The organism is Kineococcus aridisoli (assembly GCF_050871885.1).
Taxonomy (GTDB): Bacteria; Actinomycetota; Actinomycetes; order Actinomycetales; family Kineococcaceae; genus Kineococcus.
Genome location: NZ_JBJLSF010000006.1, coordinates 1 through 57,522 on the forward strand (window position 1 = coordinate 1; position 57,522 = coordinate 57,522).

Here is a 57,522-nt window from a genome sequence, read left to right on the forward strand (position 1 = left end):
GGGCGGTTTCTACGGGGTGGGGTGGTGCTACGGTGCACCCAAAAACGACCCGCCGTTTTACGCGCAGGAACGGGGGGGGGGGGCGGGGGGCCCCCCCCCCCCCCATCCCGGCAAAGTCACAAACAATTGGTGCTTGCGGGCTTCCTTTGAGAGCACCGCCAACCCGTCACCGGCCTCAAAGACTGACCAAAGCCGCCTTCCCGGGGCACTTCGGCGACCCGCCACGGCGATCACTGACCCCTCTCTCCCTCAGCTGCCTCAGCCCCGTCACCACATCACCGCGAGCGGCTGACACCGCCGCCGCAGTCATCCCCCCGCCGGCCCCCTCGGCGCCGGCGCCACCCAGCGAGGCACCCATCACGACCTCATTGACCGTTGGCTAGGCCGCCCCGGCACCCCGGTGGACGTCTCCGGCAGCGTGGAGGTCGTCGCCGCCCAAGCCGCCGACCTCCGCTGCTCAGCCAATGAGGTCAGTTCTCCGGCTCAGTCTTCTCGCAGCACGCGGACATCCCAGGGTCCCAACCGCACCTCACTGCCCGCGGCGTACGCCTGACTCGAGATGACGTCACGCACACCGCAGGGCAGCGTCAGCGTGGCGGGGGCGAAGGACCAGTTGCTGAGAAAGCGCAGCCGGGAGCCGTCGCGCGCCGTCGCGCTCGTCGCCGTCACCGTCCCCGAGGTCCCCCGCCACCCCCCGTCGGCTGCGGGCACCGCCCACCGGAACAGCGCCTCGGAGAACTCCGGGTCCGGCACGGTGCCCACGACCGTGATGCGTCCCTGACCGGCCGCCCTGCTCGTCGCCGCCGGCCAGCGGGAGAAGTGCTGCCCCACGTAGCGGGCCAGGACCTGGGTGCCCTCCACCGGCTGCAAGCCGTCCACCCAGCGGGTGCCGTGGCCGCCGCCGGCGACCTCGCCCTCCAGGGGCAGGTCGGTGAGCAGGTTGGAGAACTCGTCGTACCAGACACCGGCGGCCTCCGCCAGCAGCGCCGGCTGCCTCTCGCGCCGTGCGCGGTTCTCCTGGTCGGCGTAGGCGGTCCGCGGACCCAGGAGCAGGTGACCACCCGCCCGGGCGTAGCGGATCAGGAAGCCCAGCAGCTCATCGGAGGCGACGTAGATGCCGGCTGCCACCAGCACCGGGTTCTCGGCGACGAACGCCTCGAGCCCTTCTCCGCTTTTCGCCTGGGCGGGCACCTGGCCGACGTGCAGCAGGCGTCCCTGGGCTCCGGCTTGGAAGGCTCCGCGGTAGAAGGCGCCCTGGATGTGCTTGTAGGCGCTGCGGTCGGGTGCTTCACCGTCGCTCGACAGCTGCGGGAAGTCCTGCTGGGACCACTTGGAGTCCTGCGAGTACAAGAAGGTGACGTCGTGGTCGGGGCGCAGGCCCGTCACCAGCGAGCCCGCTGCCTTCAACTGCGCGCCGAGCTCGGCGATCTCGCGGTAGACCCGTCCTGGGGTGCCGCTGTGCGGAAGCACTCCACCCCAGTAGGTCTCCGCTCCGAAGTGCAGGGTGTGCCAGTGCCAGTACTCGATCATGTCCGCGCCGCGGGAGACCAGCAGCCAGCCGGCCTGCTTCCACTGCCCGTCGAAGCCGGGTCGGTTGACCCACGGCATGCCGATGGCCTGCGCGTCGGTCTCGGTGACCAGGTAGTTGGACTGCTTGGAGCTCCACATCCGGTCCGCGGACTCGTACAGCGCCCACAGCCCGTTGGTGGTCCAGCTCTGCTGCTCCTGGCGGGCCGCCGGCAGGGCGAGTGCCTCCTGCATGGTGTAGTACGGGTTGCCGGCCGTGACATCCAGCCGCCGCGTGACGGCGTCGTCCTCCACGGCGGGACGGTCGTAGGCGATGCAGGTGGTGACGAACTGCTCCTCGCGGGCGTACTCGCGCACGATGTCGGCCTGCCAACCGATGAAGTCGCTCGTCTGCTGCGCCTGGAAGCGGCGCCAGGCCAGGGCGTACTGGGGTTGTGCGTTGCCGTCCGGGGTCCACAGGTCCGCCCAGGTGCTGAGCCGGTGTGACCAGTACACCAGGCCCCACTCGCGGTTGAGCGTCTCGACGTCTCCGTAGGTGTGGCGCAGCGAGTCGACGAAGCGCTGGAAGACGCCGTGGTTGTGGAACAGCTGCATGCCCGGTTCGTTGTCGACCTGGAAGCCGACGACGGCCGGGTGGTCGGCGTAGCGGGCGGCGATCGCCCGGATGATGCGCTCGGCGTGGAAGCGGAAGGCGGGGTGGGTGTAGTCGACCTCCTGGCGCGCGCCCCAGCCCATGCGCCGGCCGGTGGCCACCTCGCCGGCGATCTCGGGGTAGGTGCGCGCCAGCCACGGCGGGACGGCGTAGGTCGGGGTACCGAGCACTACGTCGATGGCGCGCTCGTGCGCGCCGTCGAGGACCGGCTGCAGCCAGTCCAGCTCGAAGCGGCCGTCCTCGGGCTCCCAGGTCGACCAGACGGACTCCCCGACGCGGATGACGGTGAAGCCGGCCTCGACCATGAGGTCGAGGTCCTCCTTCAGCCGCGGTGAGTCCTGGTATTCCGGCTGGTACTCGTGGTAGTACGCGGCGCCGAAGCGGATGCGGTCGGGCGAGGTGTACACGGGTGGGCCTTTCTCGGTGGTGGGTCAGCCCTTGACGGCGCCGGCGGCCAGACCTTCCAGCAACTGCTTGCGCAGGAGCAGGAAGACCAGGATCGTCGGGACGGTGGCGAGCACCGATCCGGCCAGGACGAGGTCGTAGGAGCGGTTCTCGGACAGGAACAGGGTCTGCAGACCGAGCGGGAGGGTGGCCCGGTCGGTGTCGGAGACGATGACCAGCGGCCACAGGAAGCTGTTGTAGCTCTGCAGGAACGTCCACACCGCCAGGGCCCCCAGGGACGGGCGCAGCAGCGGCAGCACGATGGTCAAGAAGGTGCGCAGCTCGCTGCAGCCGTCGATGCGGGCGGCTTCCAGGATGTCGTCGGGCACGGACTGCACGATGTACTGCTGCATCATGAAGATCCCGAACGCGGGTGCGACCCACGGCACGATGAGCGCGAACCACGGGTTGCCGAGCCCGGCCTTGACGAGCAGGACGAACAGCGGGACGAGGATCACCGCGAACGGGATGGACAGGGAGCTGAACATCAGCGAGAACAGCACCTGCTTGCCGCGGAAGGTGTACTTGGCGAAGCCGAAGCCGGCCATCGCGCAGACGAACACCGACACGACGGTGGCGATGACCGCCACCAGGGTGCTGACGCCGAACCACGCCCAGAACGGCTGGGTCGTCAGCAGGTTGCGGTAGTTCTCCAGCGTCGGGTCCGCGGGCAGCAGCCGCACCGGGACGGAGAAGATGTCCCCGCGGTCTTTGAAGGAGCCCGACAGCGCCCACAGCAGGGGCGCCACGAAGGCCAGTGCCAGCGCGGTCAGCGCGAGGTAGAGCAGGACGCGGCCGGTGCGGGGCCGTGGGCGGCGCACCGCCACCGGCGCCGAGGCGTCACGCGAAAGGGTGGACGTGCTCACGAGGACCTCCCGATGCCGAGCAGCCGGTTGAAGCCCTGGCTGACGAGGAACACCACGACGAAGAGCACGACGCCTGCGGCCGCCGCGTACCCGAACTGCTGGCGCTGGAAGGCCGCGCGGAAGATGAACATCGCCACCGACAACGTCTGGTCGCTGGGGCCGCCCTGAGTGAGCAGGAACGGCTCGTCGAAGATCTGCGCCGCCGAGATGAAGGAGGTGACGGCGACGAACGCGGTGACCGGCTTGAGGGCGGGCAGCGTCACCGAGGTGAAGCTGCGCCACCAGCCGGCCCCGTCCAGGGCCGCGGCCTCGTACAGCTCCTTGGGCACGTTCTGCAGCCCGGCCAGGAAGAAGATCGTCAGGTAGCCCGCCCAGCGCCAGAGCATGACCAGGCAGATGGCGACCTTCGCGATCGTCGGATCGCCCAGCCAGTCGATGCCGCCGATGCCGAACAGGGCCTGCAGCACCGAGTTCGCCAGCCCGTAGTTGCGGTCGAAGACGAGGCTGAAAATCAGCGCGACGATGATGGGCGAGACCACCATTGGCACGAAGTACGTCGCGCGGAAGGCGTCGCGCGCTCGCAGGCCGCGGCTGTTGAGGGCCGTGGCCAGCAGCAGCGAGACGGGAACGATGACGACGACGGCCACCGCGACGTAGACCAACGTGTTGACCAGGGCCTTGCGAAAGCTGGAGTCGGTGAACAGGTTGGCGTAGTTGCGCAGGCCCACCCACTCCGGGGTCCCGAGCCCGACCCAGCTGGTGAGGCTGAGGTAGATGGAGGCGATGATCGGGACGAGCATGAACAGCACGAACAGGACGTAGAAGGGTGCGATGAATGCGTACGGCGCACGGGTAGTGGTGGTGCTGCGCGGGTGCGGCGCCCTGGTGCGTGTGCTCGTCGGCGCCGGGAGGGTCTCCTGCGTGGCCACCGCGATCACCTCCCTGCCTGGTTGGCGAAGTCCTCGGCGGCGCCCTTGATCGCCTCAGCCGGGCTCTCATCGCCGCGGTAGGCGCTGATGAGGTGGCCGGACAGGACGTCGGTGAGGATGGATGAGTCGGGGCTCTGGTAGTAGTCCGGGACGTCGTCGACGATGGTGCGGTAGACGTCGATGACCTGCTGGCCGCCGAAGTACTCATCGGCGACCTCGAGCTCGGGTGAGTCGAAGACCGAGCGCAGGGTGGGCAGGTAGGTCAGTTCCTGAAAGCGGCGGACCTGCCCCTCGGGAGTGATCCAGGTGGAGGCGATGAAGTCCGCGGCGGCCTGGGTGTTGGCCTTGTCCACGATGGCGGCGAACCCGGTGCCGCCGGCAGCGGCGGTGGCGAAGCCCCCGGCCGACCAGGTCGGCAGCGCCCGCAACCGCCACTGCCCGGCTTGCTCGGGCACGTTGGGCTTGAGGCCGAAGGCGGAGTACCAGCTGGCCATCCACATCCCTGCGATCTTGCCGGACTTCAACCCGGCCTGGACGCTGGCGCCGTAGAAGTCGTTGACGGTCGTGATCCACCCGCTGCTCAGCCCGTCGACGACGAACTGCAGCGTCTCGACGGCCTCGGGCGAGTCGAGCACGAGGTTCTCGTCGGCGTCGAAGAAGGCTCCACCGCGCTGCAGCAGCAGCATCTGATAGCCCTGCACGATCTGGCCCAGGTCACTGCCGGCCGCCAGGACACCGAGGGCGATGTCGTGCTCGGCCTTGGCGCGGGCGCCGACCTGCGCCAGTTCCTCCCAGCTGCCGACCTCGGTGGGCAGGCCGAACTGCGTGAACAGGTCGTCGCGGTAGTAGTAGACGACCATGGGGGTGTCGGAGTCCAGCGCGTAGAGCTTGCCGTCCTTGGTGTAGGGCGCCCGGCGCGCGGCGATCAGGTCGTCGCCGAGGGCGGCGACCTGATCACTCCAGTCGTACAGCAGCCGTTCGGTGAGGTCCCCGCGCTGCAGACGGGCGAACTGCCCGATCTCGATGCCGATGACGTCGGGGGTGCCGCGGCCGGCGACGGCTTGCGCCAGCAGCTTGGTCACCAGGTCCTGTGCACCGGCGCGGGTGACGTCCATGGTGTAGCGGAAGTCGGTGGCCGCGTCGGCCGCGCGGATACCCCCTTCGAAGAACTTCTGGTACCCCTCGTCGTGCGTCCAGAAGTTCAGCGCCACCTCGCCGGACGTCAGCGGGGCGGCCGGCTTCGACCCGCACGCGGCCAGTAGTGATGCACCGGCACCCAGTGCGGCCAGCTGCAGCGCTGATCGACGGCTCAGTCCTGCTGGTGGCTGGAGGCTGCGCCGGTGGAGTGGAGTCGGGTCCGGGCGCGGGGGTCGTCTGGCGTCGTGCGACATCGTCGTCCTTGCCGAGTCGGGATGGAGTCAGGTAATGCGGGTGAGGTGTTGTGAGTGCGGTGTTGTGAGTGAGGAGCGGTGGATGCGGTGAAGCGGCTGAGGTCCAGTTGGAACGCCGACGGCACGGCTCATCGACGTTCCCGTCATCGTGCCGTCGTACCTTCGTGGCGTCGTGGTACCCGTCGTCGCGCCCGGGTGGCGTTGATCAGCGGTGAGCGGGTGGTGCCGCCGTCGTGCCACGGGAGATGAAGGCCGGCACGATGGGGAACGGTGTGGCAGTGGGCACCGCTCGCCCCTCGATGCGATCGACTAGGCGTGCGATGGCCACGTCGACGACCGCCTCGAACTCCTGTCGGATGGTCGAAAGGGGTGGGTTGAGGAACTCCGCGGCGGGGATGTCGTCCAAGCCGATGACGCTGACATCCTTCGGGACCTGCAGGCCCGCTTCGACGGCGGCTCGGATGGCTCCGATCGCCATCTCGTCGTTGGCGCAGAAGATGGCGCTCACTGAGGAGTCCTCCAGCAGGTGTCGCGCTGCCCGGTAGCCGGAGGCGGCGCTCCAGTCACCCGGCAGCGAGGGAGGACAGGGTCTTTGCGCTGCCAGGAGGGCTTCGCGCCATGCGTCACGCCGGTCGCGGGCCGTCCACCAGGTGAGGGGACCGCTGATGTGGTGGACCGTCGAGTGACCCAGCTGGAGCAGGTGCTGCACCGCTTCGGTGATCGGTGGGCGCCAGTCCTGGCCGGCGACCTCGATCGAGGCGTCGGCGTCGGCTCTGGACCAGCCCAGGCTCATCACGGGGACGGGTGAGGAGCCGGTGAGCAGCGGGTGGTCGTCGACGGGTTCGTCGATGACGATGCCGTCGACGCCCTGGGCCAGGAGCGCGTCGACGGCTGCCTGGGTCTGTCCGGCGGGACCGCTGGCCGACAGGCTCAAGGAGTAGCCCTGTGCCCGGGCGGCGTGCTCGAGGGTGACGAGCATGTGTGAGGGTCCGTACAACGCCGAGCCGAGCCAGACGACGCCCAGTCGTCGGCTGCGGCCGGTGAGCAGGGCGCGTGCGGCGGAGTTGGGGCGGTAGCCCAGTTCCTCGGCGGCACGCAGGACCCGCCGGCGGACGTCGTCGGAGACGTTGGGTTCGCCGTTGACGACGCGGGAGACGGTCTTCTGCGAGACGCCCGCGCGTCGCGCCACCTCCACGCCGGAGGCACGGCGAGACTGCGGCGAGCCCGGCTGAGGGGAGCCCGGTTGCGGCTCGCCACCCGGCGCGGTGCTCGAGGCCGCTGCGGGAACCACTTCGGGGGACGCTGATGTGCTGGTGTTCACCGGACCCCCTCCTCGTCGTCGATGAGTGCCCGTCCGCATCGAGTGTCTACGTAGTCATCCCGGCTGTCAACGGTTCGCCAGCCTCAGATCATGTGCTGGATCAGCGGGCGTGGCAGGTGCAGCAGCCACCGTCAGCGCCCGGCACCCCGACACCCCGACACCCCGACACCCCGACACCCCGACACTCCGGCACTCCGGCACTCCGGCCGGCATGACGCGGCAGCACCAACCCCCTTCAGGGGGTCAGTGCCGTCGGCGGGAGGCGACTGCAGGCACGCAACACGCTCAGAAGCAGCCGATCAGCCTCCGAGCGGTCCCTGAGGATGGGTATGTTCTGCGCGCGGTCGGCGATGGCTCCGGCCGGCGACGGAGAGGAACACAGGTGCGTCGACTACTCGCATCGATCGCCGCGTCAGCGGCCACGGTCATCACCGCAGGAGCCACGCTGCTCACCGCAGCCACCCCCGCCGACGCCACCAGCACAGCCGGCGCCACGCACGCACGCGCCGCAGCCTCCACGGCGAGCGCGGCCGAAAACTGTGTCTACGGCAGCATCAGCGCCCGCTACGACCAGCTCGGTGGGGCCGCCGGCAAGCTGGGGCAGCCCACCTCCTGCGAGGAGCCCACCGAGCGCAGCACCGGACGCTTCACCACCTTCCAGCGCGGCGCGATCTACTGGAGCCCGGGCACCGGCGCCTGGGACGTCTCGGGCTCCTTCCGCGAGCTGTGGCTGGCCAGCGGCTACGAGAACGGCACCTTCGGCTACCCCACCTCCGGTGAGGTGCCCATCAAGGCCGGTGGGGTCTTCCAGAACTACCAAGGAGGCACCTTCTACTGGTCTCCCGCCGTGGGCGCGCACTCGCTCTCCGGTGACTTCCGCCGCTTCTACGCCTCCCAAGGCTACGAGAACGGCTACCTGGGCTACCCCATGACCCAGGAGGTGCCGGTACGCGGCGGCGTCTTCCAGGTCTTCGAAGGCGGAGTGCTGTACTGGAGCCCGGCCACCGGCACCCACTCGGTCACCGGCTCCTTCCGCGGCCTGTACGCCGCCCACGGCTACGAGAACGGCGAGCTGGGCTACCCCACCTCCCAGGAGGTCCGCACCCGCGACGGCGGCGTCTACCAGAGCTACCAGGGCGGCACCATGTACTGGGCGCCGGGCCTGTCCCCGCAGGTGGTCAGCGGCATCTTCCTGAGCGTGTACGGCCGCAACGGCTACGAGCACGGCTGCCTGGGCTTCCCCCTCACCGAGCCCTACAGCTACGAGGGGTACTCCGACGTTCAAGAGTTCCAGGGCGGCATCATCTGGAGCACGCCCGAGAACGGTGCCTTCGCGGACCTGTACCCGCGCGATCCCAACTACTCCCAGTGGGGCCTGTACCCGCGCTGCTGACGCACCCGCGGTGGGTGAGCCCTCACAGCGAGAGCTCACCCCTGCGGAGCGGCGGGCGACGGCTGGCACAGCCAGCGCACGGCCGGGGCACGGCACTCACGCCGTCCGCCAGCGCGGTATGGCTGGGTGACAGAACGGTCTGTCACCTACCCACGCCGCTACGATCACCAAGAGCGGGGTACAGGTGTCCGGCCCACCGCTCGAACGCGTGCGGCATAGCGCCCGGCGGCACTGACCGTCCTCTGGAGGCCACGGAGAGGCGGCGAGGGCGCTCAGGCGCCGGCCAGGGTGTTCCACTCCTGTGGCGAGCCGCCCCAGGGCATGGCGTGCACCTCGATGCCGGCGGGCTGCTGGGCCAGGCCGGTGATGTCCATGACGGAGAAGGGCAGGGTGCCCGCGGCGGGGAGGGCATCGACGTAGCCGGTGGCGCCGGTCAACAGCCTGCCGTCACCATCGCGGTACAGCGCCGTGATCGCCATCGAGCCCACCGCCGCCGGGTAGGGGTTGATCAGCTCCCCCACCACCTGACGGGAGTATGCATCGCCGCTCCGCTGGACGCCGCTGGCGGTGAAGGGTGGGTAGTCGGCGGCAGTGGTCTTGGTCGGGTACCAGTCCACGGCCGCGTAGGTGACCTCCACCGCGGTCGGCTGCTCCGGCGCCTGCAGCAGGCCGGCCCAGGCGATGTCCGCGCCCGGCGGCAGCGCGTTCAGCGTCTGCTGCTGGGTGGCCAGCACCTGCCCACCGGCATCGCGGGCGGTCACCGTGATGACGGGGAAGGCGCCGTAGTGGCTGGTGTTGGGGTTGTTCAGCAGCGCAGCCCAGTGCAGGAACACTCCCTCTGCCGTGCCGGGGGTGCCGGGGGTGAGGGGTGTGCTGGTGTAGCCGGATTCCACTACAGTGAAGGGCTCAGCGTGCGCCGGCGACCCCACCGATGACCCTGCGGATGAGGGAGTCGTGGAGGTGACGCTGGCAGTCGGGAGAGCCGGCTCGGCGGTTGAAGGTGCACAGCCCGAGAGCAACGCTCCGGCGGCGATCGTGACGGTAGCCGCTGCACGTGCGCGCCGCGCAACAGGATGTTGAGGAAGCCTCCGCGCCGCCCTCTCCAGCCTGGTTGAAGATCGTGGCCGTCGTTGATCACCTCGCATCACCAGCACAGGCTAGAGGGCGATCAGCTGACCTGCTCCAGGCTGAACCTGCTCCAGGCCCTGCCTATACGACCCGCCCAGCCGCTCGGGAAGACAATCCTCCTGTCGGTGCCGTCACAGCTACCCGGCTCGTTCCACCCGGCCAGGTGTGCGCTGCTCCCGACCCTCCACCGCCGTCTTCCGAGACCAGGGGCGGCGCCCATCCAGGTGATCAGTGCTCAAGGCCACCACGACGGTGTCGATGCGCTACGGAAGCGCCGCCTTCGCTCGAGCGCGGGGCAACCTCACCACCAGCAATCGCTCCATCACCAGGAATCGACAGCGGAGAGCCAGAGTGCCCGACAGCCCGTCCCAGCGGGGTGCCCGCAGCAGCAGGCAGGACTCAGCAGGCGCTGCAACGCCAGCCGCTGCCGGTTCAGGTGGTGCGGTTCGCCGCTCCAGCAGCGGGCGCATCCCCCAATGGGCGATGGACGAAGCCGTCGGCCGTCCCAGCAGCCCTCCTCCTGGCGCGGTGATGCCGTCAACACCGCCGCCAGCACCGCCGCCGAGGCCAGCACCCGTGGCTGGATGCGAGGCAGCCGGCGGGCCCGCCGGCGCCGGGGCTCGCGCTCGGGTCGACGGCTGATAGCCGCTGCCCTGGTGACGGCAGTCGTCGCCACTGCGGTGTGGGCGCAGAGCACCGGCCAGCTCGCGGGTCTCGGCACCGCGAGTACCGCAGCGGGCGCCGCAGGTGGGCACCCGCCGCCCATGGCCGGCAGGTGCCCACCCCTGGGCACGAGTCCGCCGACACCCCGCTGGGCCAGCCCGCGCCCCTGCTGCAGTCCAGCGACGCCTGCGCCCGATGCGCACCCAAGCCGACGCCACCGCCGACAACGCGGGTAGAGCCGGCACCCCGGTGGCGTGGAAGCCCTGCCGGCCCATCCACTACGTCACCCGCCCCGACGGCGCCCCCACCGGCGCTCAGCAGCTCATGCAGCAGGCCATCGCCCGCGTCAGCGCCGCCACCGGCCTGCGCTTCATCGACGACGGCGCCACCACCGAAGCCCCCTCACCCCAGCGCCGGCCCTACCAGAGCGAGCGCTACGGCGAGCGCTGGGCGCCGTAGCTCATCACCTACGTCAGCGCCGCCGAAGTGCCCGACATCGCCGCCGCCGTCATCGCCCAAGCCGGCTCCACCGGCGTGACCGCCACCCAGCGCAGCACCGCCGATCAGCTGCTGGGCCGCCCGGGCGCCCCCATCGACGTGTACGTCTCTGGCAGCGTCGAGGTCGACGCCGCCCAAGTCACCGACGCCCTCACCCACCCCGGAGGGGAGGAGCTGGTGCGCGCGGTCTTCCAGCACGAGCTGGCCCACCTGGTGGGCCTGGCCCACACCGAGGACCCCGCCCAGCTGATGTACCCGCAAACCACCGGCGTGCTCGACTACGCCGCTGGTGACCTCAGCGGCCTGGCCGCCCTCGGCACCGGACCCTGCGTGCCCGAGCTCTGAGTGGGTCCAGACATCAGCTGCGGCAGGCGCCAGTCATCAGTCGCCGGCGCTTCGAGCCCCATCGTTCATGGCGCTTGTCAGCGGCGCTCACCCGCCACCACGGGCATCAATCGGCGTACGCTGTCAGCGGATGCGCCGGTGAGCTCTAGCAGGCCCGTCCGCGGCAAGATCACTCGATGACCGGCGACGACCTCGAGGAGGACACCATGGCCGCTCACCACACCACCCATCCCCTCCCCGAACCCGCCAGCCAGGCTCCGCTGGGCACCGATGGACTCACCGATGAAGAGCGCAGCGAGCGCGCTGAGCGCTACGCACGTACCGCCGCCACAGCGCCGACGCGTGAGCAGCTGGATGCTCAGCGCGCCCGCATCCTGGCTCGCCGCGTCAGCCGCCACTCTGCCTGAGCTGCATTCCCCCTCAGGTGCCGCTGAGCGCCGCCCGGCCTGACTCCCGCGCCTGGCAGCCCAACCCGAGGCGGCATCATCACCGGTCGGCAACGGGTGGCGATGGTCGCCAGCAGTCGGCGACGGCCAGCGGGATGCCGGCTGGCATCCTGACCCGGTGACGGCCCTGCACCACCCCCAGACCATCCCCCGGGCCATCCCTTGAGTCCTCCTGCAGGCCGAGCCGCCCCAGCGCTCACCTTCCGGGACTACTCCCCCCGCCTGGACCGCCGCCGACGCGATCGATTCGTGTGCACCGAGCCACCCAGGCGCACCTACATCCCCGGCGTGGGAGCACGCCACCCGCGCGAGTGGGAGCTGGACGTGCAGTCCTACCTGCGCAGCTGGCGCCAACGCCCCGGCGAGCGCCTGCTGATCGCCTTGGACGAAGACGAGCAGGACGAGGACGAGCAGATCGCGGCGATGAGCGCCTACCTGCTCATCGAGCCCGGCCGCGTCCTGCTCCAAGCCCTGGCCGTGTCCGTGCGCCACCGCAGCCGAGGAGCGCCTTCGGCGGGGCGGGGCGCTTCACCGGGCAGCGGGGCCGTCGCCCGCCGGATGCTGCAGGCCACCCTCGAGCAGGTGGTCGCGACCGCGGCACGCGATGCGGATGGTGACCTGCTGCTCGAAGGCCGCGTGCACATCCGCAACCAGCCCAGTAAGAGGCTGCTGACCACCTTCGGCTTCGCCTTCGATGCCCACCTCGACGATGAGCTGGAGAGCTGGTTGCTGGATCTGCCCGCGGCCGCCCTCACCACCTGGCCCACTCCACCTGGCACGCCCAGGGTCTGAGCACACGAGGAAGGAGCACGTGGCTCAGCGGCGCCGGGCTGCTCCAGCGTGCACCACCGGTCAGGCACATCACCGATGGGTGCAGTAGCGGGGGGGTGCAGCAGCATGGTGCCTCCAGCACTCAGGCGTGCGGGAGCCAGACCCGCATCGTGGACGGGCCGCGGTTGGCCCACCGGTGGTACGGAGTCAGCAGCAGGTCCACGGCGCGGCCCGGCGCGTGTTCCTTCGACTGCAACGAGGCGTCGGGCCAGGAGTGCTCGGGTGCGCTGGTGCTCCACGCCGGCAGCCGCACGACTCCCTCCTCCAGCGACGGGCCGGCGGCGGCATCGACCGTGATCAGGTCCAGGTCCACATCGGGCTGGTCGACGGACTCGGCGCAGTAGAGCAGCGGGCCGCACTCGATGGCCACGCACCCGCGCACCGCATCCACGCGGGGGTCGGCGCGCACGAGGCGGGGAGCGCAGTCCAGGTGCAGCACCACCTCATCGCCCACCGCCCAGTCGCGGGTCAGCTGCGCCCGGCCGGGCTCGGCGTCGATGTCGCCGGCGGCTCCGGTGATGGAGGTGGTGCCGCTCCAGCCGGGCACGCGCAGCGACAGCGTCCAGGGGCCGGGCACGCTCTGGGTGACCTGCAGGCGCACCAGACCGTCGCGGGGGTAGTCGGTGTGCACCTGCACCGCCACCGTTCCGCGCCCGGGCAGCTCCGCGCGGAGGGTGGCGGTGGCGTACAGGTGCACCTGCAGACCGTCCTCGTCGCTGGTGGCCAGGTAGCCGCCGAGGCTGGCCAGGGTGCGGGCGACGTTGGTGGGGCAGCAGGAGGTGGTGAACCAGGAGGCGCGACGGCCGTCGGTGCGGCGCAGGCTCGGCACTCCCGGCTCGGGCTCGATCCCCGGGGTGCGCCGGTGCAGGGTGTTGACGTAGAAGAAGGCCTGCCCGTCCTCGCTGGGGCAGGCGGCGACCACGTTGTGCAGGGTACGCTCGATGACGTCGGCGTAGTGCTCTTCACCGGTGGCCAGCAGCAGTCGCCAGGCGACCATGATGGAGGCGATGCCGGCGCAGGTCTCGGCGTAGGCGCGGTCGGCGGGCAGCTCGAAGTCGGCGCCGTAGGCCTCGCCGTGGTGGTAGGAGCCCATGCCGCCGTGCAGGTAGGTGCGCCGCTGCAGGGTCCGCTCGTACTGGCGCTTCGCCGCCGCCAGGAGTTCTTCGTCCCCGGTCTCGACGGCGACATCGATGACGCCGGCGGTCAGGTACAGCGCCCGCACGGCGTGCCCGACGAGGACCTCGGCCTTACGCACGGGGACGTTGTCCTGGTAGTAGTCGCGCCCGCCGTACATGGTGTCGCCCAGCAAGCGGTGACCGCGGCGCTCGACGAACAGCCGCGCCTGCTCCAGGTATCGGTCTTCCCCGGTGAGCCGGAACATCTCCACCAGCGCGGTCTCGATCTCCGGGTGCCCGCAGATGCCCTCGCGCGCCCCGTCGGCGAACTCTGCGCAGACGTGGTCAGCGGCGGCCCGGGCGATCGTCGCCATCCCGTCGTCGACGCCCGTGCGCAGCATCGCGACGGCGGCCTGCAGCAGGTGGCCCGCGCAGTACAGCTCGTGGCCCCACTCCAGGTCGCTGTAGCGGGCCGGCCCACCCTCGTAGCCGTAGAAGGTGTTGAGGTACCCGTCTTCCTGCTGGGCGGCGGCGAGCAGGGTGGTGAGCTCGCGCAGGCGCTCCTGCAGCTGCGGGGAGGGGGTGCGGGCCTGCTCCCAGGCCATGCCCTCCATGAGCTTGTAGATTTCGGAGTCGGTGAAGAGCCGCCCCACCCGCTCGGTGGCGAGGGTGCCCTCGACCGCGGCGCGGACGTTGCCGATCCAGCCAACCTTCTCGAGGGACTCGTCGCAGTGCGGGATGACGGCGTCGCGGTTCAGCTGCTGCATGTGCGCCCAGAACCCGCCGGTGACGGCGGCCTGGTCGAGTGCGAGGGGCTGCAACCGGCCGCGCCGTGGCTGGACGGGAACGGCGCGCGGGGCTGTTTTAGACATGGCGGTGCTCCAGGAAGGGTGTCGGTGCGCTTCAGCCGCGGACGGCGCCGGCGGTGGCGCCGCGGACGTAGTGGCGCTGCAGCAGCAGGAAGAGGATGAGGCAGGGGATGGCGGTGACGACGATGCCGGCCTGCAGGGCGCCGAGGTCGATGGCGCCCAGCTCACCGGAACGCAGGCTGACCAGCGCGACCGGCAAGGTGAACTTCGACCCCTCGGACAGGAAGATCAGCGGTGCGATGAACTCGTTCCAGGAGGCGAGGAAGGCGAACAGGCCGACGGTGATCATCGCGGGGCCGACGGCCCGCAGCAGGATGCGCACCAGCGCCCCGAAGGACGAGCAACCGTCCAACATCGCGGCCTCCTCCAGCTCCTTGGGAAGAGCCTCGAAGGCGTTGCGCATCATGAACAGCGAGAACGGCAGCTGGAACATCACCATGACCAGCGCGACGCCGGCGAGGGAGTTCTGCAGACCGACGGTCCGCAGGATCTCGTACAGCGGGATGAGGATCGTCGGGTGCGGGATCATGAGGATCGCCAGGGTGCCGAGGAACAGCACGTTCTTGCCGGGGAAGGAGAACCGGGCGAACGCGTACCCGCCGAGCACCGTCACGATCAGGACGCCGACGACGGTGAGCACCGAGATGACGATGCTGTTCCAGGCGTAGACGCCCAGCCCCTCGCCGTACTCGACGAGGCGACGGTAGTTGTCCACTCCGTAGCCGCCTGCACCACCGGTGGCGCGGGGGCCGTGCACGGAACTGAACAGCGACCACACCAGCGGGCTGATGAACAGGACCGCCAGGACGGACGTCGTGCTGTAGTAGGCGACCGAGCGGACCCTTCCACCCCGGGGGCGGGTCTGCTTACCCCGGGAGCGGACCCGGGGACCGGCGGTGAGGACTGCCATCAGTCGTCGCCCTTCTTGACGAGCAGGAACTGCAGGACGTTGAGCAGGACAAGGACGACCAGCAGCACGAGGGCCAGCGCGGCGGCCGCACCAAGGTCGAAGAGGGTGAACGCCTCGCGGAACATGGCCATGACCATCGTCACGGTGCTGTTGCTCGGCCCACCGGCGGTCAGGACGTAGAACGGCTCGAAGGCCAGCAGCGAACCGGTGACGCTGAGGATGAGCATCAGCGCGATCGTGGGCCGCAGCAGCGGCAAGGTGATCGAGCGCAACGTCTGCCACCAGTTCGCACCGTCCATGCGGGCGGCCTCGTACACATCCGGCGAGATCGCCTGCAGGCCGGTGAGCAGGATCAGCATGTTGAACCCGGCGAAGCGCCACGTCACCATGACCACGGTCGAGGCGAACGCGTTGTCCGGCTGGCCCAGGAAGTCGACGTCGCCTGAGGCCAGGCCGACGGCCCGCAGCACGTCGTCCACGGGCCCGAAGTCGTTGTTGTACAGGGCGTAGAACAGCAGCGAGGCCGAGGCCAGCCCGACGACGGCCGGCAGGAAGAACGCCGTGCGGAAGAATCCCACGAGCGGGCGAGACTGCTGGACCAGCAGCGCCAGTCCCAGCGCCGTGACGAAGTACAGGACGGTCACGACGACCGTGTACTTCACGGTGAACCAGATCGAGGACAAGAAGAGCTCGTTGTCGCCGATCGCGGTGTAGTTCTCCGGAGCGTTGAACGAGCGTTCGCCGATAAGCGGCCAGTCGTTGAGCGACATCCACACCGACAGCACCAGCGGCAGCGCGAAGAGCAGGACGACGACCAGGGCGGTGGGCAGGGCGTAGCCCAGTCCGACGAGCGAACGCCGGCGACGCGCCCGGGCCGAGGGGTCGGGACCGGCCGCGCGGGCCTGGACGCCTGGCGCCGATGCCGGGATCACGGCCATCAGGGCGCCAGCGACTCGGTGACGGAGTTCTGGCCGGCGGCCAGCGACTGGGCGGCCGGGGCGTCGCCGAACAGCGCGTCGCGGGCGACGGCCAGCCACGGTCCCTGCGGGTCGTTGAAGGTCTGCCCGAACTTCGTGGAGGACGGCGTCTGCCCCTGCGCGACGAGTTCGTTCAACATCTGCACGCGCGGGTCCTCGGCGGAGAACTCGTTCGTCGCCAGGTCGGTGCGCACGGTCAGCTGGTGGGCCTTGGCGTAGACCTGGACCTGCGCCTGGTCGCCGACGGACCACTCCAGGAAGTCCCACGCGGCGTCGGCCTGCTCGCACGAGGAGGAGATGCCGATGACGTCGCCGCCGACGAAGGTGCTGACGCCGCCGTCGACGCCGGGGATGCCCTGGACGCCGATCTTGAGCTGGTCGGTCTCGTCGACGGTCTCCAGGACCGAGTTGCTGGCCAGCATGTAGCCGACGTTCCCGCCGGCGAACACCTCGTTGCGGGTGGCGCCGGTCTCGTTGCGGGCGCTGTCCGGCACGACACCGGCCTTGAACAGGTCGTTGAACACCTGGAACGCCGCAGCGGTCTGCGGATCGTCCAGGGTCGCGGACTCGCCGTCCTCGGACAGGATTTCCCCGCCCGAGGCCCACACCGTCGGGAAGTGGGTGAAGGCGATGCTGCCGCCGTTGTTGCCGGTGAAGTACAGGCCGGTGACGTCCGGGCCGAGGGCGGCGACCTTCGTGGCGTTCTCGGCCAGCTGGCGCAGGGTGGTGACCGGAGCGGCGGGGTCGATGCCGGCGCGCTGCAGGAGCACGTCGTTCTGGAACACCGCGGACATGCCGATGGTGTGCGGCAGGACGTGCTTGGCACCGTCGACGGTTCCCTGCTCCATGTGGGCGGGAGCCAGGTCGCCGGCGAAGGGCAGGGCGTCGATCCGGTCGGTGAGGTCCTGGAACAGGTTCTTGGAGATGAAGTCCGGCGCGTAGACGACGTCGGAGGCCAGCAGGCACGGCAAGTCCTGCGATCCGGCGGCCACGCCGACCTTCTGCAGGTAGTTGTCGGTGGGGACGACGGTCAGCTGCACCTGCGTCTCGTGCGAGGCGTTGTAGGCGTCGACCAGGGCCTGGCTCTGGCTGGACGTGGCGGCGCGCGCCCACATCGTGACGGTGCCGCCGCTCTCGGCGGCGGTGTCCTCGCTGCCTCCTCCGCAGGCGGTGATGGCGAGGGTGCCCGTGAGGGCGAGGGCCGCGAGGGCGCGAGAGGTCGATCGGAGCATCGGAGGTCCTTCCGGACTGGGGTGCGTCCTCGCACCACCGGCGGTCTGAGGTCCTGCCGGCCACGCAGCCGCAGGTCGAGGGCAGGCGTCCCGCAGCCATGCAGGTCACCGACCGTCATCACCACCCCGCGTACTGCAGGCAGTGCCCAGAGCTTGCCCACTCCCCGGAACTACGTCAAGTTCTTCCGATATTTCCGGGAAATTTACGGCGCGAAGGTCGTCGACTCCCGCAGCACGAGGCGACACGGCAGTCGACGCACGCCCCTCTCGCTCCTGCCCGCGATCGCCTGAACCAGGTGGCGAGCAGCCTCGGCACCCAGCTGCTCCAGCTGCATGTCCACGCTGGACAGCGGCGGGCGCGTCTCGGTCGCGACGATGTCCCAGTTGTCGAAGCCCACCACCGAGACGTCCTCAGGGACCCGCCGACCCTGCTCTCGCAGCGTCTCGAGCGCTCCGGCGGCGATGCGGTCGCTGCCGCAGAAGACCGCATCGACATCCGGACGCCCAGTCAGGACCATGGCCGCCGCCTGCCGGCCCCAGCGCTGCGACCAGTCACCGCCGTGCAGAACCTCGCCGTGCAGGTCCAGCCCGGCCTCGGCCAAGGCCCGGCGCATGCCCGCCTCCCGCTCCACCGCAGCCGCCCGGCCCCGCGGGCCCGTCACATGAGCGATCCGTCGCCGCCCCAACGCGATGAGGTGCCTGACGGCCCCGTAAGCCGCCTCCTCGTTGTCTGCCACCAAGGACAGATCGTGAGCTGAACTCGACGGGGCATAGGCATAGACCACCGGGACGGGCAAGTCCTCGGCCAACGGTGAGCGCACCTCAGGGTGCTCACCGACCACGACGATGCCATCGACCCGGCGCTCCAGCAGGATGCGCAGGTAGTGCGCCTCACGAATGGCATCCCCCCGCGCATCGCACAGCAGTACCGCCACCCGGCCCGCGCCCAGAGCGTTCTCAGCCCCGAGCAGGACGGGCATGCTGACCCGCCCCACCGTGTCGCTGGTCAGGATGCCCACCGTCAGAGCGCTGGCGTCCACCTGACGCGGCTGGCGGTTGGACCGAAAGCCCAGCTCGGTCGCCACCTGCCGCACGCGCTCCCGGGTCGCCGCCGCGACATCCTCACGCCCATTGAGCGCGCGCGACACCGTCGCCACCGAGACGCCGGCCACCCGAGCCACGTCCTGGATCGTCGCCCGAGCACCGCGCGCCGACACCTGTTCCACCAAAGCTGCCTCCTCGGTCCGGCGAGCAGTCTGCCAGTCTCCGGAAATTTTCGGTCTCATCACGCGACAGCGGGCTCGAAGAACCCCACCACCGCTCCGGACCTGGCCCGCCGCCAGTGGCGCCACCTGGCGCCACCTGGCGCCACCTGGCGCCACCTCGCCTGACCGCCACGCGTCCACCCTCATCAGCGCCCACCGCGACGAGAAGTCTGGGTCTGCTGCATGATCACGTGACAGATCAGATCATGCAGCCTGACGGGCCGGTGGCGTCATGATGGTCTCGTACTCCATAGGGGTCAATCGGCCCAGACGGGCCTGGCGGCGACGCCGGTGCTCACCGGCATCGAGGCGATGGCCGCGGCCCTGACCGCGACCGGCTGGGTGCGCGGCACGGGCAGCGGTGCCGGCCGCGGTCGAGTCGCCCACAGCGGGCAGCGCAGGGGCGCGACGGCGGGCAGGATGCCCTGCATGAGCTGGAACGGAGCCGACCTGTTCGCCACCGGGGGCCTGGGGTCGCTGCCGCCCGGGTTCAGCGCGAGCGGGCGCACCTCGCAGGTGTTCGAGGACTTCCCCGTGGCCGCCGCGGTGCGCGAGGGCGGGCTGCACGTGCACTTCGCGGCGGCGGCGCTGCAGCGGGTGCCCGAGTCGATGGCCGCGCTCAGCGGGGCCGAGCGGGCGCTGGCGGTGCTCTACGCGGGGGTCGCGGACACCTACGTGCTCGAGGCCGCCGACGCCGGGCGCACCTCGCGGCTGCTGGTGCTCAGCGAAGGCGAGGTGGTCGTCGACGAGGGCGCGCCGTCGCCGCACGAGGCGGCGCCGCGCGAGGACGTCGAGGAGTGGCTGTTCGGCCTCGTCGAGCAGCTGACCGACGTCGCCGTACCCGCCCTGCACGGCGTCGCCGAGACGTGGGCGGAGCTGCGCACGGGCTGAAACACCCCGGCGCCCCGGCACCCCGGGCAGTGCGTCACCCACCGGTGCGGAGCTCAGCCGCGCCGCACCCGGTAGCTGGCCACCACCGCCCCCTTCGCACTCGTCGCGCTCGACTCCACCTCCAGCTCCACCGCGGTCCCCTCGAACAAGCGCGCACCACGCCCCAACACCACCGGCACCGTCGTCACCACGAAGCGGTCCACCAGGCCCGCCGCCGTCAGCGCACGCACCAGCGACAGGCTGCCCAGCACCACCAGCTCCCCCTCCCCCGCTCCTTCAACGCCGCGACCGTCTGCACCGCCTCCCCGGCCAGCGACTGCGAGTTCGGCCACAGCAGCACCTCACTGGGCGATCCGGCGCGGGAGGCGACGAACTTCGGGGCCGTGCGCAGGAGCTCCGTGAACGGGTTCGGCTCATCGGTGCCCAGCCAGTGCCCACCAGGTCGAGGTAGGTGCGCCGACCGAAGAGCACCGCCGCCGTCCGCCCCTACCCACCCATCGCCGCCTGCACCGCTCCGGGAGCCTCGGCCAGCGCCCGGCTGGCTCAACCGCCCAGCTCGAAACCACCGCGCATGTCCTCATCGACCCTGCCCGGCGACTGCGCCACCCCGCCCAGCGACACGTTCTCCACCACCACCAGCTCGTGCACGTTCTCCTCCTCGAATGCCGCGGTACCGGTCGACGCTGCTGACCCGCGGACGCGAGGACCACAGCGGCGAGGGAGCAGTGCGCGCTGAGCACCGGTCCTGCACGGTCAGCGCAGCGCGTGGCAGCCGATCCAGTGCGCCAGGTCCGACACCGATCCGCGGAAGGCGTGGACCGCCACCAGCCGCAGGCGCGCGGCGGTCCGCCACAGCGCCAGCCGCTGCGGTCCCGAGTCCAGCAACGGGTGCCCGCACGCCGCCCAGCCCTCCCGCAGACCTGCGCGCACCGCGGCCACCGCCGCCGGCGCGGCACCGCGCACCAGCGCCAGGTCGAGGTGGGCCAGCAGGTTCGCCGCATCCAGGCACGGGTCGGCGCGCGCGGCCGTGTCGACGTCGAGGAACGTCACCACCGCAGCACCCGGGTCCGCCAAAGCCCCCACACCATCGCTGCACCCTGGCTGCGGGAAGCGCACGAGGACCTGCGCCTCGTGCAGGTCGCGGTGGCTGAGCACCGGCGGCACGGGCGGCAGGGCCAGCAGCGCATCGCCGACGGCGGTGACCAGCGCGTTCAACCGCGCGGCCTGCGCCGAGGCCAGGACACCGAAGTCACGGGCGTCCCCGGCCCAGCGCCGCAGCACGGCTGCCTCTGCGCCTGCGTCGTGCACGGGCAGCCCGGCGGCGGCCGGGGAGGCGGTGACGGCGGCCAGCGCCCCGCCGGCGACGGCGGTGGCGCGTCCGGCGGCGTGGCAGCGCGCCAGGGCGGCCGGGTCCTCGCCGGCGGCCAGCAGGGCGCTCAGGTCGCACCCCATGGCTGGGCGCAGGCGCAGCAGCCCCTCGGCCGCACCGGTGACCTCCACGAGAGCCGGCCGGCCGGGGTGCCCGCCCAGAGCGGCGTCCACGGCGTGCAGCCGGGCCAGCGCCGTGCGGGTGGCGGCCGGCCTGGCGACCTTGAGGAACGACTGCGGCGCACCGGCCGCTCCGCTGCGCAGCACCGCCCGCTTGCCGGCGCGGTGGCCGACGAGCACGGCCCCCTCGGCCCGGGCGGTGCCCAGCGCGGGCAGGCGGTGGTCCTCGCGGAGGACCTGGACGTGGGCGCCGGTCAGGACTCCGCTCCGCAGGTGCGGGCGGGCGGTGGCGGCGACCACGTGCCCGTCGGCATCGCGCCCCTCCAGCACCAGGGGGCGGTCCTGCTCCCCCGGTCGGCCGCCGGGCCAGGCGCGGTGCCAGGTGGTCCCGGCGGGGGCGGGCACGCGCTGCAGGAGGGGAACCTGCCGGCGTTCGTCCTGCCGGCGCTCGTCCTGCCGGCGCTCGCGCGGGTCGAGGACTTCGACGTTCGAGGGCTTCACGTGGGTTCCTCCGCGGGCGTGAGGTCGTCGAGGGCGGCCGCGGCCAGCGCCGCCAGCTGCGTGGTGCGCGCGGCCCAGGCGGTGCGGCGGCGGCGGAACGGCTCGGGCAGGCGCAGCAGCGCGGCCGCCGCCAGCAGCAGCGGGTGCGCCGCGGGCACCGGGCCGGGCGGGCGGCCGCGCGCCGCGCAGGCGGCGATCCAGGTGGCGGCGTCCCACCCGGCGGGGCCGCGGGCGGCGCGGTCGAGGTCGAGCACGACCAGCTCGCCGCCGGGGCTGCGCAGCAGCTGGTCCGGGGAGAAGTCGCCGTGGCACAGCACCTGCGGCCGCAGCGCAGCGCGGTACCGGGTCACCGCCGCGCCCCAGCGCCGGCGGCAGCGCTGCACGTCGGCGCGCGCCGCCGGCGGCAGGATCCCCGGGTGCTGCAGCACCGCGCGCACGGCCGCGTCCAGCGCTGCGGCGTCCAGGGCGGGCAGCGCCCGGCCGTCGTGGCCACCCCACCGCTGCAGCAGCGCGGCCACCGCCGGGTCGCCAGCGTCCACGGGTTCCCCGGCGAGGAGTTGCTGCACCGCGGTGAAACCGTTCCGCACCGCGGTGGGCGGGGTGCAGGTACCGGTGGCGCGGAACAGCTGCGCGGCCGTGGCGGCGTGCTCGGCGACGCCGGCGACGGCGTGCACCTTCACCAGCTCGTCGCCGCTGCGCAGGACGGCACGGCGGGCCGGGTTGTGCGCCAGGGTGCGCGCCCCGTAGGTCGCCAGGTGCCGCAACCCCGGCAGGTCGCGGTCGGCGACGGCGGGCACGAGCGCGGCGTGCAGCGCGCCGTCGAAGGCGGTGGGGCCGGCGCCGCGGGCGCGGTCGGCGTCCTTGCGCGCCTTGCCACCGTCCCCGGGCGCCCGCTGCGGGGTGGGTGCGTACCCGGTCAGCAGCCACCAGGGGCCGCCGTCGCCGGGGTCGACGGCGGCGCGCACCGAAGTGCCGGGCTTGTGGCGCAGCCGGTCCACCCGCGCCGTGGTGGGCAGGTGGACGGCGTGCGCCGCGGCCCAGGAGCGCAGCAGGGCATCGTCGAGGGCCAGGGCCAGGGCGGGCAGGTGCGGGTCGGCGGCCAGGAGGCCGCGCTCGAGCTCGGCCTCCGGCCCGACCCCCTGCGCCCCGGTGGTCTGCGGCCCGGTCACCGGGCCACCGCCGGGGGTGGCTGGAGCGGTTGCTGCGGTGATGGGTCCGCGGTTCCAGTGCGCTCGGTGAAGCGGCCCTCGTGCAGCTCGACGATGCGGTCGCACCAGCCGAGCAGGGAGGCGTCGTGGGTGACCAGGAGCGTCGTGCGGCCGGCGCTGAGCCGTTCCAGCGCGGCCAGCACGGTGCGGGCCGATTCGCCGTCCAGGCCGGTGGTGGGTTCGTCCAGCAGCACCAGGCCGGGATCGCGCAGCAGCGCGCGGGCGATGGCCAGCCGCTGGCGCTGCCCGCCGGAGAGGGAGCCGCCGCGCTCGGTGACGGGGGTGTCGTAGCCCTGCGGCAGCGCGAGGACGAACTCCTCCGCCCCCACCGCGCGCACCGCGGCCTCCACGTCCGCATCACCGGCGCCGGGCCGGCCCAGCCGCACGTTCTCGCGCACCGTGTCGGCGAACAGGACGGGTTCCTGCAGCACGACGGCGGTGCTGCGCCGCACGTCGGCGCGGCGCAGCCGGCGCGCGTCGTGCCCGTCCAGCAGCAGCCGCCCGGCGACGGGGTCGACCAGGCGCAGCAGCAGCTGCAGCGTCGTGCTCTTGCCCGAGCCGCTGGCGCCCACCAGGGCGACGCGCTCGCCGGGACGCACGTCCAGGTGCGCCTCGTGCAGGACCGGGCAGCCGGGGCGCCGCTCCACCGTGACCCCTTCCAGCCGCACGTATCCGTGCAGGCGGTGCAGGCGACGCGCGCCGCTGTCCTCGGCCAGCGGGACGGCCTGCTCGAGGGTGTCGGCGACGCGCTCGCCGGAGGCGGCGGCGCGGGCGATGCGGCCGGTGTGCTTGGCCAGGTCGCGCACGGGTTTGAACGCCGCCTTGAGGTAGGTGAGGAAGACGACGAGGTCGCCGACCCCGAGCGCGCCGCCGAGGACGCGGTGGGCGCCGACGACGAGCACGAGCGCGGTGGCGGCACCGACGAGGACGTCGACGCGGCGTTCCAGCCCGGCAGCCAGCCGCCGGGCGAGCACACCTTCGCGCGAGGTGCCGTCGTCGGCGGCCGCGAAGGCGCGCGTGCGCTCGCCGTGCAGGTCGTAGGCCTGCAGGAAGCCGATGCCGGCGAAGGTCTCGGAGGCGTCGGCGGCCAGGGCGCCCTCGCGGGTGCGCTGCTCGCGCGAGGCGCCGGTGATGCGCTCGCTGCTGCGCCGACCGGTCAGCAGCAGCAGCGGCACGACCGCCAGCACCGCCAGCGCCAGCAGCGGGTCCAGCACGAGCATGACGCTCGCCATCGCGGTGAACGTCAGGACGCTGCCCAGCAGCGGCAGGCCCGCGGTGATGGCCGCCTCCTGCACGCGACCCACGTCGCCGACGACGCGGGTGACGAGGTCACCGGTGCGGGTCGCGGCGTGGAAGGCGGGGGCGGCGTGCAGCAGGCGCTCGTTGACGGCGGCGCGCAGCCGGGTGGTGGTGCGCGCCCCGACCGAGGCGAACGCCACGGTGCTCAGGTAGGCGGCGGCGGCGCGCCCGATCGCGATGAGCACCAGCGCCACCCCGGCCAGCACGATCCAGCGCACCGCGTCCGGAGCGGGCCGCCCGCCGGCGGCGGCGGGCACCACGGTGTCGAGGACGAACTTCAGCGGCCACGGCTCGGCCAGGCGGAAGGCCACCTCCGCGAGCAGGGCCAGCAGGCCCCCGCCGGCGAGGGTGCGCGAGCCGCGGGTGTGCGGGGCGACGAGGGCGGCGGTGCGGCGCAGCGCGGAACGCTCGCGCCTGCCGCGCGCCTCCCGCGCTCCTCGGGAACCGCGGACCCTCCGGAACCCGTGGACCCTCTGGAGTTCCCGGGAACCGCGAGACCCGCGCAGTTCCCGGCGCCGGTCGGCGCTCACGCACTCCTCCGCTCGGCGGGGGCTGCCGGCAGCGACAGCTCCACCGTGCGGCGCCAGCTGCGGCGCTGCTCCACGGCGGCGCGACCGGCAGCACCCAGGCGCGTGCGCAGGGCCGCGTCGGTGCGCAGCCGCTGCAGCGCGCCGGTGAGGGCGTCCACGTCACCGGGCGCGGTCAGCAGCAGCTCCTGCCCGTCGCCGTAGCAGTCGGGCAGGTCGCCCACGGCGGCGGCCACCGTCGGCAGGGCGCACGCGAGGTACTCGGCGACCTTCAGCGGGGAGAAGTACGCCGCTCCCGCGGGGTAGGGCGCGACGGCCGCATCGGCACCGGCCAGCGCCGCCGGTACGGCGGCGGGTTCCAGCGCGCCAGGCGCCTCGACCGCGACGTCCAGCTCCGCGGCGCGCCGCAGAACGGCACCGCGCTGCGGGCCGTCGCCGATGAGCAGCAACCGCACCGGCCGACCCGGCAGCGCGGCCAGGCGGCCGGCGGCCTCCACCAGCAGGTCCACCCCGTGCCAGGGACGGAACGCGCCCACGAAGGCGAGGGTGAAGGTTCCGCCGCGGCCGCCGCCGGCGCTGTCGTCCGCGCTGTCGGGCAGCGGTTCGCCGGGGAGCCGTTCGTCGGGGAGCGGCTCGCCGGGCAGCGGCCGCGCGGCCGGCCGGAAGCGGTGCACGTCCACGCCGTTGGGCACGACCGCGACGTCGACCTCCACATCGACCTCCACATCGACATCGACGTCGAGTTCTGCGCCCGCCCGCTCCGCACCCGGCTGCCGCAGCACGTGGTGGACCCACTGCGCGACGGGGGAGCTGACGGCCACCACGCGGGTGGCGGCGCGCAGCGCGCGGCGGGTGGAGGCATCGGCACCGGCGGCGTCGTGCAGGGTGCGGTGGCGCGCCTGCTCCAGCGGCAGGGGCGCGTTGACCTCCAGCACGGAGGGCACGCCCAGCGCCCGGGCGCTCTCTTGCACCGCGTGGGCGAACAGGGCGTACCGCTCGTAGACCAGGGCGCGCGCGGCGCCGCGCAGCAGGGCGCTCACCAGGTGCCCGGCGCGCTCGTCGAGGGCGCGCTGGTCCTGCTCGCGCTCGGCGCCGGTGCGCCCGGCCGGCAGCGGCAGGTGGTGCACGTGCACCTGCTCCAACCCCGCGGGCGGCGGCCCGCCGGTGCGGGTGGTGAGCAGGTGCACCTGCGCGCCGGTGGCGGCCAGGACGCGCAGCACCTCCTGCACGTGCACCGAGCAGCCCTTGCCGCCGAAGGCCGGCACCCCCGGGTCCAGGCAGGCGTACACGACGCGGCTGCCGGGTCCCAGCTCGTCCAGGGCGCTCACCGGGCCACCCGCCCCGCGGACCGGACCGGAACCGGATCCGGATCCAGAACCGGGTCTGGAGCCGGGGCCGGTACTGCCACTCCGAGGGTCGCCGCGCGCAGCAGCCCCGCCTGCACGCGCGCATCGAAGCGTTCCTCGACGCGGGCGCGGGCGGCGCGGGCGCACCGGGTGGCGAGCGCCGGCGCGTCCAGGACGGTGCGCAGCGCGGCGGCCAGCGCGAGCGGTTCCCCCGGTGGGACGAGCAGACCGCTGACACCGTCCTCGACGGCCTCCGGGATCCCGGTGACGGTGGTGGCCACCACGGGCGTGCCCAGTGCCATGGCCTCCAGCACGACGGTGGGCAGCCCGTCGCGGTCGCCGTCGGCGGCCACGACGCACGGCGCGGCGAACACCGCCGCGGAGCGCACCAGCTCGTGCACCTCGTGCTGGGGCAGCGGTCCCAGGAACTCCACCACGTCGTGCAGGCCGGCGGCGCGGGCCTGCGCGCGCAACTCCCGCTCGCAGGCGCCGGAGCCGGCCAGTCGCAGGCGCACCGGGTCCCCGGCGGCGTGCAGCAGCGCGATCGCGTCGAGCAGGTCGGCGAAGCCCTTCTTGGGCACCAGGCGCCCGACGGCCGCGACGGTGCGCGGGCGGCCGGTGGGCGCGGTGAAGGGGAAGTCGGCCAGGTCCAGGCCGTTGTGCACGAGCACCGCGCGGGCGCCGGGGTGGTGGCGCGCCAGCCAGCGCAGGTTGTGCCCGCTGACGGTGACGACGGTGTCGGCCTCGGCCAGGACGTCGGGCAGCGCCTCGCCGCCGGAGACGTACAGGTCCTTGGCGTGGGCGGTCAGCGAGTACGGGATGCCCAGCAGCGCCGCGGCGTGCCGGGCGGTGCGCGCGGGCAGGGTGGCGAAGTGGGCGTGCAGGTGGGTGATGCCCTCGCGCTGCGCCCACAGCGCCAGCAGCACGCCCTGCGCGGCGACCTCCACGTCGTCGGCGAGCAGGCGCGGCAGCGCGCCCGCGAAGCCGGGCAGGCCGGCGGCCTCGCGCAGCGCCTGCCACAGGCTCGCGCTGGAGCGCCCGGCGCCCTCGCCGATCCAGGTGACCGGCGCCTGCACGCGGGCCAGCAGGGCGTGGAAGCGCGTGTCGCCGGTGGGCCGCAGCGCGGCGATGGCGATGTCCTCCCCCGCGGCCTCGCGCGCCAGCACCTCGCGCACGACGAACGTCTCGGAGAACCTCGGGTAGACCTTCACGACGTACCCGATCCGCTGCGCGCTGCGCGGCTCCCGACCCACGCCCTCAGCACGGTCCTCAGCACGGTCCTCAGCAAGCACGGGCCACACCCTCCTGCGGCACCGGTGCACACGCGCCCGGCGCCCCGACCCGCTCGCGCGGCGTCAGCGGTGACACCGGCGCCAGCGGTGGCACTGCCGGTGGCGTCGCGGGTGCGCCCGCACCGACCGCACGCGCGGCGGGGAGGTGGCCCAGCAGGTGCGTCGCGCGGCGACGGGCGGCGCTCAGGCCGTCGAGGGCGAGGTCGCCGCGGAGCACGGGTGCGCGGCGCAAAGCGCCGCGCACCCACGCGGCGATCTGCTGCGGGTCCGGGTCGGTGGCGACGTCGAGCATCCCGGCGGACGCCAGCGCCCGGGCGCGCACCTCCTGCTCGCGGCGCGGGCGCGTGCGCGGCACCACCAGCGCCGGCGTGGTGGTGGCCAGCACCTCGGCCACGGAGTTGTAGCCGCCCATGCACACGACCGCGTCGGCCGCGGCCGCCCACTCCCCGACCGCGTCGGTGAAGGGCACCACGTGCACCCCCTCCTGGTGCGCGGCAGCCTCCAGCTCGGCGCGCAGGGGGGTGGGCGCGTAGGGACCGGGCAGCAGCACCAGCTCCACACCCGCCGGCAGCGGGGCGGCCAGCAGCGCCCGGGTCAGCTGCGCGCCGTCGCCGCCACCGCCCACGGAGGCCAGGACGGTGCGGGCGCCCGGGTCGTGCTTGGGCAGCGGTTCTGCCCCGCCCGCGGGCCGGTCGGCGGCCAGGTAGCCGAGGAAGCGGGTCGCGGCGCGCTCGGCGGGCGTCATCCGCAGGTCCTCGCGCAGGTCGTGCACCGAGGGGTCGCCGTAGACCCAGACCTCGTCGTAGGAGCGCGCCAGGGCCGCTGCCGCACCGTCGCGGCGCCACTCGGCCAGCGCCGCGGCCGGTTCGTCGAGCACGTCGCGCAGCCCCAGCACGGTGCGGGTGCGGCCGGTGGCGCGCAGCGAGCTGAGGGCCTCGAGCATCTCCCCGCGGAAGCCCCCGGGCACCTTGTCGACGACGAGCAGGTCCGGGCGCCAGGCGCGCAGCGCGGCGGCGGCCGTGGCCGAGCGCACCGCGACGACGTCCTCCAGCGGCACGTCGAGGGTGGCGGCGGCGTAGCGGCCGTCGGAGTCCTTGCGCACGGCGGGCAGCACCAGCAGCTCCACCCCGGGCGGGCGCGGGAAGCGCTGCGCCTGGGGCGAGCCGGTGATGACCAGCACCTCCGGCCGCAGCGGCGAGCCGCGCAGCGCAGCGGCCAGGGCCAGGTTGCGCCGCAGGTGCCCCAACCCGCACGTGTCGTGCCCGTAGAGGGCCACGCGGGGCCGTGGCAGCCCGCCGGCCGCTCCCCCCGTCGCGCGCTCGGTCGCGGGTGCCGGCCCGGGTGCTCCTGGTGCTGCTCCTGGTGCTGCCAGTGCTCGTGTCCTGCTCACGGTGCCCTTCCCTCCTCGTCGCCGCGCCCACCGCCCGGCGGTCCCGCGGTGCCTGCTGAGCGACGACTGTGCCGACGGGCCATGAGCGGGCGGTGACATGCCGGTGAGAGGCCTCTCATCGGCGTGTCACCGGCGTGTCAGTCGGCCGGCTGGGTCCGCGAACGCGGATGAGAGGTTCCTCACGCGCCCCTCACCCCCGCTTCACCCGCGCTCGGCACGGTGGCGCCCATGCGCACTCCAGTGGTCGTGGCAGCCCTCGCGGTGAGCGCCGCGGGCGTCGCCGCGCTGGGCCTGTCGATGGCCGCCGCGGGACCGCCGGGCACGCAGCTCGGCGGCGCCGTCGTCATGGCCTCCTCCGCTCCCGCCGACAGTGCCGCAGCCGGCGGCCCGGCGGGCTCGACGGTGCCGTCCGCCCCCGCGCCGGCACCCGGCTCCGGCCCCGCACCCGCCCCCGTACCGCCGCCGGGCGTGGATCCGGGCACCGCGCCGACAGGATCGCCGGCACCGAGCACCGCCGCTCCCCCCGCACCTGCAGCTCCCCCGGCACCTGCAGCTCCCCCGGCACCGGCGGCGCCCTCCCCGCGCCCCCCCGACCCGCCCACCGGCGGCGGCGTGGTGCCGGTGCCACCGGCGGGGCCCGTCGTCGTCGGGGACGACGACGACGGTGACGGCGTTGACGAGGACAGGGACGACGGCGCAGACGACGGCGAGGACGTGGATGACGACGGGGACGGCAGCGCCGGCGGGGACGACGACGGCGACGACGGGTGAGCGGCCGGCCGCGGCGCGGCTGCTGCGGCTGCGGCTGCTGCTGCGGCCCGTGCGCGCCAAGGTCGTGCTGGCCGTGGTCGGTGCGACCGCCCTGGGGCTGGGGCTGACGGGAGCGGTCTCCTACGTCGTGCAGGTCGATGCCACCGAGGCACGGGTGGACGCCTCGATGCGCCAGGAGGTGACGGAGCTGCGGGAGCTGGCGGCCCGGGGCTTCAACGGGCAGCAGTTCGCCTCGGTGGACGCACTGCTGGCGGCGAGCATCCGCAACGACGTCGCCGACGCCCACGAGTCGGCCGTCGGCATCGTCGTGGGCGGCAACACCTACGTCGCGGCCCGCACCCCGCCGTTCGCGCTGCAGGAGAACGAGCGCGTGCAGCAGCTCGTGCGCAGCACCACCCCGGACAGCCCCCTGGTGCGCGAGGAGGTGCACACCCGGGCCGGGCCCACGCGGATCATCGCGGTGCCGGTGTCCCTGCCGGGTGCCGCACCCGGCGAGCCGTCGCTGGGCCTGTACGTGGTCGGGCACGCCCTGGACCCGGAGTTCGCCGTGGTGCAGGAGAACGCCCGCACCTTCGCGGTGCTCAGCCTCGCCGCTCTGCTCGTGGTGGGCGCGGCGGGGTGGCTGACGATCGTGCGGCTGCTGCGCCCCCTGGAGGACCTGCACACCACGGCCGTCGGCGTCGGCGCCAGCGAGCTGTCGCACCGCGTGCCCGTGCACGGCGACGACGACGTGGCGGACGTGGCGCGCAGCTTCAACGCGATGCTGCAGCGCCTGGAGGCGTCCTTCGAGACCCAGCGCCGCTTCCTCGACGACGCCGGGCACGAGCTGCGCACGCCGCTGACGATCGTGCAGGGCCACCTGGAGCTGATGGACGAGCGCGATCCGCACGAGGTGGCGGAGACGCGTTCGCTGGTGCTCGACGAGCTGACGAGGATGACGCGGCTGGTGGACGACCTGACCCTGCTGGCCAAGGCGCGCCGGCCGGACTTCGTGCACCTGCAGCCGGTGGACGCCGGCCGGCTGCTGGACGACGCCTTCGACAAGGTCGTCCCGCTGGGTGAGCGCCGCTGGCGGGTGGACGCGCGCGCCGACGCGCAGGTCCTGGCCGACCCCCAGCGGGTGCAGCAGGCACTCATCCAGCTGGTCTCCAACGCGGTGAAGTTCTCCGCCGACGACGACGTGGTGGCCCTGGGCAGCGCCGTCCACCAGGGCGAGCTGCTGCTGTGGGTGCGCGACAGCGGCCCGGGCATCGACCCCGAGGACGTCGAGCGCATCTTCGAGCGCTTCGGCCGCGCGGCCGCCGGCCGCGGGGTGGAAGGGTCAGGTCTGGGGCTGTCCATCGTGACCGCGATCGCCGAGGCGCACGGCGGCCGCGTGGAGGTCGCCAGCCTGCCCGGGGCGGGCGCCACCTTCACCCTGGCCCTGCCCCTCCTCCCCGACGTCCTCCCCGACGTCCACGCCGACGCCGACGCCACCACGAGGGAACCCACCAGGAACCCCCTCGGAACCCCCGCCGACAACCCCGCCGACAACCCCGCGGGAGCGCGCGTCCCGGCCTGCGCCCCCACCACCGAACACGCCCGGGAGGGTCGTTGACCAGCATCCTGATCGCCGAGGACGAGACGCGCATCGCCGCTTTCGTGGAGAAGGGCCTGCGCGCCGGCGGGTACGCCACCACGATCGCCGCCGACGGGCGCTCCGCGCTGGAGCTGGCGAGCACTGGAGCCTTCGACCTGCTGCTGCTGGACGTCGGCCTGCCGCAGCTGGACGGCTTCTCGGTGCTGCGGCGCCTGCGCCAGGGCAGGCACTCGCTGCCCATCATCATGCTGACCGCCCGCGACGATGTCGGCGACACCGTCGCCGGGCTGGAGGGCGGCGCCGACGACTACGTCACCAAGCCGTTCCGCTTCGAGGAACTGCTGGCCAGAGTGCGGCTGCGGCTGCGCACCGGTGAGGAACGCGTCGGCGAGGTGACGGTGCTGGCCGCGGCCGACCTGCAGCTGGACCTGCTGACGCGGACCGCGGCCGTGGCGGGGCGGTCGGTGAACCTGTCCAGCCGGGAGTTCTCCCTCGCCGAGGCGTTCCTGCGCCACCCCGGCCAGGTCCTCTCGCGCGAGCAGCTGCTGAACTCGGTGTGGGGCTACGACTTCGACCCCGGCTCCAACGTCGTCGACGTCTACGTGCGCTACCTGCGCAAGAAGCTCGGTGCGGAGCACTTCGAGACGGTGCGCGGCATGGGGTACCGCCTGCGCACCACCTGAGGCGGGTGCTGCTGCGGCAGGAGGGTCGGCGTCATCGCGGCCAGCGGGCCAGGTGGGCCTCCAGAGCGGCGAGCAGTTCTCGCTCGCTGGGCTCCCGCGGGTCCTGCACGGAGGTGATGCGCACCCGCTGCCCGTCGCGCCCGTACGGCGGCTGCGGCACCGCCAGGTGCAGGCGCTCCGGGTCGAGGGCGGCCACCGGCACACCCCACCCCTGTCGCGACATCGCGCGTCTCCAGCGCCAGGACCTGGGCCGGTGGAGCCACCGGCATCCGAACCCGGAGCACCTCGCGGACATCCCTGCCCGAGGCAGGACCTCCCCGGCGTCTCGACACCCCGCCAGCGAGCGGCCGGAGAGCGCGAGGGGGGCGACCGCGACCGTCGGCCGCGGCTGTGCTGCTCCGGCGGCGAGGGCATGCAGGAGGTGGAGCACGATCCGGCGCCACGCCACGCCACGCCACGCCACGCCACGCCACGCCACGCCACGCCACGCCACGCCGCGGTACGCCGAAGCGGGGGGGTGCCTCATCGCGGCGTCGGCCCGTCGGCGATCAGCGGGAAGTCGAGCACGAGGTCCGCCCATCGCCTCGCAGGCCGAGCGAGGACTGGCGGCGAGCCAGGAGGCGGCCAGCACGAACTCGGCGCGCCGGGCGCAGAGGGGGCGCATCGATGGCACCCGTCCGACCGAGATCGAGGAGGAGATCGCGCTCGAGGGAACGGTCCGGGGCACCCCGCGCGATGGGCAGGTCGCTTTCAAGCATTGCATCGGTTGCGCCGATGCACTCCCCGTGTTGACTCGACTGCGCGATCTGAACGTCGCCTCCAAGCTCTTCGCCGGTTTCGGCGTGGTCTGCTTCCTGCTGGCCGCCGTCGTCGGCCTCGGCATCAACCGCCTCGGCTCCTCCCAGGCCAACCTGGATCTGATGTCCGCGTCCGGCGTCGCCTCGGTGCAGACCATCGGCCAGGTCAAAGCCGCCTTCCTGCAGTTGCGCCTGGACATCAGCAACGCCGCTCTGCCCGGCAGCTCCGAGGAGACCGCCAAGCAACTGCAGACCCTGACCTCCGACGACCGCGTCTACGACGAGGCCTGGAAGGCCTACCTGGCCACCTCGCCCTCGGCCTCCGCCGCCGAGCGGGGTGAGGTCGAGGACCTGCTGCAGCAGTACCGCAGCGCCCGTGAAGGCCTCATCAGCGCCGCGACGAACAAGGACATCGACGCCTACGTCACCACCCGCAACACTCAGACTTCACCTCTGGCCAAGGAGCTGAACGCACAGCTTGACGCCATCAGCGAGACCGAGGCGCAGGCCGCCGCGGACCTGGCCGCCGAGGGCAGCAGCAGCTACCACGCCGCCGTCACCCTCTTGCTGGTCATCGGTGCGATCACACTGATCGTCGCCGTGATCGTCGCCACAGTCGTGGCCCGTGGCATCGCCCGCCCCCTGGCCAGGACTCTGCACGTGGTCCAGGGCCTGGCCGAGGGCCGCCTGGACCAGCGGGTGGGCATCACCACCGGCGACGAGGTCGGCCAACTGGCCGGTGCGGTGGATGCCACCATGGAGCGCCTGGCGGCCACCATGCGCCGCATCGCCGGGAACGCCGGCACCCTGGCCTCCTCCTCCGAGGAGCTGACCACCGTGGCCACCCAGCTCTCCAGTGGCGCCGAGGAAGCAGCCACCCAGGCGCAGGTGGTCTCGGCGGCCACCGAGGAGATCAGCGCCAACATCGCCACCGTGGCCGCCGCCGGGGACCAGATGTCCTCGGCGATCGCTGAGATCGCCTCCTCCACCGCCCAGGCCTCCTCCACCGCCGCCAACGCGGTGGCGGCCGCCTCCGCGGCCGGGCACACCCTGGAGCGGTTGAGCGCCTCCTCCCGGGAGATCGGTGAGGTGGTCAAGCTGATCACCTCCATCGCCGAGCAGACCAACCTGCTGGCCTTGAACGCCACCATCGAAGCCGCCCGCGCGGGGGAGATGGGCAAGGGCTTCGCGGTGGTGGCCGGGGAGGTCAAGGAGCTGGCGCAGCAGACCGCGCGGGCCACTGAGGAGATCGTGGCCAAGGTGGGCTCCACCCAGGCCGATGCGGCGGCGGCGGCGGGGGCGATCAGTGAGATCACCGAGGTGATCGCGCGCATCGACGCCTTGCAGTCCACGATCGCGGCGGCGGTGGAGCAGCAGAGCGCGACCACCAGCGAGATGGTGCGCAACGTCACCGAGGTCTCCACCGGTAGCCAGGAGATCGCGAGCAACATCTCCGGGATCGCCGCTTCGGCCGATCAGACCACGGCGGGGGCCACGCACACCGCGTCCACGGCGGGTGAGGTCTCGCGCACGGCGGCGGAGTTGAAGGAGCTGGTGGGCACCTTCACCCTGCCCCGCACCTGAGAGCGCCCCGCTGACCCGTCCCACCCCGCTGACTACCACGATCGGTGCTCCTGCCCTGATCGGTGCCCCTCCCCCGGCCGGGAGGGGCACCGATCAGGCGGGGCGGCTGGAGGCGATCCCCATCTCCGAGAACGCTGCAGACGACGCTGCGGACACGCGCAGCACCGGTGGCCCTCCCCCACCGCACGCCCCGACCGGGACGAGCACGCGCGTCGACGTGAGCGGCCGGTGGGTGTGGCGGGGCAGCGGCGGGCGCGGTGCCCACCTGGTCCGCGAGCGCTCGGCGGGCAGCTGCAACCCGTGGGCCCTGTGCGGGCGGCGGGTGCGCAACCCCCGCCTGGCTTGGCGCAGCATCTGCCCGGACTGCCGCCGCATCGCCGCCGTCACGGGCACCCCTGGGCAGCCCACGACGCAGCTCACGACGGGCGCGCACACCGCGGGAATCGACGCCGAGCCGACTCCCGCACCCACCAGGACACCGAGGTCCACCCCGGTCGACCTCTCCACCAGCTCGCGCTGATCACCCGCCGTGGTGTGAGCCGGTGGGCGGAGACGACGCCACGGGCAGGCCGGCGTCCGTCGAGCGCGTCAGCGACGCACTGTCGAGGCCTGAGCGGGGCGTGCCTCGCGAGCGGACCACGGCGCACCTGCCCGGCGCGCGCTCAAGTCGAGCACCCGAACGGCCGAAGGAGCAGTGTCCCCACCCGCCTCCTGGGCGGCGCCACCACGGCCTTGGAGCTCCTGCGCATGTTCGACTTCCTGCGTGACTTGAAAGTGGGCCGCAAGCTCGCCGCCGGGTTCAGCGTCCTGTGCCTGCTCGTGGTGACCGTGGCCGGGATCGGCCTGTACGAACTGCAACAGACCCAGCAGCGCCTGGAGAGGATGAGCGTCGAGGACGTGGAGGCGCAGCAGCAGCTGGGCTTCGTGCGCAGCAGCTTCAACCGCACCTACCGCAACCTCTACGGCTTGCTGATCATGCCGTCCGCAGACGCCCGCCAGAGCTACGAGGACGACCGTGCGACCACGGCCGAGGCGTGGGAGGCCTACCTGGCCAGCGATCCAGTGGTGCCCGCGGATCAGCTGCAGGTGGTCAGCGACGAGCTGGGCGCTGTCCTGGAGGGCATGGACGTGCTCGCCCCCATCGCCGCCGCCGGGGACCAGGCGACCCTGGTGCGCATGCGCAACGACGAGAGCCTGAGCGTGCAGCAGGGTGGACTCGTCAACGCCAACGTCAACGAAGCCTTCGACGCCGTCCAGGACAGCGCCACCGCGCACGCGAAGGACGCCGCAGCCCAGAGCCGGACCGCTTACGCCAGCGCCCGCACCCTGCTGGCCGTCATCGCGGGGCTCTCGATCGCCGCGGCCGTCGCCTTGACCACCGCGCTGTCGCGCTCGGTGGCCGGTCCGCTGGCCCGCACGCGCGCGGTGGCCGAGGGACTGGCTGCCGGGCGCTTGGACCTGCGCGTGCAGGCGACCTCCCGCGACGAGGTCGGGCTGACGGCGCAGGCGCTGAACACCGCGCTGGACAACCTCTCCTCCACGGTGCGTTCCATCCACGCTCAAGCACACAGCCTGGACGGGGCCTCCCGCGAGCTCGTCTCCGTCTCCGAGGAGCTGACGACCACCTCCACGGAATCCGTCTCGCAGTCGCAGGTGGTCTCCGCAGCCACCGAGGAGATCAGCGCCAACATCGGCACCGTGGCCGCCGCCGGCGACCAGATGTCCAGCGCGATCCGCGAGATCGCCTCCTCCACCAGCGAGGCATCCTCCGTCGCCAGTGCCGCTGTCACCAGCGCAGACGAGGCCTCAGCCATCCTGGAGCGGCTGTCGTCCTCCTCCCGCGAGATCGGCGAGGTGGTCAAGCTGATCACCTCCATCGCCGAGCAGACCAACCTGCTGGCCTTGAACGCCACCATCGAAGCCGCCCGCGCCGGGGAGATGGGCAAGGGCTTCGCGGTGGTGGCCGGGGAGGTCAAGGAGCTGGCGCAGCAGACCGCGCGGGCCACCGAGGAGATCGTCGGGCGCGTCAACGCCACCCAGACCGACGCGGCGGCAGCGGCCAGCGCCATCGGTGGCATCTCCGAGGTGATCGCGCGGATCGACGGCTTGCAGTCCACGATCGCGGCGGCGGTGGAGGAGCAGTCGGCGACCACCTCTGAGATGGTGCGCAACGTCACCGAGGTCTCCACCGGCAGCCAGGAGATCGCGGCGAACATGTCGAGCATCGCCTCTTCAGCGGCCCGCACGTCCGCCGCGGCGGACCGAACCAGCCAGACGGCTGACCACGTCTCCGGCGCGGCTGCGGACCTGCAGCGCTCGGTCGCCGGTTTCCGCCTCTGACGAGACCGGCTGCGCGCAGCACTGCTCCCAGGTCGGCGACCTGGACGGCTCGACGGAAGACGCCGACGCCCGGCCCGGCCCGGCTCCCACCTGCCTGCGACTGGGCCGCGCCCGGGCGCGGGCAGGTGGGTATCCCCGCCCGGGCGCGGCGCCGTCGCGATCAGGCCGGCGTGGCAGCTGCCGTGCGTTGGGCGGCTCGCTGGGCGGCCACGGACACGGCGATCTCGTAGGCGTGCTGCATGGCCCCGATGCTGGCCTTGCCCTCGCCGACGATGTCGAAGGCCGTGCCGTGAGCCGGCGTGCAGATCGGCACGGCCAGGCCACCGGCGATGGTGACGCCGCGATCGAAGCCGATGAGCTTCATGGCGATCTGCCCCTGGTCGTGGTACATCGTCACCACACCGTCGAACTCGTCGGTGCGGGCGCGCAGGAAGATCGTGTCCGAGGGGAAGGGCCCCTGGACGTCGATCCCCTCCTCGCGCAGTTGCTGCACGGCCGGGGAGATGATCTCGATCTCGTGACGGCCGAAGCGGCCGCCCTCACCCGCGTGCGGGTTGAGCGCGCACACCGCCAGCGAGGGAGAGGAGGTGCCCCGTTCACGCAGCAGGCGGTCCAGCAACCGCGCAGCGCCCAGGACGCGCTCGGAGGTGATGCCGGCGTCCACCTCGGCGATGGAGACGTGCGAGGTGACGCGGGAGGTCATCAGGCCCGGCAGGACGTTGATCTCGCAGGTGAAGCCGTCACCGACCGGGTCCGCGCCCAGGACCGACTCGAACCAGTGCAGCTCGTCGTTCTCCGTCATCCCGGCCAGGTGCATGGACGTCTTGTTCAAGGAGGCGAAGACGATGGCGTCCACCTCCCCCTCGCGCACCAGCTCCAGCGCGGTGCTCAGCGCGTCCAGCGACCAGCGGCCGCCCTCGGCGGTGGCCTGCCGGCGCACGAAACCGCCCGGCGGGCGCACTCCCCTGGTGGGGTGCAGGCGCGGCAGGCCGTCGCCGGCCTCGGTGGACAGCTGGATCGGCACCCCCGCGTCGCGGCCCGCTGCCTCGACCTCCTCGGCGTCGGAGACGAGCACGATCTGCGCCGCGGCGCTCGTCTCGGGCAGCGCCAGCAGCTTGGCGACGAGCTCGGGCCCCACGCCGGCGGGATCGCCGAAGGTGACGGCGATGCGGGGCCGCACGCGAGAGCCGGCCGCGGCCGGTCCGGTGGGTGCCGATCCGGTGGGTGCGGGGCCGGGCGCCTGGTGAGTGGTCACGTCGCTCACTTGTCCTCCTGGTGGGTGCTGCGGTGGGTGCTGTGGTCGGTGCCTCGGTCGAGGGGGCGGTCACTGCGGACGTCGATGTGGTGGTCGTGGTGCTCGTGGTGGAGGCCACGGACGGTGGACTGCTCCCCCGAGGTGGTGCGGGTGCTGCCGGCAGCACCGACGAGCGCGGGCTCGCGGGTGCCCGTGACGGGAGCGGTGGGACGCTGCGTGGCGCGGCGGATCACGACGGGCGCGAGCAGCAGCACCGCCGCCAGCACGAGGATGCCCAGCGCCGTGGGGCTGGCGGCCACCAGGCTGCTCACGCCGTCGTCGCCGGCGAGGGCGGAGGTCTGCACCAGGGCCTTCTCGAAGAGCGGGCCGACGACCAGGCCGAGCACGAGGGGAGCCATCGGCAGGTCCAGGCGCTTCATGGCGTACCCGATGAGCCCGAAGAACAGGACGATCCAGATGCTGAACATGCTGTTCTTGACCGAGTACGCACCCAGCAGGCTGGTGGCGATGATCAGCGGGTACATGAACGAGTAGCGGATGCGCAGCAGCTGGGCGAAGACGGGGGCCAGCGGCAGGTTCAGCAGCAGCAGCATGAGGTTGCCGATGAAGAAGGAGACCAGCAGGCCCCACACCAGCGTCGGCTGGTTCTCGAACAGCAGCGGCCCGGGCTGGATGCCGTAGACCAAGAAGGCGCCCAGCAGTACGGCGGTGGTGGCCCCGCCGGGGACGCCGAGAGCGAGGGTGGGGATGAAGTTGGCGTTGGAGGCGGCGTTGGTGGCCGCATCGGGAGCCACGACACCTTCGATGGCGCCCTTGCCCAACTGCTTGCGGTTCTTGGAGAACTGCTTCTCCGCGCCGTAGGCCATGAAGGAGGCCAGGGTGGAGCCGGCGCCGGGTAGGCAGCCGAGGAGGAAGCCGATGACGGTACCGCGCAGGGTGGAGGGGGTGGCCCGGCGCAGGTCCTCCTTGGTCAGCAGCAGGTCGCGGAAGCGGGCGCGGATGGGAGTGGCGGTGCCCAGGTGCAGCTGGTTGAGCAGCTCACCGATCGCGAACAGGCCGATCATCACCTCCACGAACGGGACGCCGCCGTACAGGTCGATCGTGCCGTAGGCGTAGCGAGGGGTGCCGCTGCCGACGTCCACGCCGATGCAGGCGACGAGGATGCCGACCAGGCCCATGGAGATGCCGGTGAGCAGCGCCTTGCCGGAGAAGACCACGATCGTCGTCAGGCCGAGGATCATGATGGCCAGCATCTCGGTGGGCCCGAAGCCGAGCGCGATGTCGGCGAAGGTGGGCGCCAGCGCCATGAGCGCGACCAGTGAGATCGTCGCGGCGACGAAGGCACCGAGCGCGGAGATGGCCAGCGCGGGACCGGCGCGGCCCTTGCGGGCCATCTGGTAGCCGTCCAGGGTGCTGACCACGCTGGAGGCCTCGCCGGGGGTGGCGATGAGGATCGCGGTGGTCGTCGCCCCGAACTGGGCGCCGTGGTAGATGCCGGCGAGCATGATCAGCGCGGTCAGCGGAGAGAGGGTCAGCGTCACCGGGATGAGGATCGCCACACCCGTGGCGGAGCCCAGTCCGGGCAGGATGCCGATGACGGTGCCCAGCAGGACGCCCAGGAAGCACCAGAGCAGGTTCTCGGGGGTGACGGCGGCACTGAAGCCGAGAGCGAGGTTGTCGAGCATCACTGCCTCCACAGGGCCGGGTCGAGCAGCCCCATGGGCAGCGGGATGCTGAGCAGCGTCACGAACACCAGGTAGGAGACGGCGAGAGTTCCACCGGCCACGAGCAGGGAGCGCACGAGCGGTTGGCGCTCGACGACGGCGGCGAGGAAGAGGGTCATCAGGCCCAGGGCGAGCAGCAGCCCCAGGTAAGGCACCAGCAGAGCGGTGAGCAGGACGGTGGCGCACACCAGCAGCAGCTTGCGCCGTGCGTGCGGGACCTCCTCGACCTCCTCCACCGCGGCGAGGTCCTCAGCTGCGACCGCCTCAGCTGCGACTTCCTCAGCTGTGGCCTGCTCGGCGGCGACCCCGGCAGGAGTTGCCGCGCCGGCGGCGTCCGTGCCCTCGCCGTCCCCGGGCAACTGCTGCCCGGGGGCCGCTCGGCTGCCCCGCAGCTGCAGCACCAGGCGGGCCAGGGAGACCAGCGCGAGCAGGGCGGAGGCGGTCCTGGGCAGCACGCCAGGACCGATCGAGCCGTCTTCCAGCGTCCACGGGTAGGCGAAGGAGAGGGCGAAGAAGACGGCACCGAGGGCTGCGAGAACCGCGGTGGCCATGACCTGCGCCTTCGCGGGCCGCTCTCGCGGCGGGCGCCGGCTCGAGGTGGTGGAGGCGTCGATGGGGCGGGCGCCGCCGGTGTCGCGGTGGGTGGTGGGAACGCTCACTGGAAGACCTCCGCCATCTGCTGGTCGTAGTCGTCGAGGAAGGCCGTGAAGTCGTCGCCGGAGAGGTCGGCCGGCTCCAGCAGGTCCTCGGTGATGTAGTCGCGGTAGGTGTCGGAGTCCATGGCCGCCTCGATCTGGTCGATCCAGTACTCGCGCTGCACCGGCGCGATGCCGCCGGCGCCGAAGACGCCGCGCCACAAGACGACCTCGGCGTCGATGCCCTGCTCCTTGGCGGTGGGGACCGAGCCGAGGACGGGGTCGTCGAAGCGCTGCGGGGACAGGGTGCACAAGGGCTTCAGGTCACCGCTCTCGATGTACGGCTTGGCGGCGGCGGCGCTGGCGGGGGCCAGGGCGACCTGCCCACCCAGCAGGCCGGTGATGACCTCGCCGGTGGAGCCGTAGGGCACCACGTTCAAGACGGCGCCGTTGTCCTCCAGGCCGGCGACGGCCAGGGCGTCGGCGCCGGTGCGTCCGCTGGAGCCGGAGACCACCCGCTCCTGCTTGCTGGTCTCGATGACGTCGGTGCAGGTGGTGAACGGGGAGTCCACCGGGGCCACGAGCATGCGCGAGTCGCGGGCGAACATGACCAGCGGGGTGAAGTCGCGGTAGGTGAAGGGCACGTCGTAGACCTGCGGCAGGGTGTTCAAGGCCGTCTCGGCCACCAGCAGGGTGTTGCCGTTGCCCTCCTCGGCCAGGAAGGTGGACCAGCCCACCGCCCCCGAGCCGCCTTCCTTGTTCTCGACGTTGACGTCGAAGCCGAGCTCGCGCTCGTTGAGGGCTTGGGCGATGACGCGGGCCGAGCGGTCGCTGCCGCCGCCGGGGGCGAAGGCGACCACTGCAGGCACGGAGCCGCGGGGGGTCCAGTCGTCGGGGATGCGGGCTTCAGCGGTGGGCAGCCCGCAGGAGGTCAGGAGCGTGGCAGCGGCCGCCAGGGCCGTGCCCGCGAGGAGCCGTGACTTCATCGTCACCCCTTCCGCGGCGCAGCCGCGAAGACGTCGGTCGTCGTCGATTCCAGCGCGGGCATCCGGTGCCCGGCGTGACGCGATGACGGTAGAGGCCCGCTCCCTGATTGGTCAACCATTTGATCGTGGTGGTCGACCAATGCGTGGGCGGCTGCTACGGTCGTCTCCATGCAGCCCAGCGTCGGTGCCGACGTCGAAGCGGGTCCCGCCCAGCCCGTGGTCCCCGCGCAGCGCCCCGAGTCAGCGGTGGCGGACATCGCGCGCCGCCTCCTGGCGCACATCGCCGATGAAGGACTGGCCCCGGGGGGGCGCCTCCCCCCCGAGCGCCAGCTGGCCGCGGCCTTGGGGGTGGGACGCGCAGCGGTGCGCGAGGCGCTGGCGGCGCTGGACCTGCTGGGCCTGGTGCACAGCAGGCAGGGCTCGGGCACCTACCTGACCGGCCGCACCGCCGACCTGCTGCCCCAGGCCGTCGAGTGGGGCCTGGTGCTCGGCAAGCCCGAGACCCTGCACCTGGTCGAGGCACGGCACCACCTGGAGATCGCGCTGAGCGGCATCGCCGCCCGCAGACGCACCCCCGAGGCGCTGGTGCGCCTGCAGCAGCACCTGCAGCAGATGCACCGAACCGGTCAGGCCGGCGAGATCGACGCCTTCGTGCACGCCGACGTCGCCTTCCACCTGGAGGTGGCGGCCACCTCGGGCAGCACCGTGCTCGCCGGGATGCTGGACAGCGTGCGCTCGCTGCTGGGCGTGTGGATGTCGCGAGCCGTCCGCGCCGACTGCGGGCACGTCGAGGACACCCTCGCCGAGCACGCCGCCATCGTCGAGGCGATCGCCGCCGGAGCGGTCGAGGAAGCGGAGAACACGATGCGCGTGCACATGAGCAACGCGGAGAGCCGCCTGATGCGCACGCTCGGCCACGACGGGTGGAACCAGCAGCACAACGGCGCAGCCACCTAGCACGAGCGGGCCCCGCACCCGCAGCGGCGTGCTCCACGCCGCCGCAGACACCTCGGCGCCCGAGGTCAGCGCTCGCTCCTCCGGGACGACGCCCCACCCTGACGAGCCCATGGGCCGGGGCGCTCCTCCACCTCGGTCGACCACCAGGAGCGAGCACCGAAAACAACGTGTGGAACCGAACGTCGTCACCGGCCGTGGTGAACACGAGCCTCATCCCCGCACGAGCTCACCTCAGCCGACGGCAGGCGTCAGCGCTCCTCGCCCGCCATCCGCCCGGCGAGGAGGGAGCACACCACGATCTGCAGCGGGTGGTAGATGATGATCGGCACGATGACCAGCCCGATCAGCTGGGGCGGGAAGAGCACCGTGGCCATCGGGAGACCGGTCGCCAGCGACTTGGTCGAGCCGCAGAAGAGCGTTGCCACCCGGTCGGGCCGCGAGGCCCTCCACAGCGCAGGAACCCACCAGGCGGCGGCGGAGGTGATCGACAGCAGCAGCGCTGCAGCGGCGATGACGAGGGCGACCTGCCCCGGGCTCACCTGCTGCCACACTCCTTGGCGAACTCCCCGGCTGAAGGCGGAGTAGACGACGGCGACGATGACGCCACGGTCCATGAGCGTCAACAGGCGGCGGTAGCGCTCGAGCACACCGCGCACGAAGCGGCCGACGAGCAGTCCGAGCAGGAAGGGCACCAGCAACAGCAGCACGATGCGGCTGATCGGCTCAGGGCCCACCACCAGTTGCGACGAGCCCAGCAGCAGCGCCACCAGCAACGGCGTCAGCGCGATTCCCGCGAGGTTGGAGGCGGTCGCCCCCATGACGGCACCGGCGACGTTGCCGCGGGCGATCGCCGTGAACACCACGCAGGACTGGACGGTGGACGGCAGGACGGACAGGAACACCAGCCCCGCCAACAGCCCCTCCGCCAGGAACGCGCCACCGGCCGCGGCCAGCAACAGCCCCGACACGGGGAAGAGTCGGAACACCCACTCGCACCATCTCGGGCGGGGCAGACGGCGTGCGCAGCGACCGACCGGAGAGCACGACGTTCAGCGGTAACCCGTCGGCGGTCACCAGCAGGTGGTACTCGTCCCCCGCGCGCGGGGGCACCCCCGGCCCGGTTCTCCTCCGTCGGTGGGGTTCGGGCCCGTCAGCGCGCCCCTTCTCCGCTCGGGCACTGACGGAGTCGATGCGGGCCCGCGACCAGTCCAGCACTCCTTGCTGACCGAGGCGGTCCAACACGGCACCGTGCAACTGCTCCCGGACGCCGGCATCCTGCCACTGGCGCAGGCGCCGCCAACACGTCCAGCGCAGCCACCGCGAAAGCCACGGCACCGGCACCGGCCGCCGGGTCAGCAGGTCCAGCCGGCGTCCGGCGCGGGTCCGGCGCGGGTCCGGCGCGGGTCCGGCGCGGGTCCGGCGCGGGTCCGGACGGCACCGCAGCGCGCAGCCCACGTCCTCGCAGCAGCCGCCCACCGGGCAGGGCCAGCGCGCCTGGAACGTCCCGATCCCGCTGCCGGACGCACGATCCGCTCACCCCGGCGCTGCAGGCTCGACGCACCCGACGGGGGGCGGGCGCGACCTCCCGCGCACGGCGCCCCGCGGGCGCGTCCGGTCGTGCCGCGGCGTACGACGTCCCGGAGGAGGTCCTGGCCACCGGCCCACCAGGGCCGTCAGCGCACCACCTCCCGCGCCCGGTCGCTGACGAGGTCGACCGCCAGCGTCAGCAGCACCAGCACGAGCAGGGTCGTCGTCACCGCCGGCCAGGCGAAGGTCTGCAGGGCGGTGGCCAGCAGCGCGCCGAGTCCGCCGGCGCCGAGCAGCCCGACGAGGACCGTGTCGCGGACGGCGACCTCCCAGCGGTACAGGGCGTAGGCGAGCACCGGTCCCACCGCCCGGGGCGCCACCCCGTACAACCACGTGCCGACCGGGCCTGCACCGAGCGCGGTCAGCGCGTGCGCCGGGCGCGGGTCGAGCTCTTCGAGGGCCTCGGCGGTCAACCGGCCGAGCACCCCGAGGGTGTACAGGCCCAGCGCCAGCGCCCCGGCCAGGATCCCGGGCCGCAGCACGAACAGCAGCACCAGCGCCCAGACCGGCGGCGGCACGGCCCGCAGCAGCAGCAGGCCCAGCCGGACGAGGCCGCCGACGAGCCACCGCACCGGCCCGGGCCTGCCCGCGGGGTGCGCGGCGAGCCCGGACAGCAGCACGGCTCCGGCGGTGGCGAGGGCGACGGCGATGACGGACATCTGCACCGTGTCGACCGCGGCCGCGGCCAGCGAGCGCAGCAGGGGCCCGGACACCGCCGGCGGCCAGGCGTGCCCGAGCACGTGCGCGAGCTGCTCGCGGGTCCGGTCGGCGGCGAGCGTCGCCGGGGTCAGCGCCAGGTACCACCACGACCACGCGAGCAGGACCAGCGTGACCAGCCCCGTCCCCGTCAACGCGGGGTCGCGGCGCAGCCGGTCCCCGGCCGGCGCGGGCGGGTCGGCCAGGCGGCGGCGCACCGCGCGCCCGGCCACGACGGCGGCCACGCACACCGCGGTCAGGGCGTACACGCAGCTCCACACCTGCTCCCAGCGCAGCGAGCTGAACGACAGCGACAGCTGGTACCCCAGCCCGCCGGCGCCGATGAGCCCGAGCACCACCGCCGAGCGGACCGCGCACTCCAGCCGGTAGAAGGCGTAGGCGAGCAACCCGCCCGCGGCCGGTGGCAGCACCCCGTACAGGGTCGCGGTGCCCCGGCCGGCACCGGCGGCCAGCAGCGCCTGGTAGCCGCCCCTGGGCACCTCATCGATCAGGTCGGCGAACACCTTCGCGGTCACCGCGCCGTAGGGGATGCCGATGGCCAGCACCCCCACCCACGGGTCCAGGCCGAGGACGTTGACCAGCAGCAGGCCCCAGACCGCCTCGTGCAGACCGCGGGGGACGGCGACGGCGCCACGGACGAGCACCCACGCCGCTCCCGCCCAGCCTGTCCGCCGGCCCCACGTCGTGCGGGCCAGCGCCGCCGCGCCCAGCGCGCCGAGCAGCACCGCCAGCGCGGCCCCCGTCACGGCGTAGGCGATCGTCACCAGCGTGCTGCTCAGCAGCACGGCGCGGAAACCGGCGGACAGGTCGGGCGCGAGCGCGCCGGCCGCGAACCGGCCGAACTGCCGCGCGCCGGCCGGGTTCAGCACGTCCCCGGAGAAGAGCCCGGCCCCGGCCAGCGACCACGCGACGACGACGGCCGCGCCGAGCCCCCACGCCCACCGGGAACGGGACCGGGACAACCGCGGCGCGGTGCCGGCCGCGACGGCGCTCACGCGTCCACCCCGTAGAACTCCGCCAGGTCGGCGGGGGTGAGCGCCGTCGCGGGAGCGTCGAGGGCGAGACGGCCCTCGACCAGGCCGACCACGCGGCTGCAGTGGCGCAGGGCCAGCGCCGGGTCGTGCAGGCAGGCGATCAGGGTTCCGCCGCGTCCAGCCGTCGCTGCGGTGAGCAGCGCCAGTGCCCGCTCGGCCAGCGCCGGGTCGAGCGCCGACACGGGTTCGTCGGCCAGCACGAGGTCGGGGCGCTGCACCAGCACCCGGGCGAGCGCGACCCGCTGCTGCTGCCCACCGGAGAGCCGGTCGGTGCGCTCGTACAGCCGATCGGACAGGCCGACCTGCTGCAGGGCCGCGCTCACCTCGCTCACCCCCTGCGGCCTGAGCAGCGACCAGGCGGCCCGCCACGCCGGCCAGCCGGCGAGCCGGCCGGCGTTGACGTTGTGGACCACGCGCAGCGGTCCGACCAGTTCCAGGTGCTGGTGCACGATGCCGACCCGGGCGCGCAGCCGCCGCAGTCCACGGCCCGACAGGGTGCTCAGGTCGGTGCCGAGGACCTCGACCGATCCGGCGCTGGGCGTGAGCGCACCGCTGAGCAGGCGCAGCAGCGTCGACTTGCCCGCCCCGGACGGACCCACCACGGCGACCCGTTCACCGGCCTCGACCGCGAGGTCGAGACCGGTGAGGGCCCGGGTGCCGCCGTAGCGCACCTCGACACCGGACAGCCGCAGGGCGGCGCTCAGGTGATCAGCCCCAGCTGTTCGCCGATCTGCTCGATCTGGTCGTAGTTGGACTCCTGCGTGGCGATGAACCGCTGCGCGCCGAACAGCTCCAGCACCGCCGCGTCGTCGGGGTCCTCGATCGAGAGCCCGAGGAAGTAGTCGCTCAACCGCTGGGGCAGCTCCTCGCCCAGCCGGTCGAGGGCCTGCCGGCCGAGCACCCAGTGGTAGTCGTGGTAAGCCGGGGTGCGCGCGTACAGGCGCACGGCGGGGTCGACCTCGCCGGCGGCGCTGCGGGAGTTCCACACCTGCTCGTTGAGCACCCCGGCTTCGTAGCTGCCGGAGGCGACCAGCTGCAGCGTCGCGTCGTGCGAGCCGCTGTAGCCCGGGCCACCGGGGAAACCTCGCGGGTCGATCCCCTGCCGGGACAGGAAGTACGCCGGCATGAGCGCCCCCGAGGTGGAGGTCTGGCTGCCGTAGGTGAAGCGCAGGCCGGCCAGCGGTGCGAGGTCCTCGGAGGGCGTGAGGCCGGTGGCGGTGTTCACCACGAAGACGGAGTGGAAGTCCTCGTCGATGTCGCGCTGGGCGATCACCCGGGCGCCGGGGCTCTGCGCACGGGCCTGCACGCCGGTGAGTCCACCGAACCAGACCAGGTCCAGGTCACCGGTGCGGAACAGGGAGACCGCGGCGCCGTAGTCGGTGACCGGGCGGTACGCGACCTGCAGACCGGTGGCCCGGGCCATCGAGTCGGCGAGGGTTGCGTACAGGCGCTGCAGGACCTCCGGGTCCTGGTCGGGGATGGCGCCGATGGTGAGCTGTCCACCGCCGCTCGAGCTGCTGCCCGTCGATCCGAGCCCGGCGGACGACACAGGCGTGGACACGGGGGACGTGCGCCGGCCGCAGGCGGCGAGCCCGGCGAGGACCGCCGACGTCGCGGCGGCGGAGAGGAAGCGGCGCCTGCTGGAGCGCCTCGGTGCTGCGGGGCCACCCGACCGGACGGCGCGACGGGGCCCCGTCACGTGCGGGGGTGGGGAACGGGAGCGGACACGGGAGCCTCCTGGTGGACGGGTCGGACGGTCGCCATCCTGTCGCACCCGCCGCGGGAGGGCTCCCGGTGCCGCGCTGCGGCGCTCGACGACGCCTGCACCGCACCCGCACGTCTCCTGCCCGCAGCCCTGTGCACCGCCGCACCCGCCGCAGGTCGTCGAGCGCAGCGGCCCGGTCGCCGAGCACCTGGCCGGTCGGCGCGCGCCGCAGCCAGCAGCGGTGCAGGACTCGACCACGACCACGACGAGGGGATCGCACGATGGAGCACACCCGTCTCGGCTCGACCGGCTTGACCGTCAGCCGCATCGTCCTCGGCTGCATGAGCTTCGGCGACGGCGACGAAGCGCAGACGTGGACCCTGGACAGCGAGGGCGCCGAACCGATCTTCCGCCGGGCCGTCGAGCTCGGCACCACCTCCTGGGACACCCCCGTGGAGGAGACGATGGAGGCGCTGCACGACGTCGTCAAGGCCGGCAAGGTCCGCTACCAGGGGGCCTCCAGCACGTGGGCCTGGCAGTTCGCCACGCTGCAGACCGCGGCAGACCTCGGCGGGTGGACCCGCTTCGTGTCGATGCAGAACCAGTACAGCCTGGCCCAGCGCGAGGAGGAACGCGAGATGTTCCCCCTGCTGGCCGACCAGGGCATCGGCTCCATCCCCTGGGGACCGCTGCAGGCGGGCAGGATGGCCCGCTCCTGGAGCCGGCAGGACACCGCCAGGGCCGGTGACGAGCCGCAGACCGACCCCGAGGGCAACCCCGTCCGCCTGGACAGCGACAGGAGCATCGTCGATGCCGTCGAGCGCATCGCCGCCGAGCGCGGGGTCACGATGGCGCAGGTCGCGCTGGCGTGGGTGCTGCGCAACCCCGTCGTCGACGCGCCCATCGTCGGGGCGACGAAGGTGCACCACGTCGAGGACGCCGTGGCCGCCCTCGACGTCGAGCTCGACGACGAGGAGGTCGCCGCGCTGGAGGAGCACCACGTGCCGCGCCAGCCGACGTTCTTCTGAGCGGAGGACCACTCAGCGGACTCCGCTCAGCTGCTCGGCCGGGGCTGCCCCGCCTTCGGGGCTGCGGCGGTGACGCACGTGCAGGACCACGGCCGCCAGCAGCAGCACCGCCGAGGTGAACCAGGCACCGATCGGGGCGCTGGAACTCGTGCCCGTGGCGATCACGAAACCCGCTGCGACGAGGACGACGGCCAGCGCGGCGAAGGACCGGTCGCCGTACAGGTGGACGAAGGGCAGGTAGTGAGCCCCGACGACGAGCATGCCGGCGGGGAAGAACAGGTCCACGTCCCGGGAACCGAGTGCCACGGCCACGAGCATCCCGACGGGCACGGTGAAGGCGACCTGAGCACCCAGGGCCGCCATCGGGTGGCCGGCCGGCAGGGACGCGCGGCCCCCCAGCAGCCGCAGCAGCACGCTGGTGAGGGGGAAGATCGCGGCACCACCGAGGAAGAGCACCGCCATGGCCGCTGCGGGAGAGGCGGTGACGTGGACGATGCCGGCGGCGGCCCAGACGATGCCCGAGACCGCTTGACCGACCGAGCCGCCCCGGTAGGTGCGACGGACATCGGCTTGGGCATCGGTGATCTGCACGGCCTCGGTCTGCCCGGTGCGCGCGCACCGCCTGGGACCCGGTGCGGCAGGTCACCGGGCTCGAGCGTGTCGGCGAGCACCCCCCGCCCCGCAGCTCGGCGGTGCGCCATGATCGAGCGGTGAACGAGATCCGAGCAGGGCGAGTCGTCGCCGTCAGCCGAGACGGCGCGCACCGCTTCAGCAAGGACGTCACCGACGTCATCACGCTGCTGGCCGGCCTCGGTGTCGAAGGCGATGCCCACGCCGGCACCACGGTCCAGCACCGCTCCCGCGTGGCCGTCGACCCGACCCGTCCCAACCTGCGCCAGGTGCACCTGATCCACGGCGAACTGCACGAGGAGCTCAGCCGGCAGGGCTTCGAGGTCGACCCCGGGCAGCTGGGCGAGAACATCACCACGGAAGGCCTGGACCTGCTCCAGCTGCCCCGCGGTGCGCGACTGCACCTGGGTGCGCAGGCCGTCGTCGAGGTCACCGGGCTGCGCAACCCGTGCGCGCAGATCAACGCCTTCCAGCCCGGCCTGCTGAAGGCGCTCACCCCGCGCGACGCCGACGGCGACGTGGTGCGCAAGGCCGGCGTCATGAGCATCGTCCTCGCAGGCGGTCAGGTGCGCGCCGGGGACCGCATCGTCGTCCAGGTGCCACCGCAGCCCTGGGAGGCCCTACAGCGCGTCTGAGGGGCGGCCACCCACCACCGCGCGCGGAGCCCGGTACCCCGCTGAGGGGCCGGCGGCCGCTGCGCGGCGGAAGTCGCTGGGGCTGCTCCCGCGCACCCTCTTGAACGCGGTGCTGAAGCCGAAGGGGTCCGAGTAGCCCACGGTGCGGGCGACCTCGGCGAGAGTCGCGTCCGGCTGGTCCAGGAGCAGGTCCGCGGCCAGCGCCATGCGCCAGCGGGTCAGGTAGGTCAACGGCGGCTCACCCACCAGGTCGGCGAACCGCTTGGCCAGCGTCGCGCGCGACACCCCGACCCGCTCGGCCAGCGCGGCGACCGTCCAGGGTGCCGCGGGCTCGGCGTGCAGCACCCGCAGCGCCTCCCCGGCCACCGGATCGCGCTGGGCGGCCCACCAGGCCGGCGCCTCGGCGCGATCGCGGTCGAAGAACTCGCGCAGCGTGCAGACCAGCATCCAGTCCAGCAGGCGGTCCAGGACGACCTGCTGGCCGGGGGCGTCGATCGCGGCCTCGGCGGCGAGGTGGTCCAGGACCGGGTCAGCGCTGCCGCCGGCGCCCACGCGCAGCAGCACCGGCAGCGCCTCCAGCAACTGGCGGCTGATCTCACCGTGCACCGGGTACGCCCCGACGATCAGCGTCGTCGCCGCGTCCCCGCGTCCGCTGCCACCGCTCCCGCCGGGCTGGTCGGGGTCGTGCCAGCCCAGCCGGTGGCGGGTGCCGCCCTGCTCGGGAGTCGCGCACTCCACCCCGCACGCGATCGGGACGGCCCCGGTGCCGACCTCGTCGACGAACCGGAAGGTCCCCGGCCCGCGCACCAGGACGGTGTCGTAGGCGCCGATCCGCTGCGGCGGCTCACCCTCCGCCACGATCCACCCCGCGCCGGACACGAGGGCGCACAGGGTCAGCGGTGCCCCGTCCACGAAGTGCAGCGACCAGGGCGGCGTCAGGATCGAGCGGCCGAACAGCGAGCCCTGGGCCCGCACCCCGCGCAACACGTCGCTGAAGGCGTCCACCGTCCCACGGTAGACGATCAGACAGGTCCTTCGGCGCATGAGCCATGTACGCGTCCACGTCGGCGGCGTTGACTGAGGAGGGTGAGCAGCCGCCGCGGTCGTCCCCACCGCCGACCCCTGCCGCAGGAGAGGTGACACCATGACCACCGCCCATCCCCCGACGCCGGGTACCGCCCTGTGGGTGCACGCCCACCCCCGCCGCCGATCCCTCAACGGCCGGCTCTTCGACGAGGGGGTCCAGGAGCTGTCCGGGCGCTACCGGGTGGTGACGTCCGACCTGTACGCCCAGGGCTTCGACCCCGTCCTCGGCGATCGCGACCTCGCAGGAGGCGCCGAGGAAGCCGGGGGCATCGCCGAACTGGTCGGTGAGGCGTACGCCGGGGGGCGACTGCCCGCCGACGTGCGCGCCGAGCAGGCCAAGCTCGCCGCGGCGGAGCTCCTCGTCCTGCAGTTCCCCCTGTGGTGGTACGGGCCACCGGCCGTCCTGAAGGGGTGGTTCGACCGGGTCCTCACCGCCGGCTTCGCCTACGGCGACCTGGACCCCGACCTCGGGGTCCCGCGACGCTACGGCGACGGCGGCCTGGTGGGGCGCAGGGCGCTGGTGGTGGTGACCGCCGGAGAGGACGCCCGCTCGATCGGGGTCCGCGGCATCAGCGGTGACCTGGAGTCCCTGCTGTTCCCCCTCACCCACGGCGTGCTGTGGTACGTCGGCATCGAGACGCTCGAGCTGCACGTCGTCCACGACGCCGACGCGCTGGACACCGGTGGGGTGGACCGGGAGGTCAGGCGCCTGCGGGAGAGGTTGCGCACCATCGAGGCGGAACCGGCTCGCCGGTTCCGGTCCCTGCGCGACGGCGACTACCAGGGGACCCGCGCCCTGCGGGCCGACCTCCTGCCCGGTCGCACCGACCTCGGCATCCACCTCCTCCCACCCGGCTGACCGCGCCGGCGACCCGCACCCGTCGCCTGCTGCCGCTCGTGCGCACGGGTGCGGCGTGCCGCCAGCAGGCAGCTGCCGGCGTCGGTGCCCGCGTCGGTGCCCGCGTGAGCCGCCTGGCCGCCGTCGACGCGACGCAGGACTCGGGACACGTCCTCGAGAACGGCTGGGAACGTCACCGGCTCCGCCCGCGCAGGCGAGCGGGTTCAGCCGGTGACCGCTGCGCGGTAGCGCTGCAGCAGGGCGTGCCCGTCCGTCCCCCGCACCACCGGGACCGCGCCCCCGGGGGTCTCGACCTCGGTGGTCCCCGCGTCGTCCGTCGTGTCGGGTCCGACGTCGGCGCCCACCTGCCGCAGCGCGATGGCCAGGACGTGCTGCGGGTGCTCGCGGGCGAACTCCTCGTAGATCGCCGGGTCGTTCTCGCCATCGTCACCGACGAGCAGCCAGCGCACCCCGGGGAAGTCCGTGCGCAGCCGTTGCAGGCTGCGCCGCTTGTGGGCACGGCCGTCGCGGAAGACGCCCTCCGACGAAGGACCCCAGTCGGTGAGCAGCAGCGCGCCGTCGGGGAACCCGTGGCGGTGCAGGAACCGGGTCAGGGGCTCGGCGAAGTTCCACGGACCGTTGCTGAGGTAGACGACCGGACCACCGCCGTGCTCGTCGTGGGCCGCGGCGAGCAGGTCCGCCACGCCCTCGACGGGGGTGCGCTGCTGGAAGGTGCGGGTCAAGGTCCGCCAGGCCGCGCTCAGCGGGCGCCGCAGACCGGTCAGCAGCGCCGTGTCGTCGATGTCGCAGACGATGCCGGTGCGCGCCTGCGGATCGGCCACGTGCACGGGCGCCTGCACCGCAGGACGCTGCCCCACCCGGAAGGTCACGGTGTGCGTGCCCGGCTCGGCGGAGCAGGGCAGGACGACGTCGATGAGCCCGCCGGGACCGCTGCGGACCTGGTGCACCGGGCCGGGGTCGCGGGTGGCCACGCCGGTGGTGCCGCCGGTGGTGCCGCCGGTGGTGCCGCCGGTGGTGCCGCCGATGCTCACGTCGACGCCCACCCGGGAGCGCTGCAGCGTCACCAGGCGCCGCCAGGCGGCGATGCCGCGCACCGAGCTCGGTTCACGGCCCGGCGCGGCGAGGACGACGCGAGCCAAGACCCTCGCGCGCCCGTCGGCCCCGTACCCCGGGTAGGGCAGGACCGCGAAGCTCCAGCCCCGTCGCTTCAGGAGGGCCGCGAGGACGTCGCGACGCGCGCGGCCGAGGCGGAAGAGGGCCGTCCCCACGCGGGAGACCGGGGGCGCGTCGATCCCGGGATCGCCTGCGCCGCCGTCGCTGCGGGTACCGGTGGGGGCCGGGCGTTCGATCGTGCTCACCCCCCGAGCGTGCAGGCTGGTCCAGCCGCAGGCTCGTGCAGCCCCGCTGCCGGCGCCGCACCCCGACCCCACCCGAGACGCCCGGGCGCCGGGACGCGCACCGGTCCGCGAGGTCAGGCGGATGTCGGGCGGACCGACGCGGTGAGCGTGGCGTACCGCGCTGAGGCCCCGTCGGGCCGGATCCGGTAGGCCCCGACGGCGGCGGGCACGATGAAGGTCTCGGCGTAGTGCACGGTGAAGTCCTCGAACGCCCCGGACGGGAACTGCACGACCACGCGGTCGCCTTCGACGAGGTTGAGGACGTGCACCGTCCCGCGGGTCTCGTGCTCGACGGGGACCTCGAACCAGTGCCGTCGGGTCTCGATGAACTCCGGCTCGTGCAGGCCGGTGCGTTCCTCCCGCCACCCGGGCCCCTCGGCCAGCGGTTCGACGCGGTTGACGAGGTTCTCCCGGACCCAGGCGGTGCGCCGGGAGGCGACGATGTCGTCGGCGCCGTGGTCGAGGTGGATGGGGCGAGGACGCCCGTCGAGCCCGACGCGTCCCCAGTCCAGAGCTTGAAGGTGAAGATGCAGGGCGTCGCCGAAACCTCGAGCACCATCGACCCGGCACCGGAGCAGTGCACCGTCCCGGCGGGGAGGAGGAAGTGGTCGTGGCGGCGGGTCGGGAAGACGTTGACGAACTGCTCAGCCGGGAGCGGGTGCACCTGCAGCGAGAGGTCGCCGCCGCCGACGGCGTCGAGGACCTGCACGCCCTCCCCCGGCTCCCCGGGTCCTCCCGGGTCCCCCGAGACGTCCCGGGTCCTGCACCACCTCGCCGACCGACCTCAGCACCGGCCGCGAGCTCGTCAGGCAGGAGTCGGTCAGCGGGTTCGACGGCTACGTCTACGACGAGCACGCCAGTGCCGGCGGCTACAGCGGCCTGGCCGACGAGCTGTGGACCTCCGAGCGCCTGGAGCTGCTCGCCGGCCGCTCGACGGCCCGCCCGGCGCGGTCCTCGCGCACGTCGAGCGCGGCACCGAGCAGCGCCTGGTCCACGAGTCCAGCGCACCCGGCGTAGAGCGCCTGCTCGTCACCTCGACCCTGCGCCGGGGCGAGCCGGGCACCCTGTTCAGCTGGGTCCACAACAACCTCTGGGACAGCGACTCCCCCGTCGAGCAGGCCTTCGCGGCGACGTTCACCGTGATTGCGGTGGCCGCCGCCGGCACCGTGGAGGCCACGGCCACCACCACCGCTGACGCCGTGACCCGCCCCCTGCGACCGGCCCTGCTGCACGGCACCGGCGAGACCGCTCCGGCGGAGTCCTCCCTCGCCCGGGTCGAGGACGACCGGGTGCGGATCGTGGCCGTCACCACGGTCGAGGACCACCCCGGTGACCTGCTCGTGCGGCTGCAGTCCTACGCCGACGAGGCGGTCTCCACGCAGCTGCGCTGCGCGCGCCCGGTCGCCGGGGCCTGGGCGGCGACCCACCTGGGGCACGAGAGCACCGGTCCGCTGCCGCTGTCGCACGCCGCCGCCGCGCTGACCCTGGCCCCGTTCGACGTCACGGCGGTGCGGGTGCGGCTGGCCCCGTGAGCCGCCCGCTCCGCCGCACCCACCCCGAGCCCTTCGGGCCGGTGGTGGGTGCGGCGGCTCCCCCGTCGCTCACACCCCCAGCTGGATGGCGCTCCAGGAGACCGCGGGCAGGACGGCGCGCAGCGTGCCGTCCTCCAGGCTCACCCGGGGGTTCGGTCGCGGGGCGACGCGGTCGGGCTGCTGCTGGGTGTTGGTGGCGCGCCAGTCGTCGTCGCTCAGCAGCGAGGCCTCCGTCAGCCGCGCTGCGGGGAAGGCGCGCAGGTCGACCTCGAGGGTGAGCGCCTCGTCGGGGTGGCGGTTGACGGCGAGCACCGCGATCTCACCGGTCTCGGCGTCGTGGGTCACCACGGCGTCGAGCGAGGGCACCTGACCGAAGCGCGCGGTGTCGTGGACGGGCGCGTCCAGCACGGTGCGCAGGACGTCGCCCCGGGCCAGGCGGGAGGCCTGGGCGAAGGGGTGGAAGATGCTCTGCCGCCAGGCCGGGCCGCCGGGCTCGCAGCGGATGGAGCCGATGGTGTTGACCAGCTGCGCCTGGCAGGCGACGGTCACGCGGTCGCTGTGGCGCAGCAGGGACAGCAGCAGCGACCCGACGACGACGGCGTCGGCGACGGTGTAGGGCTCCTCGCTGAGGCGGGGAGCGACCTCCCAGTCCTCGGCGGTCCAGCCGGCGCGCAGCTGGCGCGACTCCTCCCGGTACCAGACGTTCCACTCGTCGAAGGAGATGTTGATCCGCTTGCTGCGCCGCAGCTTGGCGCGGACGTGGTCGGTGGTGGCGACGACCTCGTCGACGAAGTCGTCCATGTCGCGGGAGGAGGCCAGGAAGCTGGCCAGGTCGTCGTCCTCCAGCTGGTAGTAGGCGTGGGCGGAGATGAAGTCCACCTGGTCGTAGGTGTGCTCGAGGACGGTGGCCTCCCACGCACCGAAGGTGGGCATCTGGCGGTGCGAGCTGCCGCAGGCGACGAGCTGCAGGGAGGGGTCGCGCTGGCGCAGCGCGCTGGCGGTCTCCGCGGCCAGGCGCCCGTACTCGTGCGCCGTCTTGTGCCCGAGCTGCCAGGGCCCGTCGAGCTCGTTGCCCAGGCACCACAACCGGATCCCGTGGGGGTCCTGCACGCCGTGGGAGACGCGCAGGTCCGACAGGGTGGTGCCGCCGGGGTGGTTGCTGTACTCGAACAGGTCGAGCGCCTCCTGGACCCCGCGGGTGCCGAGGTTCACGGCCATCATGGTCTCCACCCCCGCCTTGTGCGCCCAGCGGGAGAACTCGTTGAGGCCGAAGGCGTTGGTCTCGATGGTGTGCCAGGCGGAGTCGAGGCGGGTGGGGCGCTCCTCCACGGGGCCGACCCCGTCCTCCCAGCGGTAGCCGGAGACGAAGTTGCCCCCGGGGTAGCGCACCAGGCTGACGCCGAGCTCGCGCACGAGCTCGAGGACGTCGGTGCGCAGACCGTCCTCGTCGGCGCTGGGGTGGTCCGGCTCGTAGATGCCCGTGTAGACGCAGCGGCCCATGTGCTCGACGAAGGAGCCGAAGGTGCGGCGGTTGACGGGGGCGATCACGAAGGCGGGGTCGATCGACAGGGATGCGGTGCGCACGGGGCTCTCCGGGGCGGGGCGGGTGGGCGGGCGGGTCGGGTGGGCGGGGTGGGGTGGGCGGGTGGTCCGGTGCGGCGGTGCTCAGCCCTTCAGGCCGGCGTCGCCGACACCGCGGACCACCTGGCGCTGGAACAGGGCGTAGATGAGCACCAGCGGCAGGCCGGCGGCGACCGCGGCGGCCATGATCTGCGCGTAGCGCAGGCCGTAGGAGCCCTGGACGGCGGCCAGGCCGACGGGCACGGTCATCATGTCCGGCTCGGTGGTCACGATGAACGGCCAGAGGAAGTTGTTCCACGCGTGGATGAAGGTGAAGATGGCCACCGCGGTCAGGATCGGCTTGGACATGGGGAGCACCACGTTCCAGAAGGTGCGCAGCGGCCCGGCGCCGTCCATCTCCGCCGCCTCCTCGTACTCCTTGGGGATGCCGTCGAAGAACTTCTTCAGGATGAAGACCATCGCGGGGGCGACGACCTGCGGGAGCACGATCCCGGGGTAGGTGTCCACCAGGCGCAGCGCCCTCATCTGCTCGAACAGGGGCACGATGAGCACCTGCGGCGGGACCATGATCCCGGCCAGGACCAGCGCGAGGACGGCCTTCTTGAAGGGGAAGTCCATCCGCGAGAAGCCGTAGGCCGCCGCGCTGCAGAGCACGAGCGTGAGGACGGTGACGGCGACGGCGACGACGACGCTGTTGAAGAGCCAGCGCAGCAGGTCGCCCTGGGCGAAGACGCTGACGAAGGCGTCGAGGGTGAACTCGGAGGGGATCCACGTGACGGGGATGCTGGTGGTTTCCGCCTCCGGCTTGAAGGCGGTGTCGACGGCCCACGCCAGCGGCACCAGCCACAGCACACCGAGCACCACGGCGACGGCGCTCAGCGAGGTGCCGCCGAGCGTGGGACGCCGCCGGGGAGCGCGCCGGGCGGTGCGCACGATCTGCGGGCGCTCGCCGGCGGCGGCCTCGGTGCCGGCGGCGGCGCCGCCGCCGCCGCCCAGCGTTGTTCCGCTCACGACGTCTGCTCCTTCGAACGGCCGAACTTGAACTGGGCGATGGAGATGATCACGATGAGGGCGAAGAACATGTACGAGACGGCGGAGGCGTAACCGATGCGGAACGTCGTGAAGCCGGTCTCGTAGATGTACTGGATGATCGGCCGGGTGGAGAAGTTCGGTCCACCGGCCGTCATGAGGTAGATCTGGTCGAACACCTTCAGCGACGCCACCAGCTGCAGCACGAGGACGAGCCCGGTGGTGCGGCTGAGCAGCGGCAGGGTGATGCTGACCAGCTGGCGCAGGGGCCGGGCCCCGTCGATGGAGGACGCCTCGTACAGCTCCGCGGGGATGCTCTGCAGCGCGGCCAGGTAGAGCAGGAAGTTGAAGCCCACCGTCCACCAGACGGTGGTGAGGACGACGGCGATCATCGCGACCCGCTCGTCACCCAGCCAGTTCACCTCCGCGAGCCCGATGCGGGTGAGGGCGTCGTTGATCAAGCCGAAACCGGGTTGGTACAGCCACACCCACACCAGGCTGACCACCGTCGCCGGCAGGACGTAGGGGACGAAGTAGGCGAAGCGCAGGAACCAGCCCGCGCGGCGCGCCCGGTGGGTGAGCAGCGCCATCGCCAGGCCCAGCAGCACCAGCGGCGGGGAGCTGAGCAGGGTGAAGGCGATCGTGTG

At 73.1% G+C, this 57,522-nt stretch carries 51 protein-coding genes and 2 pseudogenes (1 of these 53 only partly in view); 17 read left to right on the plus strand and 36 right to left on the minus strand.

Going from position 1 to position 57,522, the window contains the following annotated elements:
* Window positions 1-483 precede the first annotated feature (483 nt).
* The 5 genes from ACRYM2_RS02990 to ACRYM2_RS03010 form a co-directional block, all read right to left on the minus strand.
* Entirely contained in the window at window positions 484-2,586 is a 2,103-nt protein-coding gene (locus ACRYM2_RS02990; protein ID WP_432519758.1) for a beta-galactosidase, read from the minus strand.
* 24 nt (window positions 2,587-2,610) lie between these two features.
* Window positions 2,611-3,489: a carbohydrate ABC transporter permease gene (locus ACRYM2_RS02995; protein WP_432519759.1), complete on the minus strand. Its 879-nt coding sequence runs from the start codon at window positions 3,487-3,489 to the stop codon at window positions 2,611-2,613.
* Window positions 3,486-4,418: a carbohydrate ABC transporter permease gene (locus ACRYM2_RS03000; RefSeq protein ID WP_432519761.1), complete on the minus strand. Its 933-nt coding sequence runs from the start codon at window positions 4,416-4,418 to the stop codon at window positions 3,486-3,488. Before ACRYM2_RS03000 ends, ACRYM2_RS02995 begins: the two co-directional genes overlap by 4 nt.
* Before the next feature lie 5 nt (window positions 4,419-4,423).
* A complete protein-coding gene (locus tag ACRYM2_RS03005; protein ID WP_432519763.1) occupies window positions 4,424-5,629 on the minus strand; it encodes an extracellular solute-binding protein in 1,206 nt (401 codons plus the stop codon).
* Between the two features lie 385 nt (window positions 5,630-6,014).
* Window positions 6,015-7,130, minus strand: a complete 1,116-nt coding sequence (locus tag ACRYM2_RS03010; protein ID WP_432519764.1) for a LacI family DNA-binding transcriptional regulator — start codon at window positions 7,128-7,130, stop codon at window positions 6,015-6,017.
* Window positions 7,131-7,512: 382 nt separating this feature from the next.
* Between ACRYM2_RS03010 and ACRYM2_RS03015 the strand changes: the two genes are divergently transcribed.
* Window positions 7,513-8,523, plus strand: a complete 1,011-nt coding sequence (locus ACRYM2_RS03015) for an LGFP repeat-containing protein (protein WP_432519766.1) — start codon at window positions 7,513-7,515, stop codon at window positions 8,521-8,523.
* A gap of 272 nt (window positions 8,524-8,795) precedes the next feature.
* On the opposite strand, the gene ACRYM2_RS03020 is transcribed toward ACRYM2_RS03015, so the two are convergent.
* Window positions 8,796-9,416, minus strand: a complete 621-nt coding sequence (locus ACRYM2_RS03020; RefSeq protein WP_432519768.1) for a hypothetical protein — start codon at window positions 9,414-9,416, stop codon at window positions 8,796-8,798.
* Window positions 9,417-10,509: 1,093 nt separating this feature from the next.
* Here ACRYM2_RS03020 and ACRYM2_RS03025 point away from each other — a divergent pair.
* The 4 genes from ACRYM2_RS03025 (at window position 10,510) to ACRYM2_RS03040 (ending at window position 12,395) form a co-directional block, all read left to right on the plus strand.
* Window positions 10,510-10,773, plus strand: coding sequence for a hypothetical protein (locus ACRYM2_RS03025; RefSeq protein WP_432519770.1), 264 nt, complete (start codon window positions 10,510-10,512; stop codon window positions 10,771-10,773).
* Between the two features lie 27 nt (window positions 10,774-10,800).
* Window positions 10,801-11,157: a matrixin family metalloprotease gene (locus ACRYM2_RS03030; RefSeq protein WP_432519772.1), complete on the plus strand. Its 357-nt coding sequence runs from the start codon at window positions 10,801-10,803 to the stop codon at window positions 11,155-11,157.
* A 176-nt stretch (window positions 11,158-11,333) separates the two neighbouring features.
* Window positions 11,334-11,564, plus strand: a complete 231-nt coding sequence (locus ACRYM2_RS03035) for a hypothetical protein (protein ID WP_432519773.1) — start codon at window positions 11,334-11,336, stop codon at window positions 11,562-11,564.
* Window positions 11,565-11,927: 363 nt separating this feature from the next.
* A complete protein-coding gene (locus ACRYM2_RS03040; protein WP_432519774.1) occupies window positions 11,928-12,395 on the plus strand; it encodes a hypothetical protein in 468 nt (155 codons plus the stop codon).
* 121 nt (window positions 12,396-12,516) lie between these two features.
* Here the strand turns inward: ACRYM2_RS03040 and ACRYM2_RS03045 are convergent, their stop codons facing one another.
* From ACRYM2_RS03045 to ACRYM2_RS03070, 6 genes are all read right to left on the minus strand, one after another.
* Entirely contained in the window at window positions 12,517-14,370 is a 1,854-nt protein-coding gene (locus ACRYM2_RS03045) for a glycoside hydrolase family 127 protein (RefSeq protein WP_432519775.1), read from the minus strand.
* Between the two features lie 82 nt (window positions 14,371-14,452).
* Window positions 14,453-15,328 (minus strand): carbohydrate ABC transporter permease, encoded by an 876-nt coding sequence (locus ACRYM2_RS03050; RefSeq protein ID WP_432519777.1) that lies wholly within the window; start codon window positions 15,326-15,328, stop codon window positions 14,453-14,455.
* Window positions 15,328-16,266: a carbohydrate ABC transporter permease gene (locus ACRYM2_RS03055; protein ID WP_432519778.1), complete on the minus strand. Its 939-nt coding sequence runs from the start codon at window positions 16,264-16,266 to the stop codon at window positions 15,328-15,330. Before ACRYM2_RS03055 ends, ACRYM2_RS03050 begins: the two co-directional genes overlap by 1 nt.
* Window positions 16,266-17,537: an ABC transporter substrate-binding protein gene (locus ACRYM2_RS03060; protein WP_432519780.1), complete on the minus strand. Its 1,272-nt coding sequence runs from the start codon at window positions 17,535-17,537 to the stop codon at window positions 16,266-16,268. Before ACRYM2_RS03060 ends, ACRYM2_RS03055 begins: the two co-directional genes overlap by 1 nt.
* Before the next feature lie 203 nt (window positions 17,538-17,740).
* Window positions 17,741-18,763 carry a LacI family DNA-binding transcriptional regulator gene (locus ACRYM2_RS03065; protein WP_432519782.1) on the minus strand — a complete coding sequence of 341 codons (1,023 nt, stop codon included), beginning with the start codon at window positions 18,761-18,763 and terminating at the stop codon, window positions 17,741-17,743.
* A gap of 296 nt (window positions 18,764-19,059) precedes the next feature.
* Complete coding sequence (locus ACRYM2_RS03070; protein ID WP_432519784.1) at window positions 19,060-19,233, minus strand: hypothetical protein; 174 nt, start codon at window positions 19,231-19,233, stop codon at window positions 19,060-19,062.
* Between ACRYM2_RS03070 and ACRYM2_RS03075 the strand changes: the two genes are divergently transcribed.
* The gene (locus ACRYM2_RS03075; protein ID WP_432519786.1) at window positions 19,232-19,693 is read left to right on the plus strand and encodes a hypothetical protein; all 462 of its coding nucleotides are present in this window, start codon (window positions 19,232-19,234) and stop codon (window positions 19,691-19,693) included. The two genes, ACRYM2_RS03070 and ACRYM2_RS03075, sit on opposite strands and share 2 nt — an antisense overlap.
* A 53-nt stretch (window positions 19,694-19,746) precedes the next feature.
* Here the strand turns inward: ACRYM2_RS03075 and ACRYM2_RS03080 are convergent, their stop codons facing one another.
* The 7 genes from ACRYM2_RS03080 to ACRYM2_RS03110 all read right to left on the minus strand — a co-directional run bounded on the left by ACRYM2_RS03080 (window position 19,747) and on the right by ACRYM2_RS03110 (window position 28,630).
* Window positions 19,747-20,025, minus strand: coding sequence for a dihydrofolate reductase family protein (locus tag ACRYM2_RS03080; protein WP_432519788.1), 279 nt, complete (start codon window positions 20,023-20,025; stop codon window positions 19,747-19,749).
* Between the two features lie 421 nt (window positions 20,026-20,446).
* On the minus strand, window positions 20,447-21,682 hold the full coding sequence (locus ACRYM2_RS03085) for a hypothetical protein (protein ID WP_432519790.1): 1,236 nt from the start codon (window positions 21,680-21,682) through the stop codon (window positions 20,447-20,449).
* On the minus strand, window positions 21,679-22,851 hold the full coding sequence (locus tag ACRYM2_RS03090) for a phosphotransferase family protein (protein ID WP_432519791.1): 1,173 nt from the start codon (window positions 22,849-22,851) through the stop codon (window positions 21,679-21,681). Before ACRYM2_RS03090 ends, ACRYM2_RS03085 begins: the two co-directional genes overlap by 4 nt.
* Entirely contained in the window at window positions 22,848-24,719 is a 1,872-nt protein-coding gene (locus ACRYM2_RS03095; protein ID WP_432519793.1) for an ABC transporter ATP-binding protein, read from the minus strand. Before ACRYM2_RS03095 ends, ACRYM2_RS03090 begins: the two co-directional genes overlap by 4 nt.
* Window positions 24,716-26,044, minus strand: a complete 1,329-nt coding sequence (locus tag ACRYM2_RS03100) for a glycosyltransferase family 4 protein (protein WP_432519794.1) — start codon at window positions 26,042-26,044, stop codon at window positions 24,716-24,718. The genes ACRYM2_RS03095 and ACRYM2_RS03100 overlap by 4 nt, the downstream gene beginning before the upstream one ends.
* On the minus strand, window positions 26,041-27,315 hold the full coding sequence (locus ACRYM2_RS03105; protein WP_432519796.1) for a glycosyltransferase: 1,275 nt from the start codon (window positions 27,313-27,315) through the stop codon (window positions 26,041-26,043). Before ACRYM2_RS03105 ends, ACRYM2_RS03100 begins: the two co-directional genes overlap by 4 nt.
* A 28-nt stretch (window positions 27,316-27,343) precedes the next feature.
* Window positions 27,344-28,630, minus strand: a complete 1,287-nt coding sequence (locus tag ACRYM2_RS03110; RefSeq protein ID WP_432519797.1) for a glycosyltransferase family protein — start codon at window positions 28,628-28,630, stop codon at window positions 27,344-27,346.
* Window positions 28,631-28,972: 342 nt separating this feature from the next.
* On the opposite strand from ACRYM2_RS03110, the gene ACRYM2_RS03115 reads away from it, so the two are divergent.
* From ACRYM2_RS03115 to ACRYM2_RS03125, 3 genes are read left to right on the plus strand one after another with little or no spacing between them, the layout of a single operon-like run.
* On the plus strand, window positions 28,973-29,515 hold the full coding sequence (locus ACRYM2_RS03115; RefSeq protein WP_432519798.1) for a hypothetical protein: 543 nt from the start codon (window positions 28,973-28,975) through the stop codon (window positions 29,513-29,515).
* Window positions 29,463-31,112 (plus strand): sensor histidine kinase, encoded by a 1,650-nt coding sequence (locus ACRYM2_RS03120; protein WP_432519799.1) that lies wholly within the window; start codon window positions 29,463-29,465, stop codon window positions 31,110-31,112. The genes ACRYM2_RS03115 and ACRYM2_RS03120 overlap by 53 nt, the downstream gene beginning before the upstream one ends.
* A complete protein-coding gene (locus ACRYM2_RS03125; RefSeq protein WP_432519800.1) occupies window positions 31,109-31,777 on the plus strand; it encodes a response regulator transcription factor in 669 nt (222 codons plus the stop codon). Before ACRYM2_RS03120 ends, ACRYM2_RS03125 begins: the two co-directional genes overlap by 4 nt.
* Window positions 31,778-31,808: 31 nt before the next feature.
* On the opposite strand, the gene ACRYM2_RS03130 is transcribed toward ACRYM2_RS03125, so the two are convergent.
* Window positions 31,809-31,973 carry a hypothetical protein gene (locus tag ACRYM2_RS03130; RefSeq protein WP_432519802.1) on the minus strand — a complete coding sequence of 55 codons (165 nt, stop codon included), beginning with the start codon at window positions 31,971-31,973 and terminating at the stop codon, window positions 31,809-31,811.
* Window positions 31,974-32,562: 589 nt separating this feature from the next.
* Here ACRYM2_RS03130 and ACRYM2_RS03135 point away from each other — a divergent pair.
* The 3 genes from ACRYM2_RS03135 (at window position 32,563) to ACRYM2_RS03145 (ending at window position 36,498) form a co-directional block, all read left to right on the plus strand.
* A complete protein-coding gene (locus ACRYM2_RS03135) occupies window positions 32,563-34,158 on the plus strand; it encodes a methyl-accepting chemotaxis protein (protein ID WP_432519804.1) in 1,596 nt (531 codons plus the stop codon).
* 217 nt (window positions 34,159-34,375) lie between these two features.
* Window positions 34,376-34,678 (plus strand): hypothetical protein, encoded by a 303-nt coding sequence (locus tag ACRYM2_RS03140; protein WP_432519806.1) that lies wholly within the window; start codon window positions 34,376-34,378, stop codon window positions 34,676-34,678.
* A gap of 227 nt (window positions 34,679-34,905) precedes the next feature.
* Entirely contained in the window at window positions 34,906-36,498 is a 1,593-nt protein-coding gene (locus ACRYM2_RS03145) for a methyl-accepting chemotaxis protein (RefSeq protein WP_432519808.1), read from the plus strand.
* Between the two features lie 160 nt (window positions 36,499-36,658).
* Here ACRYM2_RS03145 and ACRYM2_RS03150 read toward each other — a convergent pair whose 3' ends face one another.
* The 4 genes from ACRYM2_RS03150 to ACRYM2_RS03165 all read right to left on the minus strand — a co-directional run bounded on the left by ACRYM2_RS03150 (window position 36,659) and on the right by ACRYM2_RS03165 (window position 41,098).
* On the minus strand, window positions 36,659-37,678 hold the full coding sequence (locus ACRYM2_RS03150) for a 4-hydroxythreonine-4-phosphate dehydrogenase PdxA (RefSeq protein WP_432519876.1): 1,020 nt from the start codon (window positions 37,676-37,678) through the stop codon (window positions 36,659-36,661).
* Between the two features lie 80 nt (window positions 37,679-37,758).
* Window positions 37,759-39,438 carry a tripartite tricarboxylate transporter permease gene (locus tag ACRYM2_RS03155; protein ID WP_432519810.1) on the minus strand — a complete coding sequence of 560 codons (1,680 nt, stop codon included), beginning with the start codon at window positions 39,436-39,438 and terminating at the stop codon, window positions 37,759-37,761.
* Entirely contained in the window at window positions 39,438-40,136 is a 699-nt protein-coding gene (locus tag ACRYM2_RS03160) for a tripartite tricarboxylate transporter TctB family protein (protein WP_432519812.1), read from the minus strand. The genes ACRYM2_RS03155 and ACRYM2_RS03160 overlap by 1 nt, the downstream gene beginning before the upstream one ends.
* Entirely contained in the window at window positions 40,133-41,098 is a 966-nt protein-coding gene (locus ACRYM2_RS03165; RefSeq protein ID WP_432519813.1) for a tripartite tricarboxylate transporter substrate binding protein, read from the minus strand. The genes ACRYM2_RS03160 and ACRYM2_RS03165 overlap by 4 nt, the downstream gene beginning before the upstream one ends.
* Before the next feature lie 168 nt (window positions 41,099-41,266).
* Between ACRYM2_RS03165 and ACRYM2_RS03170 the strand changes: the two genes are divergently transcribed.
* Window positions 41,267-42,055 carry a FadR/GntR family transcriptional regulator gene (locus tag ACRYM2_RS03170; RefSeq protein ID WP_432519814.1) on the plus strand — a complete coding sequence of 263 codons (789 nt, stop codon included), beginning with the start codon at window positions 41,267-41,269 and terminating at the stop codon, window positions 42,053-42,055.
* Between the two features lie 248 nt (window positions 42,056-42,303).
* Here the strand turns inward: ACRYM2_RS03170 and ACRYM2_RS03175 are convergent, their stop codons facing one another.
* The 5 genes and pseudogenes from ACRYM2_RS03175 to ACRYM2_RS03195 form a co-directional block, all read right to left on the minus strand.
* Window positions 42,304-42,984: a bile acid:sodium symporter gene (locus ACRYM2_RS03175; protein WP_432519878.1), complete on the minus strand. Its 681-nt coding sequence runs from the start codon at window positions 42,982-42,984 to the stop codon at window positions 42,304-42,306.
* Window positions 42,866-43,363, minus strand: a pseudogene (locus ACRYM2_RS03180) (hypothetical protein); the annotation flags it as partial. The pseudogene ACRYM2_RS03180 and the gene ACRYM2_RS03175, both read right to left, overlap by 119 nt.
* Window positions 43,364-43,728: 365 nt before the next feature.
* The gene (locus ACRYM2_RS03185; RefSeq protein ID WP_432519815.1) at window positions 43,729-45,354 is read right to left on the minus strand and encodes a PhnE/PtxC family ABC transporter permease; all 1,626 of its coding nucleotides are present in this window, start codon (window positions 45,352-45,354) and stop codon (window positions 43,729-43,731) included.
* Window positions 45,351-46,064: a phosphonate ABC transporter ATP-binding protein gene (locus tag ACRYM2_RS03190; RefSeq protein WP_432519817.1), complete on the minus strand. Its 714-nt coding sequence runs from the start codon at window positions 46,062-46,064 to the stop codon at window positions 45,351-45,353. Before ACRYM2_RS03190 ends, ACRYM2_RS03185 begins: the two co-directional genes overlap by 4 nt.
* Window positions 46,065-46,093: 29 nt before the next feature.
* Window positions 46,094-47,092 carry a putative selenate ABC transporter substrate-binding protein gene (locus tag ACRYM2_RS03195; protein WP_432519818.1) on the minus strand — a complete coding sequence of 333 codons (999 nt, stop codon included), beginning with the start codon at window positions 47,090-47,092 and terminating at the stop codon, window positions 46,094-46,096.
* A 287-nt stretch (window positions 47,093-47,379) separates the two neighbouring features.
* Here ACRYM2_RS03195 and ACRYM2_RS03200 point away from each other — a divergent pair, with 287 nt between their 5' ends.
* Window positions 47,380-48,126, plus strand: a complete 747-nt coding sequence (locus tag ACRYM2_RS03200) for an aldo/keto reductase (RefSeq protein ID WP_432519819.1) — start codon at window positions 47,380-47,382, stop codon at window positions 48,124-48,126.
* A gap of 12 nt (window positions 48,127-48,138) precedes the next feature.
* Here ACRYM2_RS03200 and ACRYM2_RS03205 read toward each other — a convergent pair whose 3' ends face one another.
* Window positions 48,139-48,717: a DUF7010 family protein gene (locus tag ACRYM2_RS03205; RefSeq protein ID WP_432519820.1), complete on the minus strand. Its 579-nt coding sequence runs from the start codon at window positions 48,715-48,717 to the stop codon at window positions 48,139-48,141.
* Window positions 48,718-48,836: 119 nt separating this feature from the next.
* Here ACRYM2_RS03205 and ACRYM2_RS03210 point away from each other — a divergent pair, with 119 nt between their 5' ends.
* On the plus strand, window positions 48,837-49,391 hold the full coding sequence (locus ACRYM2_RS03210) for an MOSC domain-containing protein (protein ID WP_432519822.1): 555 nt from the start codon (window positions 48,837-48,839) through the stop codon (window positions 49,389-49,391).
* Here the strand turns inward: ACRYM2_RS03210 and ACRYM2_RS03215 are convergent.
* Window positions 49,377-50,396, minus strand: a complete 1,020-nt coding sequence (locus ACRYM2_RS03215) for an AraC family transcriptional regulator (RefSeq protein WP_432519824.1) — start codon at window positions 50,394-50,396, stop codon at window positions 49,377-49,379. The two genes, ACRYM2_RS03210 and ACRYM2_RS03215, sit on opposite strands and share 15 nt — an antisense overlap.
* Window positions 50,397-50,535: 139 nt before the next feature.
* Between ACRYM2_RS03215 and ACRYM2_RS03220 the strand changes: the two genes are divergently transcribed.
* A complete protein-coding gene (locus ACRYM2_RS03220) occupies window positions 50,536-51,336 on the plus strand; it encodes an NAD(P)H-dependent oxidoreductase (protein ID WP_432519825.1) in 801 nt (266 codons plus the stop codon).
* 203 nt (window positions 51,337-51,539) lie between these two features.
* On the opposite strand, the gene ACRYM2_RS03225 is transcribed toward ACRYM2_RS03220, so the two are convergent.
* The gene (locus ACRYM2_RS03225; RefSeq protein ID WP_432519827.1) at window positions 51,540-52,694 is read right to left on the minus strand and encodes an App1 family protein phosphatidate phosphatase; all 1,155 of its coding nucleotides are present in this window, start codon (window positions 52,692-52,694) and stop codon (window positions 51,540-51,542) included.
* Window positions 52,695-52,807: 113 nt separating this feature from the next.
* Window positions 52,808-53,391: pseudogene (locus ACRYM2_RS03230) on the minus strand (class I mannose-6-phosphate isomerase); the annotation flags it as partial.
* Between the two features lie 235 nt (window positions 53,392-53,626).
* Between ACRYM2_RS03230 and ACRYM2_RS03235 the strand changes: the two are divergent.
* Window positions 53,627-54,265, plus strand: a complete 639-nt coding sequence (locus ACRYM2_RS03235; protein ID WP_432519828.1) for a hypothetical protein — start codon at window positions 53,627-53,629, stop codon at window positions 54,263-54,265.
* A gap of 69 nt (window positions 54,266-54,334) precedes the next feature.
* Here the strand turns inward: ACRYM2_RS03235 and arfA are convergent, their stop codons facing one another.
* From arfA to ACRYM2_RS03250, 3 genes are all read right to left on the minus strand, one after another.
* The gene (arfA, locus tag ACRYM2_RS03240; RefSeq protein ID WP_432519829.1) at window positions 54,335-55,849 is read right to left on the minus strand and encodes an arabinosylfuranosidase ArfA; all 1,515 of its coding nucleotides are present in this window, start codon (window positions 55,847-55,849) and stop codon (window positions 54,335-54,337) included.
* Window positions 55,850-55,930: 81 nt separating this feature from the next.
* A complete protein-coding gene (locus ACRYM2_RS03245) occupies window positions 55,931-56,857 on the minus strand; it encodes a carbohydrate ABC transporter permease (protein WP_432519831.1) in 927 nt (308 codons plus the stop codon).
* A protein-coding gene (locus ACRYM2_RS03250) for a carbohydrate ABC transporter permease (protein WP_432519832.1) crosses the window boundary here: on the minus strand, window positions 56,854-57,522 show its 3' portion. It continues 255 nt past the right edge of the window; the window shows 669 of its 924 coding nt (coding positions 256-924); its start codon lies beyond the right edge, outside the window; the stop codon is at window positions 56,854-56,856. The genes ACRYM2_RS03245 and ACRYM2_RS03250 overlap by 4 nt, the downstream gene beginning before the upstream one ends.

Excerpts from the sequence above, each read along its gene's own strand:
- ACRYM2_RS03025 (WP_432519770.1), top strand. The coding sequence starts at position 10,510 with ATGCGCACCCAAGCCGACGCCACCGCCGACAACGCGGGTAGAGCCGGC.
- ACRYM2_RS03035 (WP_432519773.1), top strand. The coding sequence starts at position 11,334 with ATGACCGGCGACGACCTCGAGGAGGACACCATGGCCGCTCACCACACC.
- ACRYM2_RS03050 (WP_432519777.1), bottom strand. The coding sequence starts at position 15,328 with ATGGCAGTCCTCACCGCCGGTCCCCGGGTCCGCTCCCGGGGTAAGCAG.
- ACRYM2_RS03055 (WP_432519778.1), bottom strand. The coding sequence starts at position 16,266 with ATGGCCGTGATCCCGGCATCGGCGCCAGGCGTCCAGGCCCGCGCGGCC.
- ACRYM2_RS03060 (WP_432519780.1), bottom strand. The coding sequence starts at position 17,537 with ATGCTCCGATCGACCTCTCGCGCCCTCGCGGCCCTCGCCCTCACGGGC.
- ACRYM2_RS03075 (WP_432519786.1), top strand. The coding sequence starts at position 19,232 with ATGAGCTGGAACGGAGCCGACCTGTTCGCCACCGGGGGCCTGGGGTCG.
- ACRYM2_RS03070 (WP_432519784.1), bottom strand. The coding sequence starts at position 19,233 with ATGCAGGGCATCCTGCCCGCCGTCGCGCCCCTGCGCTGCCCGCTGTGG.
- ACRYM2_RS03115 (WP_432519798.1), top strand. The coding sequence starts at position 28,973 with ATGCGCACTCCAGTGGTCGTGGCAGCCCTCGCGGTGAGCGCCGCGGGC.
- ACRYM2_RS03120 (WP_432519799.1), top strand. The coding sequence starts at position 29,463 with ATGACGACGGGGACGGCAGCGCCGGCGGGGACGACGACGGCGACGACG.
- ACRYM2_RS03145 (WP_432519808.1), top strand. The coding sequence starts at position 34,906 with ATGTTCGACTTCCTGCGTGACTTGAAAGTGGGCCGCAAGCTCGCCGCC.
- ACRYM2_RS03155 (WP_432519810.1), bottom strand. The coding sequence starts at position 39,438 with ATGCTCGACAACCTCGCTCTCGGCTTCAGTGCCGCCGTCACCCCCGAG.
- ACRYM2_RS03165 (WP_432519813.1), bottom strand. The coding sequence starts at position 41,098 with ATGAAGTCACGGCTCCTCGCGGGCACGGCCCTGGCGGCCGCTGCCACG.
- ACRYM2_RS03170 (WP_432519814.1), top strand. The coding sequence starts at position 41,267 with ATGCAGCCCAGCGTCGGTGCCGACGTCGAAGCGGGTCCCGCCCAGCCC.
- ACRYM2_RS03200 (WP_432519819.1), top strand. The coding sequence starts at position 47,380 with ATGGAGCACACCCGTCTCGGCTCGACCGGCTTGACCGTCAGCCGCATC.
- ACRYM2_RS03220 (WP_432519825.1), top strand. The coding sequence starts at position 50,536 with ATGACCACCGCCCATCCCCCGACGCCGGGTACCGCCCTGTGGGTGCAC.